Annotated in this window: 55 protein-coding genes and 7 pseudogenes (1 of these 62 only partly in view); 33 read left to right on the top strand and 29 right to left on the bottom strand. The window is 38.9% G+C overall.

From position 1 onward, the window contains the following. Window positions 1-203 precede the first annotated feature (203 nt). A complete protein-coding gene (locus tag P3L37_RS10190; protein WP_410479546.1) occupies window positions 204-1,544 on the bottom strand; it encodes a basic amino acid/polyamine antiporter in 1,341 nt (446 codons plus the stop codon). Window positions 1,545-1,897: 353 nt separating this feature from the next. Further along, complete coding sequence (gene ydgH, locus P3L37_RS10185; protein ID WP_109912180.1) at window positions 1,898-2,848, bottom strand: DUF1471 family protein YdgH; 951 nt, start codon at window positions 2,846-2,848, stop codon at window positions 1,898-1,900. Window positions 2,849-3,233: 385 nt separating this feature from the next. Here ydgH and pntA point away from each other — a divergent pair, with 385 nt between their 5' ends. Both pntA and pntB read left to right on the top strand, forming a co-directional pair. Next, on the top strand, window positions 3,234-4,763 hold the full coding sequence (pntA, locus tag P3L37_RS10180) for a Re/Si-specific NAD(P)(+) transhydrogenase subunit alpha (protein ID WP_272667295.1): 1,530 nt from the start codon (window positions 3,234-3,236) through the stop codon (window positions 4,761-4,763). Between the two features lie 13 nt (window positions 4,764-4,776). Next, a complete protein-coding gene (gene pntB / locus P3L37_RS10175; protein ID WP_004910772.1) occupies window positions 4,777-6,165 on the top strand; it encodes a Re/Si-specific NAD(P)(+) transhydrogenase subunit beta in 1,389 nt (462 codons plus the stop codon). 132 nt (window positions 6,166-6,297) lie between these two features. Here pntB and P3L37_RS10170 read toward each other — a convergent pair whose 3' ends face one another. Continuing rightward, window positions 6,298-7,494 (bottom strand): MFS transporter, encoded by a 1,197-nt coding sequence (locus P3L37_RS10170; protein ID WP_004910773.1) that lies wholly within the window; start codon window positions 7,492-7,494, stop codon window positions 6,298-6,300. A 167-nt stretch (window positions 7,495-7,661) separates the two neighbouring features. On the opposite strand from P3L37_RS10170, the gene P3L37_RS10165 reads away from it, so the two are divergent. Next, the gene (locus tag P3L37_RS10165) at window positions 7,662-8,294 is read left to right on the top strand and encodes a TetR/AcrR family transcriptional regulator (protein ID WP_109912182.1); all 633 of its coding nucleotides are present in this window, start codon (window positions 7,662-7,664) and stop codon (window positions 8,292-8,294) included. 49 nt (window positions 8,295-8,343) lie between these two features. On the opposite strand, the gene uspE is transcribed toward P3L37_RS10165, so the two are convergent. Beyond that, complete coding sequence (gene uspE / locus P3L37_RS10160; RefSeq protein ID WP_004910778.1) at window positions 8,344-9,291, bottom strand: universal stress protein UspE; 948 nt, start codon at window positions 9,289-9,291, stop codon at window positions 8,344-8,346. Between the two features lie 125 nt (window positions 9,292-9,416). Then, window positions 9,417-10,172, bottom strand: a complete 756-nt coding sequence (locus P3L37_RS10155; protein ID WP_004254821.1) for an FNR family transcription factor — start codon at window positions 10,170-10,172, stop codon at window positions 9,417-9,419. Between the two features lie 364 nt (window positions 10,173-10,536). Here P3L37_RS10155 and P3L37_RS10150 point away from each other — a divergent pair, with 364 nt between their 5' ends. The 5 genes from P3L37_RS10150 (at window position 10,537) to P3L37_RS10130 (ending at window position 16,140) form a co-directional block, all read left to right on the top strand. Further along, window positions 10,537-11,547: an NAD(P)H-quinone oxidoreductase gene (locus P3L37_RS10150; RefSeq protein WP_004910780.1), complete on the top strand. Its 1,011-nt coding sequence runs from the start codon at window positions 10,537-10,539 to the stop codon at window positions 11,545-11,547. Between the two features lie 404 nt (window positions 11,548-11,951). Beyond that, on the top strand, window positions 11,952-13,892 hold the full coding sequence (locus P3L37_RS10145) for a pyridoxal phosphate-dependent decarboxylase family protein (protein ID WP_004910781.1): 1,941 nt from the start codon (window positions 11,952-11,954) through the stop codon (window positions 13,890-13,892). A 20-nt stretch (window positions 13,893-13,912) separates the two neighbouring features. Further along, window positions 13,913-15,121, top strand: a complete 1,209-nt coding sequence (tyrP, locus tag P3L37_RS10140) for a tyrosine transporter TyrP (protein ID WP_004910783.1) — start codon at window positions 13,913-13,915, stop codon at window positions 15,119-15,121. Between the two features lie 271 nt (window positions 15,122-15,392). Further along, a complete protein-coding gene (locus tag P3L37_RS10135; RefSeq protein ID WP_004910786.1) occupies window positions 15,393-15,944 on the top strand; it encodes a PadR family transcriptional regulator in 552 nt (183 codons plus the stop codon). Then, window positions 15,937-16,140: a hypothetical protein gene (locus tag P3L37_RS10130; RefSeq protein ID WP_004910787.1), complete on the top strand. Its 204-nt coding sequence runs from the start codon at window positions 15,937-15,939 to the stop codon at window positions 16,138-16,140. Before P3L37_RS10135 ends, P3L37_RS10130 begins: the two co-directional genes overlap by 8 nt. A 226-nt stretch (window positions 16,141-16,366) precedes the next feature. Here the strand turns inward: P3L37_RS10130 and P3L37_RS10125 are convergent, their stop codons facing one another. Further along, window positions 16,367-18,112 (bottom strand): ABC-F family ATP-binding cassette domain-containing protein, encoded by a 1,746-nt coding sequence (locus P3L37_RS10125; protein WP_109912183.1) that lies wholly within the window; start codon window positions 18,110-18,112, stop codon window positions 16,367-16,369. A 418-nt stretch (window positions 18,113-18,530) separates the two neighbouring features. Between P3L37_RS10125 and P3L37_RS10120 the strand changes: the two genes are divergently transcribed. The 6 genes from P3L37_RS10120 to ahpF all read left to right on the top strand — a co-directional run bounded on the left by P3L37_RS10120 (window position 18,531) and on the right by ahpF (window position 26,776). After that, window positions 18,531-19,007, top strand: coding sequence for a GNAT family N-acetyltransferase (locus P3L37_RS10120; protein WP_110731917.1), 477 nt, complete (start codon window positions 18,531-18,533; stop codon window positions 19,005-19,007). 371 nt (window positions 19,008-19,378) lie between these two features. Beyond that, a complete protein-coding gene (locus tag P3L37_RS10115; RefSeq protein ID WP_110731918.1) occupies window positions 19,379-20,449 on the top strand; it encodes an HlyD family secretion protein in 1,071 nt (356 codons plus the stop codon). After that, window positions 20,446-23,202, top strand: coding sequence for a ribosome-associated ATPase/putative transporter RbbA (rbbA, locus tag P3L37_RS10110; RefSeq protein ID WP_109912185.1), 2,757 nt, complete (start codon window positions 20,446-20,448; stop codon window positions 23,200-23,202). The genes P3L37_RS10115 and rbbA overlap by 4 nt, the downstream gene beginning before the upstream one ends. Window positions 23,203-23,207: 5 nt before the next feature. Next, window positions 23,208-24,332, top strand: coding sequence for an ABC transporter permease (locus P3L37_RS10105; protein WP_164529349.1), 1,125 nt, complete (start codon window positions 23,208-23,210; stop codon window positions 24,330-24,332). Window positions 24,333-24,520: 188 nt separating this feature from the next. Further along, entirely contained in the window at window positions 24,521-25,084 is a 564-nt protein-coding gene (gene ahpC / locus P3L37_RS10100) for an alkyl hydroperoxide reductase subunit C (protein ID WP_004910793.1), read from the top strand. 117 nt (window positions 25,085-25,201) lie between these two features. Then, complete coding sequence (gene ahpF, locus P3L37_RS10095) at window positions 25,202-26,776, top strand: alkyl hydroperoxide reductase subunit F (RefSeq protein ID WP_109912186.1); 1,575 nt, start codon at window positions 25,202-25,204, stop codon at window positions 26,774-26,776. A gap of 193 nt (window positions 26,777-26,969) precedes the next feature. Here the strand turns inward: ahpF and P3L37_RS10090 are convergent. Together P3L37_RS10090 and P3L37_RS10085 are read right to left on the bottom strand one after the other, a co-directional pair. Next, a pseudogene (locus tag P3L37_RS10090) lies at window positions 26,970-27,134 on the bottom strand (integrase); the annotation flags it as partial. A 6-nt stretch (window positions 27,135-27,140) separates the two neighbouring features. Next, a pseudogene (locus tag P3L37_RS10085) lies at window positions 27,141-27,344 on the bottom strand (XRE family transcriptional regulator); the annotation flags it as partial. Here P3L37_RS10085 and P3L37_RS10080 point away from each other — a divergent pair. From P3L37_RS10080 to P3L37_RS21390, 4 genes and pseudogenes are all read left to right on the top strand, one after another. Further along, window positions 27,336-27,512: pseudogene (locus tag P3L37_RS10080) on the top strand (baseplate assembly protein); the annotation flags it as partial. The pseudogenes P3L37_RS10085 and P3L37_RS10080 overlap by 9 nt on opposite strands. After that, a pseudogene (locus P3L37_RS10075) lies at window positions 27,497-27,667 on the top strand (phage tail protein); the annotation flags it as partial. The pseudogenes P3L37_RS10080 and P3L37_RS10075, both read left to right, overlap by 16 nt. Window positions 27,668-27,704: 37 nt before the next feature. Beyond that, the gene (locus P3L37_RS10070; protein ID WP_004910797.1) at window positions 27,705-27,896 is read left to right on the top strand and encodes a hypothetical protein; all 192 of its coding nucleotides are present in this window, start codon (window positions 27,705-27,707) and stop codon (window positions 27,894-27,896) included. Between the two features lie 12 nt (window positions 27,897-27,908). Continuing rightward, window positions 27,909-28,049: pseudogene (locus P3L37_RS21390) on the top strand (tail fiber assembly protein); the annotation flags it as partial. A gap of 22 nt (window positions 28,050-28,071) precedes the next feature. Here P3L37_RS21390 and P3L37_RS10065 read toward each other — a convergent pair. The 3 genes and pseudogenes from P3L37_RS10065 to P3L37_RS10055 all read right to left on the bottom strand — a co-directional run. Continuing rightward, the gene (locus P3L37_RS10065) at window positions 28,072-29,583 is read right to left on the bottom strand and encodes a phosphoethanolamine transferase (protein WP_109912187.1); all 1,512 of its coding nucleotides are present in this window, start codon (window positions 29,581-29,583) and stop codon (window positions 28,072-28,074) included. A 142-nt stretch (window positions 29,584-29,725) separates the two neighbouring features. Further along, window positions 29,726-30,124, bottom strand: a pseudogene (locus tag P3L37_RS10060) (phage major tail tube protein); the annotation flags it as partial. Between the two features lie 12 nt (window positions 30,125-30,136). Further along, window positions 30,137-30,394, bottom strand: a pseudogene (locus P3L37_RS10055) (phage tail sheath C-terminal domain-containing protein); the annotation flags it as partial. 364 nt (window positions 30,395-30,758) lie between these two features. Here P3L37_RS10055 and P3L37_RS10050 point away from each other — a divergent pair. From P3L37_RS10050 to yajD, 3 genes are all read left to right on the top strand, one after another. After that, window positions 30,759-31,736, top strand: a complete 978-nt coding sequence (locus tag P3L37_RS10050) for a DUF1852 domain-containing protein (RefSeq protein WP_272667293.1) — start codon at window positions 30,759-30,761, stop codon at window positions 31,734-31,736. A 29-nt stretch (window positions 31,737-31,765) separates the two neighbouring features. Continuing rightward, on the top strand, window positions 31,766-32,797 hold the full coding sequence (locus P3L37_RS10045; RefSeq protein ID WP_109912189.1) for a methionine synthase: 1,032 nt from the start codon (window positions 31,766-31,768) through the stop codon (window positions 32,795-32,797). A gap of 171 nt (window positions 32,798-32,968) precedes the next feature. Continuing rightward, complete coding sequence (yajD, locus tag P3L37_RS10040) at window positions 32,969-33,316, top strand: HNH nuclease YajD (protein WP_004910806.1); 348 nt, start codon at window positions 32,969-32,971, stop codon at window positions 33,314-33,316. Window positions 33,317-33,395: 79 nt separating this feature from the next. Here yajD and P3L37_RS10035 read toward each other — a convergent pair whose 3' ends face one another. Both P3L37_RS10035 and P3L37_RS10030 read right to left on the bottom strand, forming a co-directional pair. Next, window positions 33,396-33,977 (bottom strand): YebB family permuted papain-like enzyme, encoded by a 582-nt coding sequence (locus P3L37_RS10035; RefSeq protein ID WP_117161941.1) that lies wholly within the window; start codon window positions 33,975-33,977, stop codon window positions 33,396-33,398. 94 nt (window positions 33,978-34,071) lie between these two features. Then, on the bottom strand, window positions 34,072-35,559 hold the full coding sequence (locus P3L37_RS10030; RefSeq protein ID WP_110731923.1) for a PLP-dependent aminotransferase family protein: 1,488 nt from the start codon (window positions 35,557-35,559) through the stop codon (window positions 34,072-34,074). Window positions 35,560-35,662: 103 nt separating this feature from the next. Here P3L37_RS10030 and P3L37_RS10025 point away from each other — a divergent pair, with 103 nt between their 5' ends. Continuing rightward, a complete protein-coding gene (locus P3L37_RS10025) occupies window positions 35,663-36,121 on the top strand; it encodes a GNAT family N-acetyltransferase (protein WP_184957443.1) in 459 nt (152 codons plus the stop codon). 97 nt (window positions 36,122-36,218) lie between these two features. On the opposite strand, the gene P3L37_RS10020 is transcribed toward P3L37_RS10025, so the two are convergent. From P3L37_RS10020 to P3L37_RS10005, 4 genes are all read right to left on the bottom strand, one after another. Then, window positions 36,219-36,767, bottom strand: a complete 549-nt coding sequence (locus P3L37_RS10020) for an NADAR family protein (RefSeq protein ID WP_109912193.1) — start codon at window positions 36,765-36,767, stop codon at window positions 36,219-36,221. A gap of 99 nt (window positions 36,768-36,866) precedes the next feature. Continuing rightward, window positions 36,867-37,589 (bottom strand): amino acid ABC transporter ATP-binding protein, encoded by a 723-nt coding sequence (locus P3L37_RS10015; protein WP_109912194.1) that lies wholly within the window; start codon window positions 37,587-37,589, stop codon window positions 36,867-36,869. Continuing rightward, window positions 37,576-38,340 carry an amino acid ABC transporter permease gene (locus tag P3L37_RS10010; RefSeq protein ID WP_004910811.1) on the bottom strand — a complete coding sequence of 255 codons (765 nt, stop codon included), beginning with the start codon at window positions 38,338-38,340 and terminating at the stop codon, window positions 37,576-37,578. The genes P3L37_RS10015 and P3L37_RS10010 overlap by 14 nt, the downstream gene beginning before the upstream one ends. A 65-nt stretch (window positions 38,341-38,405) precedes the next feature. Next, window positions 38,406-39,173: a basic amino acid ABC transporter substrate-binding protein gene (locus tag P3L37_RS10005; protein WP_109912195.1), complete on the bottom strand. Its 768-nt coding sequence runs from the start codon at window positions 39,171-39,173 to the stop codon at window positions 38,406-38,408. Between the two features lie 295 nt (window positions 39,174-39,468). On the opposite strand from P3L37_RS10005, the gene P3L37_RS10000 reads away from it, so the two are divergent. The 6 genes from P3L37_RS10000 to P3L37_RS09975 all read left to right on the top strand — a co-directional run bounded on the left by P3L37_RS10000 (window position 39,469) and on the right by P3L37_RS09975 (window position 44,955). Further along, window positions 39,469-40,377: an AEC family transporter gene (locus P3L37_RS10000; protein WP_109912196.1), complete on the top strand. Its 909-nt coding sequence runs from the start codon at window positions 39,469-39,471 to the stop codon at window positions 40,375-40,377. Window positions 40,378-40,496: 119 nt separating this feature from the next. Next, window positions 40,497-41,957 (top strand): AMP nucleosidase, encoded by a 1,461-nt coding sequence (locus P3L37_RS09995; protein WP_375372754.1) that lies wholly within the window; start codon window positions 40,497-40,499, stop codon window positions 41,955-41,957. Continuing rightward, window positions 41,938-42,501 (top strand): GNAT family N-acetyltransferase, encoded by a 564-nt coding sequence (locus tag P3L37_RS09990; RefSeq protein ID WP_080641505.1) that lies wholly within the window; start codon window positions 41,938-41,940, stop codon window positions 42,499-42,501. Before P3L37_RS09995 ends, P3L37_RS09990 begins: the two co-directional genes overlap by 20 nt. Window positions 42,502-42,531: 30 nt before the next feature. Beyond that, window positions 42,532-42,954, top strand: coding sequence for a helix-turn-helix domain-containing protein (locus P3L37_RS09985; RefSeq protein ID WP_004910820.1), 423 nt, complete (start codon window positions 42,532-42,534; stop codon window positions 42,952-42,954). A 105-nt stretch (window positions 42,955-43,059) separates the two neighbouring features. After that, window positions 43,060-44,019 (top strand): acetyl-CoA carboxylase carboxyl transferase subunit alpha, encoded by a 960-nt coding sequence (gene accA / locus P3L37_RS09980; protein WP_109912198.1) that lies wholly within the window; start codon window positions 43,060-43,062, stop codon window positions 44,017-44,019. Window positions 44,020-44,064: 45 nt separating this feature from the next. Next, on the top strand, window positions 44,065-44,955 hold the full coding sequence (locus P3L37_RS09975) for a LysR family transcriptional regulator (RefSeq protein ID WP_109912199.1): 891 nt from the start codon (window positions 44,065-44,067) through the stop codon (window positions 44,953-44,955). Here the strand turns inward: P3L37_RS09975 and P3L37_RS09970 are convergent, their stop codons facing one another. The 6 genes from P3L37_RS09970 to P3L37_RS09945 form a co-directional block, all read right to left on the bottom strand. Next, window positions 44,956-45,414 (bottom strand): RES family NAD+ phosphorylase, encoded by a 459-nt coding sequence (locus P3L37_RS09970; protein ID WP_109912200.1) that lies wholly within the window; start codon window positions 45,412-45,414, stop codon window positions 44,956-44,958. Beyond that, window positions 45,411-45,872 (bottom strand): antitoxin Xre-like helix-turn-helix domain-containing protein, encoded by a 462-nt coding sequence (locus P3L37_RS09965; protein WP_004910826.1) that lies wholly within the window; start codon window positions 45,870-45,872, stop codon window positions 45,411-45,413. Before P3L37_RS09965 ends, P3L37_RS09970 begins: the two co-directional genes overlap by 4 nt. 88 nt (window positions 45,873-45,960) lie before the next feature. Next, window positions 45,961-46,428, bottom strand: a complete 468-nt coding sequence (locus P3L37_RS09960; RefSeq protein ID WP_109912201.1) for a DUF1456 family protein — start codon at window positions 46,426-46,428, stop codon at window positions 45,961-45,963. Between the two features lie 191 nt (window positions 46,429-46,619). Then, on the bottom strand, window positions 46,620-46,934 hold the full coding sequence (locus tag P3L37_RS09955) for an AzlD domain-containing protein (protein WP_004910828.1): 315 nt from the start codon (window positions 46,932-46,934) through the stop codon (window positions 46,620-46,622). Beyond that, a complete protein-coding gene (locus tag P3L37_RS09950) occupies window positions 46,931-47,632 on the bottom strand; it encodes an AzlC family ABC transporter permease (RefSeq protein ID WP_004910829.1) in 702 nt (233 codons plus the stop codon). Before P3L37_RS09950 ends, P3L37_RS09955 begins: the two co-directional genes overlap by 4 nt. Before the next feature lie 58 nt (window positions 47,633-47,690). Then, the gene (locus tag P3L37_RS09945; protein WP_004910830.1) at window positions 47,691-48,545 is read right to left on the bottom strand and encodes a helix-turn-helix transcriptional regulator; all 855 of its coding nucleotides are present in this window, start codon (window positions 48,543-48,545) and stop codon (window positions 47,691-47,693) included. Window positions 48,546-49,030: 485 nt separating this feature from the next. Here P3L37_RS09945 and leuE point away from each other — a divergent pair, with 485 nt between their 5' ends. Then, window positions 49,031-49,672, top strand: coding sequence for a leucine efflux protein LeuE (gene leuE / locus P3L37_RS09940; protein ID WP_004910832.1), 642 nt, complete (start codon window positions 49,031-49,033; stop codon window positions 49,670-49,672). Between the two features lie 292 nt (window positions 49,673-49,964). Then, window positions 49,965-50,438: an NUDIX hydrolase gene (locus tag P3L37_RS09935; protein WP_109912202.1), complete on the top strand. Its 474-nt coding sequence runs from the start codon at window positions 49,965-49,967 to the stop codon at window positions 50,436-50,438. 41 nt (window positions 50,439-50,479) lie between these two features. Here the strand turns inward: P3L37_RS09935 and P3L37_RS09930 are convergent, their stop codons facing one another. After that, window positions 50,480-51,094: a LysE family translocator gene (locus P3L37_RS09930; RefSeq protein ID WP_109912203.1), complete on the bottom strand. Its 615-nt coding sequence runs from the start codon at window positions 51,092-51,094 to the stop codon at window positions 50,480-50,482. A 151-nt stretch (window positions 51,095-51,245) separates the two neighbouring features. On the opposite strand from P3L37_RS09930, the gene P3L37_RS09925 reads away from it, so the two are divergent. Beyond that, window positions 51,246-52,130 carry a LysR substrate-binding domain-containing protein gene (locus P3L37_RS09925; RefSeq protein ID WP_109912204.1) on the top strand — a complete coding sequence of 295 codons (885 nt, stop codon included), beginning with the start codon at window positions 51,246-51,248 and terminating at the stop codon, window positions 52,128-52,130. Window positions 52,131-52,263: 133 nt separating this feature from the next. Further along, window positions 52,264-53,367 carry a D-alanine--D-alanine ligase gene (ddlA, locus tag P3L37_RS09920; protein ID WP_117161928.1) on the top strand — a complete coding sequence of 368 codons (1,104 nt, stop codon included), beginning with the start codon at window positions 52,264-52,266 and terminating at the stop codon, window positions 53,365-53,367. Between the two features lie 47 nt (window positions 53,368-53,414). Here ddlA and P3L37_RS09915 read toward each other — a convergent pair whose 3' ends face one another. The 5 genes from P3L37_RS09915 to hisN form a co-directional block, all read right to left on the bottom strand. Next, on the bottom strand, window positions 53,415-53,966 hold the full coding sequence (locus P3L37_RS09915) for an adenylate kinase (RefSeq protein ID WP_117161927.1): 552 nt from the start codon (window positions 53,964-53,966) through the stop codon (window positions 53,415-53,417). Window positions 53,967-54,084: 118 nt separating this feature from the next. After that, window positions 54,085-54,858, bottom strand: a complete 774-nt coding sequence (locus P3L37_RS09910) for a GNAT family N-acetyltransferase (protein WP_004910844.1) — start codon at window positions 54,856-54,858, stop codon at window positions 54,085-54,087. A 3-nt stretch (window positions 54,859-54,861) separates the two neighbouring features. Further along, window positions 54,862-55,335 carry a hypothetical protein gene (locus tag P3L37_RS09905; protein ID WP_262416980.1) on the bottom strand — a complete coding sequence of 158 codons (474 nt, stop codon included), beginning with the start codon at window positions 55,333-55,335 and terminating at the stop codon, window positions 54,862-54,864. Window positions 55,336-55,582: 247 nt separating this feature from the next. Continuing rightward, window positions 55,583-56,743: an MFS transporter gene (locus tag P3L37_RS09900; RefSeq protein WP_004910848.1), complete on the bottom strand. Its 1,161-nt coding sequence runs from the start codon at window positions 56,741-56,743 to the stop codon at window positions 55,583-55,585. 27 nt (window positions 56,744-56,770) lie between these two features. Then, window positions 56,771-57,571 (bottom strand): histidinol-phosphatase, encoded by an 801-nt coding sequence (gene hisN / locus P3L37_RS09895; protein WP_117161924.1) that lies wholly within the window; start codon window positions 57,569-57,571, stop codon window positions 56,771-56,773. A gap of 88 nt (window positions 57,572-57,659) precedes the next feature. On the opposite strand from hisN, the gene P3L37_RS09890 reads away from it, so the two are divergent. Further along, window positions 57,660-57,671, top strand: the 5' portion of a protein-coding gene (locus tag P3L37_RS09890) for a DeoR/GlpR family DNA-binding transcription regulator (protein ID WP_109912210.1). Its footprint extends 759 nt past the window's final position; only the first 12 of its 771 coding nucleotides appear in the window; the start codon lies at window positions 57,660-57,662; the stop codon falls past the right edge of the window.

Genomic DNA, 57,671 nt, shown 5'->3' with positions numbered 1-57,671 from the left:
TAGTTACAACATACTAAAGGAAATTAAAAATATAAACTTTCGAGTTCGTACAACAGTCATTTTCACTAAAATAAGAGAGCGAAAAATAGTGAAAGAGGTGGGGGTAATAGAAAATTATTGGGCTATTAAGCGACCAGGGACTAGGATTTTGCAGCAGATTAGGGCTTAAATTTACTCATAAAAATTAAGCCCTTTATATAAGACTAGGCAACCAAATAATAGAGCGCAGGAATAGCGGCTATCGCAATGGCATATGCCATAATTTTTTCAATCGCTTTTAATGGCATTTGGTTGGTTTGCTGCTGACGAGCATAGAAAAAGACCAAAATACCTGGAGCATACAAAACGACAGATAATAGCAAATTAATTAACCCTGATGCATAAAGCAGCCATAAACCATAAAGGCTGGCAATAGCTCCAACGGCAAGTAATGCTTTATTATGACGTTCAAAAGCCACTTTTACTAAAAATGCGCCAACAAGGAAATAAGGGACTAAAATCATTTCAGAGGCGATGGTAAGCAATGTGTTGTAATTACTCCCACTAAGCCAAATAAGAACCAAAGATAGTTGTACTGCACCATTGGTGAGCCATAAAGAAGATGATGGTGCATCATTTTTATTTAATTTGTTGAATATTTTAGGGAATGATTGATATTGGGCTGCGATATAAGGTACTTCCGCAGCCATAATAGTCCAGCTTAGATAAGCCCCACAAACGGAAATAATTAGGCCTGCCGCAATAATAATATCACCACTCGAACCAATTAAATTTACCATGAGCGGAGCCATGGATGGGTTTTTTATTTCTGCGAGTTCAGCTCTAGGCATGATACCTAGGGAAAGTAAGGTAACAAGAATGTAGATAATTAATGCAGAACTTACTGCAAAAATTGTTGCTAAGCCAACATCACGGCGATTTTTAGCTCTAGCAGAAACGACAACAGCACCTTCGATACCAATAAATACCCAGAGTGTAATCAGCATGGTATCTTTAACTTGCTCCCAAACCGGAGCACCAAATTCGATACCACTAAAATCTGCATTGAAAATATCAAGTTTAAACGCAAAAAAAGCCAATACAATAAATAAGCCAAGAGGAACCAATTTTGCCATTGTAGCAAGTTTATTAATCCCAGCGGCTGTCTGTACCCCTCGAAGAACTAAATAATGAACAAACCAGAGAAGTATGGACTCTCCGATTAGAGCTTGCCATGTATTCCCATCACCAAAAACAATGTTATCAGGCGTATCCGTAAAAAAACTGATTGCTGCGAATACGATAACGAGATAAGACACATTGGCAACTACCGCACATAGCCAATACCCCCAGGCTGAACAAAAACCAATTAATTCCCCGAAGCCGATTTTTGCGTAAGTAAATATTCCACCGTCAAGGTCAGGACGTATGCGGGAAAGTAACAATAGGGCAAATGCTAAAAAGAGGATACCCACACCTGTAATTGACCAACCAATTATTAATGCGAGTGGGCTGGCAACTTCCGCCATATTTTGAGGGAGACTAAAAACACCGGCGCCAACCATTGAGCTAAGAACTAGCGCTGTTAGTGCGGTAAGACTCAAAGTATTTTTCAAAGTAAATCCTGAACGTTCAGAAATCAAAAGTTAAAATGACGTTAAAATGCCATTGCAATAATTAGTTTAACTAGTAGCCATTAAAAAAGCAGATAGAATGACTACATGTTTTCATAGGTGTGGATTCTACGAACGAAATGACAGATATGCAATGGCAATGTATGCATTTTTAAAGATGTTTTATGCACTTTTTTAAAAGAATGGAAGTGAATAGAGCCAAAGAAAATAAATAACGTAAAGAGAAAGTATAAAAACAAAAAAACCAGCCGAGTAGGCTGGTTTTAACATCACGTAATACTGGGTTATTTAAACAAGTCAGCACTGATGGTGACACTTCCACCATTAGATTGCCATTCTCTTGTAATATGGAAATACTTAGCCCCTTTAGCTTCAGCACGTTTTGCTATTTGGTAACGTACTTCTGGCGTATTGGTGTAATATCCTGAGAATGTAATAGAGTCAAATGGAACCATTTGAGCTGCTGCTGTTTTGTTCACTTCTTCAATAACATAGCCACTTGGCAGAGTCACACTAGTACGACCTGGCTGGCTGCTAGAGGTTTCAAAGAAACGACCGACTGCGCTTGTTGGCTCTTCAGAAGATGCAACACCTGGGATACGTACTTTTTTAGCTGCTTCACCGCCTTCAGCTAATAGAGCTCGACCAGCTTCTGAATCAGCAGGAACCACTGCGTCTTCATTAAGTACTTGTCGTTTCGGGGCATCTTTCTTATAGATGTAAGCCGTTGCTAATGTGTTTCCACCATCATTCATTGCGATATTACGAACCACATAGAATGAGGCTGCATTTTTTTCAAGGGCTTTTTTAGCAATAGCCTCATAGAGGTCTGGTTGAGAAGGGTAAAAACCGCTTACCGTAACAGTATCAAAAGGCTCATATTCTGTTGCGTCAGTTTTTGACATTTCTTCAACACCACCGAATACACGACGTTTCGGTGTACCAACTTCTGGTGCATCTTTTGCGTAGACATCTGCAACAACACGCATGTTGCCGCTATCACCTACATCATCAAGGCTTTGAATGTAAAAGGCATATGCCCCCATTTTATCAGCCCTACGGGAGACTGCATCGGATGCTTCATAAATAGCATTAAAGCGCCCGGTAACTGTTATACGCTCATAAGGTTTTAATTCAGTAGCCTGTTTTGGCGTCAATTCAACAGCCGCCTGAGTAGCAGTTATACTAGTTAATGATAACACCGCGGCTGCGATGACCGTAGTTTTCAGCTTCATACAAAATCCTTCCGCCTTGCGCAATTTATTATAAACATGCTGAATCTTAGTTGTATCACATGTACGTGATTATTACACGTAACGGAACCCGTTGTCTCATGATTTTCTTTTTATGAGAAATAAATAATTATTGACTAGTTAAATTTACCAGATTTTTTAAAGTATCCAGTATTTTATTGACCTAAAACTAAGATTTTCACTGCGAATTCCATTTACTGTCTAAGAATCGAGATCAATTATGGATCAAGAAGCTTATTTTCAGTAGGTTATTAGAACATTAAAAATCTGTTTATGCACAAAATAAGACTTTTCTCTGTGATGATAGTCATTATTTTAGCAAACACTCTATTAACAACATTACGTTAGGCATTAAAAAGGGAACATTATGCGTATTGGTATACCAAGAGAAAGACTTGCCAATGAAGCGCGTGTTGCAGCTACACCATCAACAGTGACTCAACTTCTTAAGTTAGGTTTTTCTGTCTGTGTAGAACAAAATGCGGGTCATTTAGCCAGTTTTGATGATGTAGCATACGAACAAGCGGGGGCAGAAATCGTTGATCGTGATACTGCATTTGCTGCGGATATCGTTTTTAAAGTCAACGCGCCACTGGATGATGAAATTCCTCTGTTAAAAGAAGGGGCAACACTGGTGAGTTTCATTTGGCCGGCACAAAATGCTGAGCTAATGGAAGTGTTAAAAGCTCGGAAAATTAACGTGATGGCGATGGATGCCGTGCCACGTATTTCACGTGCCCAGTCACTTGATGCGCTGAGTTCAATGGCAAACATTGCAGGCTACCGTGCAATTGTTGAAGCTGCTCATGAATTTGGCCGTTTTTTTACGGGGCAAATTACGGCAGCAGGTAAAGTGCCTCCAGCGAAAGTCATGATCATCGGTGCTGGGGTTGCTGGTCTTGCTGCAATTGGTGCAGCAGGTAGCTTAGGCGCTATTGTTCGCGCTTTTGACACTCGCCCTGAGGTGAAAGAGCAAGTTCAGAGTATGGGAGCTGAATTCCTTGAGCTAGATTTCAAAGAAGAGGCTGGTAGTGGCGATGGCTATGCCAAAGTGATGTCAGAAGCATTTATTAAAGCTGAGATGGAATTGTTCGCTGCCCAGGCGAAAGAAGTCGATATCATTGTGACTACGGCACTGATCCCAGGTAAACCCGCACCTAAATTGATTACCAAGGAAATGGTTGAATCAATGAAACCAGGGAGTGTGGTTGTCGACTTAGCGGCGCAAACTGGGGGAAACTGTGAATTAACTCAAGCAGATAAGTTGGTTGTGACTGACAATGGCGTAAAAATCATTGGCTACACTGATTTACCAAGCCGTTTGCCAACTCAATCATCACAGTTATATGGAACAAACCTTGTTAACTTGATGAAACTGCTATGCAAAGAAAAAAACGGTGAAATCAACATTGATTTTGACGATCTGGTTATTCGCGGTGTCACAGTGATTAAGCAAGGTGAAATCACCTGGCCTGCCCCCCCAATTCAGGTATCTGCTCAACCGCAGGCGAAACCGCAATCGGTTGAAAAAGTTAAAGCGCCTGAGAAAAAGATGTCACCGACGCTGAAATATGGCTTGATGGCATTAGCCATCATCTTGTTTGGTTGGTTCGCTAATTCAGCGCCAAAAGAGTTTTTATCGCACTTTACGGTATTCGCATTAGCTTGTGTGGTCGGTTATTACGTGGTGTGGAATGTCACTCATGCATTGCATACACCGTTAATGTCAGTCACTAATGCTATTTCAGGGATCATCGTCGTGGGCGCCTTGCTCCAGATTGGAAACGGTGGCTGGGTAAGCTTCTTATCCTTTATCGCCATATTGATCGCCAGTATCAATATTTTTGGTGGGTTCACTGTAACCCAACGCATGTTAAAAATGTTTCGTAAAGGGTAAGGGGTAACTTATGTTGTCGAGTGGAATTGTGACAGCAGCTTATATAGTTGCTGCTATCCTATTTATTTTCAGCCTTGCTGGGCTATCCCGTCATGAAAGCTCCCAACGAGGGAATACTTACGGCATCATCGGGATGGCTATTGCATTGGTAGCCACGATTTTAGGTCCTCACAGTGCTAATGTGGGCTGGATGATCGTTGCGATGGTTATTGGTGCAGTGATTGGTATTCGCTTAGCGAAAAAAGTTGAAATGACAGAAATGCCTGAGCTGGTGGCTATTTTACATAGTTTTGTCGGTTTAGCAGCAGTGCTGGTTGGTTTCAACAGCTTTATCGCAAGTGAAGGGCACGCTGATGTTGTGATGGAAAACATTCATTTAACAGAAGTTTTCTTAGGGATCTTCATTGGTGCGGTTACCTTCACTGGCTCAGTGGTCGCTTATGGTAAATTATCAGGAAAAATGTCATCAAAACCGATGATGTTACCTAATCGCCATAAACTGAATTTAGCGGCGTTAGTTGTTTCATTCATTCTGTTAGTGATTTTCGTTAAAACAGAAAGTGTGGGCTTACAAGTCTTCTTGATGCTAATCATGACTGCGATTGCTTTAGCTTTTGGCTGGCATTTAGTGGCATCAATTGGTGGAGCGGATATGCCTGTGGTTGTTTCAATGCTGAATTCTTATTCAGGTTGGGCTGCTGCAGCGGCAGGTTTCATGTTAAGCAATGACTTGTTGATCGTCACAGGGGCATTGGTCGGTTCTTCAGGTGCGATTCTGTCCTATATTATGTGTAAGGCGATGAACCGTTCGTTTATCAGTGTTATTGCAGGAGGCTTCGGTACAGATGGCTCTTCAACAGGCACAGAAGAAGAAATGGGTGAGTACCGTGAAAGCACGGCAGAAGAAGTCGCTGAAATGTTGAAAAATTCAACATCGGTAATTATCACTCCAGGCTATGGTATGGCGGTTGCACAAGCACAATACCCTGTTGCGGATATCACCACTAAACTACGTGAACGTGGTATTAATGTGCGTTTTGGTATTCACCCTGTAGCTGGGCGTTTACCTGGCCATATGAACGTATTATTAGCCGAAGCTAAAGTACCTTATGATATCGTATTGGAAATGGATGAAATTAATGATGATTTCTCTGATACCGATACCGTTCTTGTTATTGGTGCTAACGATACGGTTAACCCAGCGGCTCAAGAAGATCCAAACAGCCCAATTGCAGGTATGCCAGTTCTTGAAGTTTGGAAAGCAAGCAATGTCATTGTATTTAAACGTTCAATGAATACTGGCTATGCTGGGGTACAAAACCCATTATTCTTCAAAGAAAATACGCAGATGTTGTTTGGTGATGCGAAAGATAGCGTTGATGCAATCTTACGTGCATTGTAATTTAATGAGTTACTAATTCATTTCAAAAAAAATTAGCAAAGTAAATAAGAAGGGGGGATTGGTTAATTCCAGTCACCCCTTCTTGATATTTGAGAGTTAAATCAGTTTATGTGATGCAGTCTTATAAACGCATCATTTGAGGCAAAATCGAGCGCAATTGGTTAGCCCTCGAGCAAAGGTAAACACTAATAAAAACGCTAGTGTTGATATTATGAGCATGCTCATCATGAGAACTCCGCCATTGAAATTATCCATGACATATCCTCCCACTAAGCTACCAATAGTAATTAAAATTAAAAACATAAAGGTAATCAAAGCTGAACCTTTTTCGGTTAATTCTGGAACATGAACGTGCATCCACATGTTGATTGTTGCAGGAACCATACCCGCAGCAACTCCCCATGAAAAAACAAATATGATACTGGTTGCCCAATTAAAATCTAAAACAGATAATGCGAGAAAAGCTAAGGCCAATAAAAGTGCACTAATCGCAAAATTATAACGAACATTATGTTTTCCGACATAACCTGCCAGTATATTGCCAACGACGCTAGCCACTCCAAAAAAGAGTAATAATGCTGAAATTTGCCCTTCGATAAAGCCTGCGGTTTGTTTAAAGAATACCGTAAAATAATTATAGGCAGAGAAATGTGCTAAAAAAATCAGTGTGAATATAACTAACCCTTTACGTGCAATAGGGTGCGAGGGCATCAATAATAACTCTTTCCATTGCATAGACGAGGACGGCTTTAATGATGGTAAAGAAAAATACTGCATTAAAAATGCGATAGCGCCCGCAATGACTAATGCAATATAAGGTGTTCTCCAACCATAGTTATCAGATAGCCAAGCGCCTAAAGGTACGCCGAGTACGGTAACTAATGTGACTGCCGAAAAAAATATTGTTACGGATGTGGTAATTGACATGTTTTTAGGTGCTAAACGTACGACTAAGCCAGCAGCAACACCCCAAAAACCCCCTAATGCAATTCCTAATGCGAAACGACCTAATAAAACTAAACTAAAATTAGAAGCGAAAGCCGTAATTGCGTTGGCTAATATCATGAGAGCAACTAAGAAAAGTAATACTTGGCGTCTATCGATATTTTTTGCATAAATGGGAACAAATAGGGAGGATACCATACCTGCGATAGATGTGACTGTCACGGTAAGTCCTGCAGTACCTGTTGATATTTGGAAATCATAAGCGATATTATTCAGGACGCTAATCGCTAAAAATTCACCAGTAACAATAATGAAGCAAGCAAAAGTTGCAGATAATAGTGAAAGCCAGTTACCATTGTGCGAAGAAAAATGAGTTGTTGTCATTTGCTTTCCATGAAAATTGAGTTATTTACAAAAAAATAATTTTATAGTGACCGCTATAAAATTATAGTGCTATTCTTTATGCAAATTTAGGCGCTGTCAATTATTTTTGTAGTGATCACTATAAAATAGTTATGGCATCGTGAGTTGACTGCGAGTAAAGTGAGAAGATGAATCAAATAAAACGCGGGCGGCCTAAAGGCTTTGACCAACAAGATGCATTAGCTAAAGCCATGTTACTTTTTTGGCGAAATGGCTATGTTGCAACCTCAATTAGCGATTTAACTCATGAGCTAGGTATCACCGCACCTAGTCTTTACTGTGCTTTTGGTGATAAAGCATCGTTGTTCAATCAATGTATTGATTATTATTTGATGAATGAAGCTTGCCCTATTTTGTCTATCGTAAAGCAAGCTAAAACGGCGAAAATTGCGATTGAATTACTGATGTACGAAAGCGCCAAAAGGCTAATTCAGCCAAACAAACCCGCAGGTTGTATGTTGATTACTGCGGCAATGAATGGGGCGAAGCAAATCGAAGATGTGCAATTAAACGTTCAAGAAAAACGTAAGAGCTATCAAGAGATTCTACTAGAGCGCATGCGCAAAGGTATTGCTGATGGCGATGTTGCACCAGATGCACCGATTGAAGCTATCGTTGATTTTTATATCACGGTAATTGATGGTTTTACCATCCAAGCGTGTGACGGAATTGAACTTGAGAGGCTGAATCAAGTTATTTTTAATGCTATGCAGGTTTGGCCAGTACTTAATTCCAGCCAACATAAACAGAATCAGGATTGAATTGCTCCCCTAGTTAGTGAATTAGGGGGAGCAATTTTTAAATGATTAATTAATCTTCATCAGCAGGGGTGATAGGGCAGACAAAGCCGTCAGGTTTAATCGCTAATAAATCACATTTTAGCTTATCGATGACATGCTCTGCGGTATTCCCCAAAAAGGCCGCTGAAATCCCTGTACGGCCTAAAATACCCAGCACCACAACCCCCGCATGTAATTCTTCACACATGTCAGGAATAATTTTTTCAGGTAGGCCTTCACGGACATGGGTGTACTTTTCATCAATCCCAAATTTTTGCCGTAGCTCTTTCATCGCAATTAAATGTTGGCCACGTAGTGCGTTGTTATATAAGCTCGGGTCGAAATCGGGCAACTCTATGGCAATATTCATTGGCGCAACAGGATATGCGCTTACTAAATGAATTTCCTGTTCTTTAATAATGCGTGTTGCTAAGTCTTTTGTTTTTTCGACCAATTTAATATTGAGGTCATCGTGATAAGATTCCTCATTTGATAAATTAACGGCAACAACCACGGAACCGTGGTCTGGCCATACTTTATCTTTCACCATCCAGACAGGAGCAGGGCATTTTCGGAGTAAATGCCAGTCTAACGGGGTAAAAATAATTGACTCGAAATTATCGGTTTGATGTGCCATTTTCAGTAATAAGTCATGTTCACCACTGATAACTTCCTGAATAATGGCCTCATATGGCTTGTTGTGCCAAATAACTTTAATTTCAATATCAATGCCTGCTTCAAGATAGAAATGAGCTTGTTGTTTGATCCACGCTGCTTTTTGGCTTATTACACCTTTACGCATGGCATTACGCTCTTCAGGGGACAGTAATGTTGTCATGTCATAGGAAAGGTCGTAGATAGGCAAAAACGCTTTTATCCGTCCACCATTACGCTGCACGATGTAGACAGCACGTCTTAATGCAGGTTGATCATCCTGATTTGGGTCAATTGCAACTAGCAGATTTTTATAGTTTGCCATATTGAAATCCTCTCGATACACGGATATTTCCATATAGATAAACTATGATATTGAGATTAAATAGGCAAGAAATCTAGGGAAAAAAATGAAAACGGATCACTGATAACGTGATCCGTTTAGGGATATTAGCATGTAATTGCGGAAACTTTACCAGCAATATCAGTCAGTTTAGCCATATCTTCGATGGTGATATACTTACCTTTAACACTCAGCATGCCACTTTTTTGAAAGCGGCCTAATAAACGGCTGATGGTTTCAACAGTTAATCCAAGATAGTTACCAATATCTCCACGAGTCATGGTCAATCTAAATTCTCTTGGTGAAAAACCGCGTTCTGCAAAGCGGTGTGAGAGGTTAAGAATAAATGCAGCTAAACGTTCTTCCGCATTTTTCTTAGATAATAAAAGGATCATTTCTTGGTCACCTTTAATTTCACCGCTCATTAAACGCATAATTTGCTGACGTAAATTAGGCATTTTGCCTGATAAATCATCTAATGTTTCAAAAGGTATTTCACAAACCATTGATGTTTCAAGTGCTTGTGCAAAACTTGGGTGCTGTGTATGAATGATGGCGTCAAAACCAACAAGGTCTCCAGCTAAATGAAAACCGGTAATTTGCTCATCGCCTTCTTCGGTTATTGTATAGCTTTTTATTGTACCAGAGCGGATGGCATATAATGAACGCAACTCATCGCCTGCTTTAAACAAAGCTTGGCCTTTTTGAATTGGTTTCTTGCGTTCGATGATATTATCAAGTTGATCCAGTTCATGTTCATTCAGCGTAAAAGGAATGCAAAGTTGGCTAATACTGCAGTCCTGGCAATGAATAGCACAACCACCAGACTGGATGCGACGAACAACTCTTTTTTCTGGGATCATATTTAAGGCTCAATCAAGTTAAAATTATTGATATGAGTCAATTTTAACATAAGATAATGCAACTGGTAAGTAGTAATGTATGACAGAATCGACTTAATAAACAAAAAAGCCAATCAGAGAACATGGAAGAAATTAGTGAATTTAGATATTAATGCTAAATTAAAGAAGATTACTAAATATAAAATTTGATATAGATTAAATTTCACCCTCTAAACGATAAAAAGATGACAGATATCACCATTGTAATTAATACTTAAAATTATAGTGCTTGAGCACGAAATATTAAACTAATTAGCATTAATTTAACACGAAAATAAATTTATGAATATCAATTTTTCAAATTAACCTCAATAAGGAGATTATAATGACACTTACTCAACAGTCTTTACCCACTTCGATGACAGTTGTTGACATTATAGAACCTGGTGGGTCAGAAAAGCTGCGATTAATTGATAAACCGTTACCTAGAATTTCTGCAGGGTATTTACTTGTTAAGGTGGAAGCTGCGGGCGTTAATCGTCCTGATATTTTTCAGCGTAAGGGATCTTATCCTCCACCGGCTGATGCTTCACCGATTATGGGGCTTGAAATTGCAGGAACTATTGTAGGCAAGGCGGATGATGTAGCGGAATGGCAGCTAGGTGATAAAGTTTGTGGGCTGGTTGCTGGGGGCGGTTATGCGGAATATTGTCTAGTGCATAAGCACATCGCCTTACCGTTAGGGAATTTATCTTTTATCGAGGGGGCGGCAATACCTGAAAACTTTTTTACTGTTTGGGCAAACGTTTTTCAAATCGGCAAGTTAAAAAAAGACGAAACAGTACTTATTCACGGGGGAACATCGGGTATTGGTAGTGTGGCGATTATGTTAGCGAAAGCGTTTGGTGCAACAGTGATTACCACTGTTGGTTCTGAGGATAAGGCTGAAGTTGCAAAATCGTTAGGTGCAGATTGTGCTGTTAACTATAGAAAAGATGATTTTGTTGAGGCTACGCTCAATTATACCTCCTCTCGAGGTGTAGATATGGTCGTGGATATTATCGGTGGCGATTATGTTGCAAAAAATTATCAAGTTGCTGCTAAGTTTGGGCGCATTATCCAGATTGGGATGATGAAAGGTAACCCTAAAGAGTTAAATATGATGCCTTTAATGGTAAAAAGATTAACTCATACGGGATCAACAATGCGTTCTCGAACTATTGAAGAAAAAGTTTTGATCGCACAAGAGCTCAAAGAACAAGTTTGGGGGATGTTACAAAAAGGTGAAATTAAACCTGTTATTAACAAATGCTATCCTTTAGACCAAGTAAAAGAAGCTCATGAATATATGGAATCAGGTGATCTTGTTGGTAAAATAGTCCTAATAAACAATTAAATAGAATTTTTTATTCTGGTTTTTATTGTTGTATTACGATATATTTATAATAGTAAAAACCAGTCCATTTATAACAAATAATTTACATGATCAAGTCTTTTTAGCGTAAATATCTCTTTACAGTTAACTAAATTTTGATTTTTTGTGCTCGTCCACAAATTAGAATGAAATTCCAATTGGTTTGTTAATAATTTAATAAAAATAGATTATATCTATAAACAAGTTGGCCATTAACGGTTTGTTTATCAATAAGTAATCCTTAAATGATATTTTTAAATGTATATCATTAATATATTGATATCTTTTATATAAACACAGCCCGTTATGCACTTTCCAATGATATTAAGTTAAGTGACTTAAATGCAACTAGCGGCTGCTAATTGCAGTTTGAAGGTGTAGTAATGATGAATAATTTTAAAAATGCAAAGATGAATGTAGATGCATTGTTTTTAGGCCCTAAATCTGAAAATGCTGTCTTTTTCAAAGAAATGATGGAATATTCAGTGAGTGAACACATGCATTGGCGCTCTAGCTATCATCCAGAAGACCCTGATCTTATCTCTACCGTTGACCGCTATGCCCCTGAATACCGAGATACGTTATATCGTACAGAAGGTATTCTTAATCAACTCTCTTCAAAATTAAAAACAACATCAGTTCCATGGTTCTCTCCACGTTATATGGGCCATATGAATGCAGATACGCTGATGATTTCTAATTTAGCTTATGTTATGGCGATGATGTACAACCCTAATAATTGTGCACAAGAATCTTCTCCGACGACAACCGTTTTAGAAATAGAGGCCGGATTAGATTTATGTGCCATGTTTGGTTATGACGTACAACATGCTTGGGGGCATATTACATCAGGTGGGACAGTAGCTAACTATGAAGGATTATGGGTAGCTAGAAATATTAAAACACTACCGTTGGCGATTATGCAGCATCCAAAATCCCAATACCTACTAAAGGGGAAAACCGAAAAAGAGTTGCTCAATCTTTCAGTGCCTACAGTTCTAGATTTAATTGACGAATTAAAGAAACAGCAAATTTTTGAAGAAATTCGTGATCTGACCTGTCGTGGCGTTGGAATAGAGCAAGGAAAACTCGGTAAGTTATTGGTTCCTCAGTCTAAACACTATTCATGGATGAAAGCGATGGATATTCTTGGTTTAGGCCAACAGAATATTGTGCAACTACCCGTTGATGCAAGTTATCGAACGGATGTGTGTAAAATGCGTGAAACCGTATTTGCATTGATTGAGCAAGGAGAACCTATTTTAGCGGTCGTTGCCGTTATGGGAACCACAGAAACTGGTGCAATTGACAATGTCAAAGAAGTCATTGAGCTACGACGTGAATGTGAGCAACGTTTTGGTGTTTCTTTTTATGTGCATATCGATGCTGCTTATGCGGGATACGCTTGTGCGATGTTTCGTGATGAAGAAAATCAATTTATGGAGTATGAGAATTTAATCCAACGGTATCATAGTGAAGGAATTTTCCCTGAAAATATGGTGTGGCCAAAACGCGATGTGTATGAAAGTTTTAAAGCATTAAGCCAAGCTGATTCTATTACCGTTGACCCTCATAAAGTGGGGTTTATTCCGTATGCGGCGGGGGCAATTTGTATGAAAGATAAGCGGATTGTAGATTTGGTTTCTTACCATGCCGCTTATGTATTTGAAGAAGTGCAAGAAAAACAGCGTAAAGCAGAAAAAACGCAAAATGTATTACTTGGCTCTTCCATCATGGAAGGATCAAAAGCGGGCGCAACCGCCGCAGCGGTATGGGCTGCACACCGCTTAGTCCCATTAAATGTTTTAGGGTATGGAAAAGTGATTGCCGCAGGGATCATCACAGCTAATTGGATGATTGACAAAATTAATCAATGTGAGCCTTTCATTATTGATGAGCGTCAATTTTCAATTATAGCGATGCCTACGCCTGATTTTCATATGATTAACTTTATGTTTCGTGAAATCGGAAACACCTCTTTAGAAAAGCAAAATCAGCTCAATAAGCGGCTATATGAATTATGCTCTTATGCAGCTGGTCGGAGTTATTCTAATGATTTTCTCACCTCATCAACTTCGCTAACTTATGACGAATATGGTGATAATCCATTGAATTTATGTCGAGATGCACAGTTCTCTGATAACGAATGGCATAAAGTGCGGTCAATTTATGTACTACGGGCAGCAATCATGACGCATTGCTTGCGTGATAGGGCACATTTTGAAACCTATTGGGCGGAGTTAAAAAATATCTTTGAAGATAAACTGCAACAACTCATTAATGAAGAAAATAAGTCAAATCATTCCAATTATAAAATTAATATTTAATTGATTGTTAGGATCTCAATATGAAAAATCGCACACTTGGTAGTGTATTTATTGTTGCAGGTACTACGATTGGCGCAGGTATGTTAGCTATGCCTATCGCGGCTGCTGGTAATGGGTTTTTAGTTAGCTTGGCTATGTTATTAGTGTTATGGGCATTGATGTGTTACACAGCATTGCTTTTGGTCGAGGTTTATCAACATGAATCCCACGAAACGGGGATTGGTAGTGTTGCGCAGCGGTATTTAGGGTCTAGCGGCAAATTTATTACGGGTTTCAGTATGATGTTCCTTATGTATGCACTGACAGCGGCTTATGTCAGTGGTGCAGGGGAAATCATTACTTCAAATTTAAAAAGTAGTTTTGCCATTGAAATGGCCGATTGGATGGGAATTGTTGTATTTACCGTCATTGGCGGTGGCGTTGTATGTTTCGGGACTTCATCCGTAGATTTTATCAACCGTATTTTATTTGCTGCAAAAATTGTTTTCCTAGTCATTATATTGGCATTAATGATACCGCATGTTGAGCAACAAAATTTATTGGCTGCGCCAACTGAAAAAGTTCTCATTTTATCTGCGATACCGGTATTTTTTACCTCATTTGGTTTTCATGGTAGCGTCCCAAGTATCGTTAAATACATGGGAGGGGATGTCAAAAAACTGCGGGTTATTTTTATCATCGGAAGTGCTATCCCATTGATTGCTTATATTTTATGGCAAATCGCAACCTTAGGGAGTATTGGTACAACCACGTTCGTTGGTATTTTGGCTGAAAACGCAGGGCTTAATGGACTATTAGATGCAATTAAGGATGTGGCTCAATCAGGAAAAACAGAGTTAATTGCACAAATGTTCATGAGCTTGGCTCTAGCGACATCTTTCCTTGGGGTTGCTTTAGGGTTATTTGACTTTTTAGCAGACTTATTTAAACGTCAAGATAATGCTTCAGGGCGTCTACAAACAGGTTTACTAACCTTTGGACCACCGCTAGTTTTTGCTTTATTTTATCCTAAAGGGTTTGTGATGGCATTAGGATATGCCGCAATTGCACTTTCAATACTAGCTTTATTACTGCCTAGTGCAATGGCATTTAAATCAAGGGCATTGAACCCACAGAAATATCAAGTATTGGGTGGTGGATTAGGTCTATCATTGGTATTCATTTGTGGCATTATAGTTATTGGTGTTCAGTTAGGGATTGTTTTCAACATATTACCTAATATTGGCTAATAAACCGTTTACTTGCCAGCTGTCTTTTGATAGCTGGCTTGTTCCTTTCCTTAAAGCCTTTCTCAAATTTACGGCATAATTTACTCAGTTAGACAATTTACCGCACATTTTTTACTGTTGTATCGACATTTAGTCGGTATAATCCATATAAGAATGATTATCATTAGCACGTTATGCACAAAAACAGATATATCTAAAGCTGGCATTTTCTGTAAAAGTAACTATTATGTTAGATATATCGGTTTTAGAGTAAATAACCCTGAGAATTTTAATGGCCAGTGAACAACAACTAGACCCGTGTTTGTGTAACGGTAAAAGTGTCAGTCGTATGTTTAACCCTAAACAGTTAAGGATTTATATCCTACATTTACTGACGGGGGGAATTAATTATGGTTATGAGTTAATAAAAAAAATTGCAGAAGAAACGGCAGGTTTTTATTGTCCAAGTCCGGGTGTAATTTATCCGACTCTAACGTTATTAGAAGAGTTAGGGTTTATTTCAGCGGGTAAAGATAATGGAAAAGGGCGCAAGTGTTATGTGATTACTCCAGAAGGTCGCTGTTTTTTATTACTCAAAGCTGAAATATTGGCAGAAGTTCAACTAAAATTAAAATATGCACAGGAATTAAAAGCAGGTAATCAATTTGCTAATGAAATTGAATGTGCTGTAGATAAATTTAAGTCATTGTTGAGACACCAAATCGTGATACAACAGTTGACAAAAGAAGAGACAACAAGAGTCGTTGAGATCATTAACCGCGCAGTGGAACGAATTGAGCAAGTTAATGCGGTGTTAGTGGCAGAGGGAAAATCAAATGGCTAAAACGAATGATATTATACAAGCAAAAGAGCATTTATATATGAAAGAAACAAGCAAAATACCACAGAGCAACGACCCGGTTACTTCTGAAAATGAACCGCCTGTGAATACGAATAAAGATGTTAAATTTAAAGAGGTTGTTTGCCCCAATGTCCCAACGTCATATTTTAAGCGAGCTAAAAAACAAAAAATAAAATAATAATTTGGATAGTTTACAAAATCTTTATTCATACGAAAGGCATAAAGAATAAATGCAATTATTTTCATTATTGATGAATAACAGTACTCAATTTTCTATTATTTCGTCAATAAGGTAAATTTTAGGGTACATATAATTATTTTGTAAACTGTAACTATCATCCTATATCAGTATACGACTTATTGAGAAGGCCCCCTGATCACTTAGCGTCATCAGGGGGTATCGGTTATAAGCCCAATTTAGCGTGTATTTGGGCTATTTCATTTATCCACTGTTGTTGTAACTGTGGCTTTTGGTGGCTTAGTTTGCGTTTTTGATCCGCAAGTAACTTTTGCTCTAATATCAGTAATGTTTCTAGTAGCTCATCTTCATGCGCATCTTCCTCACAAGGAATTTTAATCGCCGATTTAACAGAGACATCTCTCCCAAGTGTAGGCGTTAATAATGACTGGGATTGCAGCTCGATTTTATGATAAATATCATCAACATTAAGGTATTCCTCTAGCCGATTATCATCGATAAACCAGAAGCGTTGGCAGCTATTTTCAATGAGCCATCTATCATGGCTTACAACCAATAATGCTCCAGAAAATAAGCTAATTTGTTCACAAAGCGCTTCCTTGCCTTCTAGATCAAGGTGATTGGTAGGTTCGTCCAATAAAATCAACTCGTACTGAGCTAAACTTAAACCAATAAACAATAACCTAGCGCGTTCTCCACCACTCAGTGTTACTACTTTCTGTTGATGGCGTGAATAAGCAAAACCAGCGCCAATCAAGGCCATTTTTCGTTGTTCATCGGTTAAAGGTGCAAAATGACGTAGTGCCTCTAGTAGGCTATCATTATCATTTAGCTGCTCTAATTGTTGGTCATAATAACCAGCACTGATTGCTGGGTGAAACTTCAATTGCGAGCTATTACGCAAATCTTGTTGATAACATTGCCAAAGTAGACGTAATAGTGTCGATTTACCACAGCCATTAGCGCCCATGATGGCGATACGGTCACCACTTTTCACTTGATGAAATGCCGTTTTAAACAACTGATTTCCATTCGGTGTTGAAACAACAGTGTATTCCAACTCCAAAACTCTATCTGCAGGAATCGCTTTGCCATTTAAAGCAAGCTTCCATTGATAGCCTTCAGTTAACTCAGTTTGGGCATCTTTAAGCCGATCAATATGTTTTTCCATCTGCTTGGCTTTGCGTGATAAGGCTTCATTGTCATACACATGCCCCCAAATAGCTAAGCGCTTGGCACTTGATGCAATACGGTCAATTTCTTTTTGCTCGGCTTGATTACGACGTGCATCAGTAATGTCTTTTTCACTCAATGCTTGCCGTGCTGCACTGCAAGGTAACCGATAAAAATGCAGTGATTTATCTCGTAAAATCCAAGTGCAGTTACTCACCTTATCTAATAATGACTGGTCATGAGACACGAGTACGAAACTGCCTTTCCATGACTGTAAGAAATTACCTAACCAAATAAGTGTGGGTAAATCTAAATGATTACTTGGTTCATCAAGTAGTAGTAAATCGGGCTGCTCAATTAAAGCACGACCTAGAAGCAAACGAGTATGTTGCCCTCCACTGATGGCATAAGCTTTTTGTTCCCACTGTTCAGGTGTAAAACCTAATTCTGATAATAAAACTTCAGCCCGCCAGCGTTCAGTGACTTTGTCTTGTTCAGGTAATTTTTGAACCAGTGCATCAAGGAGTGTTAAGGAAGCAATATCATCGGGTAAATGTTGTTCAATATAAGCAGTAACACAGTGGTTCGCATAAGTAATACTGCCATTATTAGGGGACAATTGCTGGGTTATTAGCTTCAATAATGTACTTTTTCCGCTTCCGTTATGGCCAATTAAACCAATACGGTCGCCTTGTTGAACGGTAAAAGAGATATCATTCAATAAAGTCGAGGTTGAAGTATCGTAATTTAGTGATTTTACAGTTAATAAAGTGCTCATAGCTTACTCAAATTTTAGGCATAAAAATGCCAGGGCATAGTCGTCACGACAACCCAGTAAGCTGAGGGAAGATTTTCTTTAGTGGCTTCGCTCAGGCAGGGTTATCGCAGTATAAAACTGTGAAAGCCTGAGCTCTGGCGATTACCAAAGAAGTGTGAGTATTCAATAAGATCACACAACAGCATAGATTAGCCTCCTTAATATTTGTTAAGTTAATCCATGAGATAATCATAGCAAACATAGTCTTTGGCAAACAATGTCCAGAAATGCGTTGTTTGATTATTATTGTTAAATTAAGTATATCCACAGATATAAATGATACTTATATCATGCACGAAGAAATGAATAATACTGCTGTGAATTGGGTTCTTCGTTGGTAGCGTTTAAAATTAGGATTCAAAAGCTAAGAGAGCCCCACATGAACGTAGAAATAAAGTCAGCAACCCACCAAGATGCCGCTTTGATATTAGATATGATCATTGAACTTGCGGATTACGAAAAAGCACGTCATGAAGTGAAAGCTACAGTTGCTGATATCGAAAATTCCTTATTCGATGAAAATTCAAGCACTGAAGCATTGATTTGTTATGTCGATGGGCAGCCAGCAGGGTATGCCGTATTCTTTACAAGTTATTCAACATGGTTAGGTAATAGTGGCATTTATTTAGAGGATTTATATGTATCCCCTAATTATAGAGGGGCAGGAGCCGGAAAAAAACTATTGAAACATATTGCAAAATTGGCCGTAGATCGAAAATGCCAGCGTCTGGAATGGAGCGTTCTTGATTGGAATCAGCCAGCGATTGATTTCTATAAAAGTATAGGTGCGCAACCACAGGATGAGTGGGTTCGTTACCGCATGGACGAAAAAACGATAGCTGAATTTGCTTGCTAATATTTATTCAAATCAAATGTTATTAATAAAGCCAGTAAACTAATTGACTGGCTTTATTTTTTATATATTGAATTAAATGTATACAATTAATGCTTTATTATTGTTTTTATCTGTCTATTCTACCTTTTTGTGACACAAGGCAACTTCACTTAACTTAAATGCTGATAAAATGTTATTAAATTAGATAGATAGCTAATTTAATAACTGTGTTTACACGTACTAACATAGTTAAAAAATAAAAAATTATTACTTTTGTCTTAGTTGTATTTATTTAGCATATAGGACAGTTATATCGTTTTATTAATATTTACCAGGTTAATAATCAAAATAATTGTTGTTCCTTGTTTTCTCATTTAATGGAAAGGGATGGTATGAAAATAAATAAGCAAAAAATATCTTTTTACATCATTTTAATAATAATTATTGTTGCGGGTGGTTTTTATTACTGGAATGTTAATTCAGGTGGGCTACCTGCTGGATTTGCACAAAGTAATGGCCGTATAGAAGCAACGGAAATTGATATTGCGACTAAGACTGCAGGGCGCATTGAAACGATTAATGTAAAAGAAGGCGATTTTGTTAAAGAAGGGCAAGAACTTGCTCGTATGGATACACGAGCGCTCCAAGAGCAGTTTCATGAAGTACAAGCCCAGTTACGCCAAGCGATTAGTGCAGTGACAACAGCCGAATCTGCTTTAGCCCAACGAAAAAGTGAAAAAGTTGCCGCTCAAGCGGTTGTTCGCCAACGTGAAGCGGAATTAGACGCCGCACAGAAACGATTAAATCGCTCTAGAGCTTTGGTAAGAACCAACGCTGTTTCTCAACAACAAGTCGATGACGATACAGCGCAGATGCAAGGTGCTCGCGCAGCACTGGAGGCGTCAAAAGCGCAAGTTGCCGCCGCGACATCAGCGATTGATTCTGCAAGCGCCGGTATTGTCCAAGCGAAAAATCGTGTTGATGCAGCGACAGCAACGGAACGTCGCATTATTGCGGACTTAGATGACAGTATTCTAAAAGCACCAAGAAACGGGCGTATTCAATACCGTGTCGCTGAGCCTGGAGAGGTACTTGGCGCTGGTGGGCGGGTCTTGAATATGGTCGATTTAAGTGATGTGTATATGACCTTTTTCTTACCGACTGAAGATGCAGGTAAAGTTGCCTTAGGCAGTGATGTTCACATTATCCTTGATGCTGCACCAAACATCGTGATCCCAGCAAAAACCACGTTCGTGGCAAGTGTTGCACAATTCACACCCAAAACCGTAGAAACACAAAATGAACGCTTAAAATTGATGTTCAGAGTACGTGCGCGTATTTCCCCTGAGTTATTAGAGCAACACTTAGAATATGTCAAAACAGGGTTACCTGGTAAAGCGTATGTACGTTTGGATCCGAATGAATCTTGGCCTGCTGAACTTGAGGTGAGATTACCACAATGACCAATAGACTGATGGATGATGTGATTATCGATATACAGCATGTCAGCCAGCATTATGGTGATAATTGTGCGTTGGATGACATTGTACTTTCCATCCCAGCAAGAAAAATGGTTGGGTTGATTGGTCCAGATGGTGTAGGAAAATCAAGCTTGATTTCTCTGATCGCGGGGGCAAGAGTGATTCAAGAAGGCCAAATAACGGTACTTGATGGTGATATGAATGACATTGAACACCGCCGAGCTGTTTGCCCTCGCATCGCTTATATGCCACAAGGTTTAGGGAAGAATCTCTACCATACATTATCTGTTTATGAAAACGTCGATTTTTTTGGGCGTTTATTTGGCCAATCAAAAGCTGAGCGTGAATATCGCATTCAAGATTTACTTGAAAGTACAGGGCTTGCACCCTTTAAAGACCGTCCTGCTGGCAAATTATCAGGAGGCATGAAACAAAAGTTGGGATTATGCTGTGCGTTAATTCATGATCCCGATTTATTAATTTTAGATGAACCTACCACTGGGGTTGACCCGTTATCTCGTGCACAATTTTGGGATTTAATCGATCGTATTCGTTTGCGACAAACCAATATGAGTGTTTTGGTCGCAACAGCTTACATGGAAGAAGCCGAACGTTTTGATTGGTTAGTGGCAATGGATGATGGCAAGGTGCTTGCCACTGGCCATGCATCTGAATTAAAAGCACAGACGCAATGTGATGACCTTGAAGCTGCGTTTATTCAATTACTACCAGAAGAAAAGCGTAGCGGGCACAAAAAGGTTGTGATCCCTGCGCGTGATACCACAAAAGACAATGTTATTGCCATTGAAGCGCAAGACTTAACCATGCGTTTTGGTAACTTCGTCGCCGTTGACCACGTTAATTTTAAAATCCCTAAAGGGGAAATCTTTGGCTTCTTAGGCTCCAATGGTTGTGGTAAATCCACTACCATGAAAATGCTGACAGGCCTACTTCAAGCCAGTGAAGGGCAGGCATGGCTATTTGGTCAAGAAATTGATCCTAAAGACATCGAGACTCGTAAACGCGTCGGTTATATGTCGCAAGCCTTCTCGTTATATAGTGAATTAAGTGTTGAGCAAAACTTAGTTCTTCATGCCAAGCTTTTCCATATACCGGAGGATAAAATCCCTCAGCGTGTGGATGAAATGTGCCAGCGTTTTGAACTTGAAGATGTGCGAGAGGTAATGCCTGACGATTTACCTTTGGGAATTCGTCAACGGTTATCTTTAGCTGTTGCTGTTATTCATGAACCTGAAATGTTAATCCTCGATGAGCCAACATCAGGAGTGGACCCTGTTGCCAGAGATATGTTCTGGAACTTAATGGTCGATTTATCAAGGCGTGACGGCGTCACAATTTTTATCTCAACTCACTTTATGAATGAAGCCGAACGCTGTGACCGAATTTCATTAATGCACGCAGGAAAGGTACTTGATTGTGATACGCCTGCAAACTTAACCAAAAAACGCGGATTAGCGACGTTAGAAGAAACCTTTATTGCTTATTTGCAAGATGCGGTGGGTGATGCAGGGCAAGGGCAAGAAACTGCACCTGAGTTCCATGTTGACCCTGAACTAAAAGAGCAAGCAACCGAAGCGTTGAAAAAACGCTTTAGTTTACGTCGGTTATTTAGTTATTCCATCCGGGAAAGCATGGAATTGCGTCGAGATCCTGTCCGTTCTACATTGGCGTTATTGGGAACTGTAATTCTTATGTTTATCATGGGTTACGGTATTAGTATGGATGTAGAAAATTTACGTTTTTCAGTACTCGATCGCGACCAAACAGGGCTAAGTCAGGGATATACTCTGAACTTAGCAGGCTCACGTTACTTTATCGAACAACCACCAATTAAAGATTATGATGACTTAGAGGCAAAAATGCGTAGCGGTGATGTTACTGTTGCGATTGAAATTCCACCTAATTTTGCTAGGGATATCGCTCGTGGTAATAACGTCAAAATTGGCGTGTGGATTGATGGTGCCATGCCAAACCGTGCTGAAACTGTGCGTGGCTATGTACAAGCAATGCACTTAGCATGGCTAAGTACGATGGCTGCTCGTCAACCCGTAGGTGTTGCTGGTATGCCCGCTATCGACATTGAAACTCGATATCGTTATAACCCAGATGTTCGCAGTTTGCCGGCGATTGTTCCCGCGGTTATTCCATTATTATTAATGATGATACCCGCCATGCTGAGTGCGTTAAGTGTTGTTCGAGAAAAAGAACTTGGTTCGATTATCAATCTTTATGTCACCCCGATCACCAAATTAGAATTTTTACTTGGAAAACAGCTCCCTTATATTCTATTAGGCATGTTTAACTTTGTATTACTTTGCATATTATCAGTGTATATATTTGGTGTTGAATTCAAAGGTAGTTTTCTGACATTAACGCTGGCAGCATTTCTGTATATCAGTATTGCAACAGGTATGGGGCTGCTAATTTCATGCTTTATGAAAAGCCAAATCGCAGCAATTTTTGGTACTTCTATCATCACATTGATACCAGCAACTCAGTTTTCAGGAATGATTGACCCTGTCTCATCATTGGAAGGTATTGGCCGCTGGGTTGGGATGGTTTATCCAACATCACATTTTTTGACTATCACGCGAGGAACCTTCTCTAAGGGGTTAAATTTATTTGATTTACAGTCATCATTTATTCCATTACTGATCACCGTACCACTGGTTATTGGGCTAAGTGTTTTATTCCTGAAAAAGCAGGAGGCATAGTGATGATACGTAAAATTCAGAATATTTTTAATTTAGGAATCAAAGAATTGCGCAGTCTGGGCCGCGATAAAGCAATGCTAGCCTTGATTGTCTTTGCTTTTACGGTATCGATTTATTCGTCGGCAACGGTGACACCCGGTTCTTTACATAATGCTCCCATTGCGATTGCTGACCAAGATAAGTCACAGTTATCAAACCGGATAATCAATAGCTTTTACGCACCTTATTTCTTACCCCCCATAGATATCACACCAGACCAAATTGATGGCTTGTTAAACCGTGGCTCATATACATTTGCATTAGATATTCCGCCTAATTTTCAACGTGATGTGCTTGCCGGCCGGCATCCAGAAATTCAGGTGAATATTGATGCAACACGAATGAGCCAAGCCTTCTTAGGGAATAGTTATATTCAAAACATTACCTTAGGTGAAGTGAACGAATTTTTAGCAAAATACCGCAGTAATGCGAGTTTGCCTGTCGATCTGGAAGTGCGCATGCGCTTTAATCCTAACTTGACGCAGTCATGGTTCGGTTCTGTTATGGCAATTATCAATAATATTACGATGCTATCGATCGTTTTGACGGGGGCAGCACTTATCAGGGAGCGAGAGCACGGTACCGTTGAGCACTTGATGGTCATGCCACTAACACCATTTGAAATTATGATGTCAAAAATATGGTCAATGGGGCTGGTGGTATTGATTGCATCCGGTGTTTCCTTAATTTTAGTGGTAAAAACATTGCTACAAGTCCCCATAGAAGGGTCTATCTTATTGTTTATGTGTGGAGTTGCCTTGAGTTTATTTGCGACAACATCAATTGGTATTTTTATGGGGACAATTGCACGATCTATGCCTCAGTTTGGTTTGTTGATGATTTTAGTACTGTTGCCATTAAACATGCTTTCTGGCGGGATGACAGCACGAGAAAGCATGCCCCAGCTCGTTCAAGATATTATGTTAACCATGCCGACCACACACTTTGTTAGTCTAGCTCAGGCGATTTTATATCGCGGAGCAGGTTTCCAAATTGTTTGGCCTCAATTTGCAGTGCTCGTTGTGATTGGCGCTGTATTCTTTTCCCTCGCACTCATTCGTTTTCGCAAAACGATTGCCACCATGGCTTAACTCACTGAACATAAAATAGACCTTATAAATAAAACGCTTGCTGAACAGAACAGGAAGCGTTTTAATGTCTCACCTATTAATTTTTAAAATATGATTAGGCTGTACCTATCAAATCGATAGTAGGTAATGATTGGATTAAGCTGCTGTAAAACAGTAACTTAATAGGCAACCAAACAGGAGAACATCATATGTCATTAATTAATACTCAAATCAAACCATTTACTAACCAAGCATTTAAAAACGGTGAATTCATCGAAGTTTCTGAGAAAGATGTTGCAGGTAAATGGAGTGTTTTCTTCTTTTATCCAGCTGACTTCACCTTTGTTTGCCCAACAGAATTGGGTGACATTGCTGACCATTATGAAGAATTCCAAAAATTAGGTGTTGAAATTTTCTCTGTTTCTACTGACACACATTTTACCCATAAAGCATGGCATGCAAGTTCAGAAACTATCGGTAAAATCAAATATGCAATGATTGGTGATCCAACAGGCGCATTAACACGTAACTTCGAAAACATGCGTGAAGATGAAGGCTTAGCAGACCGCGGTACTTTCGTTGTTGACCCACAAGGTATCATCCAAGCGATTGAAGTTACAGCAGAAGGCATTGGCCGTGACGCTTCAGATTTACTGCGTAAAGTAAAAGCAGCGCAATATGTTGCTAGCCACCCAGGTGAAGTTTGCCCAGCTAAATGGAAAGAAGGTGATGCAACGCTGTCCCCATCTTTGGACTTAGTCGGCAAAATCTAATTAATCTAGCTTAATTGATTAATACTGAATAATTCAGGTTGCAGGTGTCTAGGCCTGCAACTTGGATCATGACGGGTATATGTACCCGATTTTATGATAAAAATTAAAGGGGATTACATGCTCGACAATAATTTACAGGCACAATTGAAAGCCTACTTAGAACGTTTAACTAAGCCCGTTGAATTAGTTGCTAATATAGATGACAGCCAAAAATCAAATGAAATCAAACAGCTGTTAGAACAAATTGCGTCGTTGTCTGATAAAGTCACTGTACGTGAAGAACGAAATAGTGCAGTAAGAACACCTTCTTTTTTAATTACTAACCCAGGTACAGATAGTGGTTTGCGTTTTGCCGGCTCGCCTCTGGGACATGAATTTACGTCTCTTGTGCTGGCTTTATTGCAAATCGGTGGTCATCCATCGAAAGAAGCACAAGAGTTATTAGAGCAGGTTAAAGGTCTTGAAGGCGAGTTTCATTTTGAGACTTATTATTCTTTATCTTGCCATAACTGCCCAGATGTTGTTCAGGCACTGAACTTGATGGCAGTTTTAAATCCAAATATTAGTCATACCGCTATTGATGGTGCACTTTTCCAAAATGAAATTGATGAACGTAATGTAATGGGCGTTCCTGCGGTTTTCCTGAATGGAAAAGAGTTTGGTCAAGGGCGTATGACATTAAGCGAGATTGTTAGCAAAGTCGATACCAATGCGGATGCGCGTGCAGCAAAATCACTAACAGAGCGCGAACCTTTTGAAGTGCTTGTTATTGGTAGTGGTCCAGCAGGGGCTTCAGCGGCAATTTATACGGCTCGTAAAGGGATCCGCACTGGTGTGATTGGTGAGCGTTTTGGTGGCCAAGTCATGGATACGGTTGATATTGAAAACTATATTTCAGTTATCAAAACGGAAGGTGCCATTTTTGCAGGTGCATTAAAGAACCACGTGGACAACTATGATGTTGATGTTATTGATGGTCAATCAGTTGCAAAACTGATCCCAGCTGCAGAAGAAGGTGGATTACACCAAATCGAAACAGCATCAGGTGGTATCTTAAAATCACGCAGTATCATTATTTCAACGGGTGCGCGCTGGAGAAATATGGGTGTTCCGGGGGAACAAGAATATCGCACTAAAGGCGTAACATTCTGTCCGCATTGTGATGGCCCATTATTTAAAGGTAAACGTGTTGCTGTTATTGGTGGCGGTAACTCGGGTATTGAAGCGGCTATCGACTTAGCGGGTGTGGTTGAACATGTGACCGTACTGGAGTTTGCACCAGAATTGAAAGCAGACTCAGTATTACAGCAAAAAGTACGTAGTCTGAAAAATGTCGATATTATCGTCAATGCACAAACCTTAGAAGTAAAAGGCGATGGCAGTAAAATGACCGGACTTGAGTATAAAGACCGTACCGATGATAGCGTACATTTATTGGAAGTGGCTGGCGCATTCGTACAAATTGGTTTATTGCCAAATACCAATTGGTTAGGTGATACGGTCGCCAGAAACCGTATGGGCGAAATTGAAATTGACGCTCGTAATGAGACCAGTATTAAAGGTATTTTCGCTGCAGGCGATTGTACTACAGTCCCTTATAAGCAAATTATTATTTCAGCCGGAGAAGGAGCAAAAGCCGCACTTAGCGCATTTGATTACCTGATCCGCACAAGTACCAGAACCGCTGAATAGGTGTAATTTACTTTATATTCAGTGAGTTGTAGTCAAAAGGCACTCGGGGGCGAGTGCCTTTTTTTGTGCATAATCTGTACAAAAAAGGCTCAAAAGTGCCTAAAAGTGTTCAAGTGTGGACAATTTGTGGATATGCAAAAGTTAAATTTGTATTGCTTTTCGTCCTCAAAATCATCCTAAAACGAACAACCTATTAAGCTAACTCTGTTCCTCCTTTTAATGGGTTGTATGTAATCGCATCTTGAAGAAAGTCCGGTGCAAAGTGTGCGTAGGTCAGGGGTTGCTGTAATGTTGAGTGCCCTAAGATCCTCTGCAAAGTAATAATACTACCGCCATTCATCATAAAATGGGTTGCGAAAAATTGTTAACTAGTTTTCTTGTCTGAGTGGGGTGAGCCTGAATTTTCGTGCCTAGTGTGCGCTAAATCCGGTGCGATTTGGCCAGCTTCGGGATTCACCTCATCGAACATGAACCAATCTCGGTATTTTCTAAATCGGGGGTGCTTAAAGAATTTCATCGCAGACTCCAATGATATTTTAGCTTTTCCACTTTCATATCCATGATAGGTAACGATTTGAGTTTGTTACCCGCATCGGATGTGGTCGAGTTATTAGATTATGAGGTGCTATTCGCCGAGCGAAAAGCCGCGTTAATAGCTGCTATGCTAGTAGAGCAGCGGGAAACGATTGCACGTACATTGGACTTAGAATCTGAGCCGTTAACCAAGTTATTGCGGAACAAGTGATCCCCGAAAATGAGGGCGGTTGGTGGATGAGGGAAATTGGTTTGTTTGATAAATCGGGGTTATTGGTGGTCGTGGCGAATTGCCCTGAAACTTATAAACCATTATTGGCCGAGGGCTCAGGTCGCACGCAAACTATCCGTATGATTTAGTGCTGAGATTGAAAGTGACTTAAAAGGCGTTTGGGTGTTCCAGTCTACTTATGATGAGTTTACAAAAACCGAGAAATTAGGTTTCAAAGTTATACAAAACTTTAACCGATTCCCAGAATGGAAAGAACTTGGAGCGACTGAATTGAAAGAAAAAGAAGTTTACATAGCTAATAAATGTAAAGTTAAATTGATCAATCATGCAGATAAGATCATAACTCCATTATAAGATACATTAGATTTAGGGATTGCTTTAGAAAGTGAGAAATTACAATTAAGCGCCTGGAAAAGATATCGAGTAATATTAAATCGAGTAGAGATTTCAACTGCGTCGGATATTATTTGGCTAGTTTATCCGTCATATTTTAAGGATGCCTTATGAGTGAAGGCATCCCATTTTATTCTTATTTGGAATAATCATCGGGTAAATCATCAAACATGCGATGATTTCTATTAAAATCAATTATGATATTTTGGTTAGGGCAATCATTTTTAGACAACATATCACAATTACTTTCAATATTACTTTCTTCTATTCCGGTCCACTGAGAAAATAAAGACATAAAACTTAGCCCACTACGACGGCTGTTTATTATTTCTTTATGCTTAGAATTATAAGATGTGATGAAAAAAGGCACTTCATAGTTCTGCTTGTACTTATCACTATGTGCCAATTCATTTTTGTCATATGTTAAAGATAACGCATGATCAGAAAAATACATCATTGACCATTTTGATTTAGTTTTACTTAAGTCAGAATATATTTCTGATAACAATTTATCTGTATTTTTTATACTCTGGACATAACAAGAGAATTTTTTATTCTGATAAAAATGATCAAACTGCTCCTCTGTTCTGGTACAAAATGGCGTATGACTTCCCATAAGATGAACAACAATAAGTTTTTTAGGTACTTGGGACTTCAAAGCCAATTTAAATTCTGGTAACAATGCATCGTCTGGAGAGACTGATTTATCATCTGAACTTCTTCTTTTAATAAAAAAACTATTGTTTGCTCTTCGTCCAATAGCGGCAACTGAGCCGTCATATTCACCCACAAATCCTTGATTAGATAACCAGTAAGTATCAAAACCTGCTTTGTTAGCTAATGTCATGATGTTATTACCGATTTCAGGATATAAGGATAAGCTATGCGTTAAAGAAGGTTGTGTCGAACTCGCTGCAGAAGTGTAGTTAGTAAAAAAAGTCCCATTGATGGAGCTCATAAATGGTGTGTTCTGTATTTTAAAACCGTATTCTTGCATAAAATCTTTTCGGACACTTTCACCAATAACAATAACGTAAGTATCATATTGGTTATTAACGTCAGTGATTTTAAAAGTGTCATCACTTGTATATAATTCAACCTCATTGATTAAGGAATAAATAGAATAAATGAGCTCTGTAAAAAAACGAGTTTCTGGTGTTCCTGAATTAGCCGCTCTCTCATATTTACCACTTAAAGCATATTTTGAGGGAGTGAAGAAAAAAACCACCATTACGATACTTAGTATTGTCTTTTTATGATAATTCATCGAATTGGCTTTAATAAAGCTAACTAAAGTTCCAAAAGCGAGTATTAAGATAGAATAAATAAAATATTTATTATCTATATTTGATATAAATTCTCGTGATTCTTGTATGTCGGTATAATAAAAGGAAGCAACTGTATTATATGTAGGGGAGCCATAGATCAACCCGACAGGTAAATAAATAGCAGCTAAAATAGTGAAAAATAAAACAATAAAACGGTAGATACTATTTTTCACATAAAGCAAACCAATGCTTATGAAAAATATATACAGCGGCTTGAATGGATAGCCCATTACCTTGTGTAATATAGAAAAGAGAAAAAATAATGCGATAAACTTCAGCATTATTTTGCTTAAAATTACATTTTGTATTTTCTGGATCATAACTAGCTTTTTAACAATTCACTCTTAATTTTTGCCGCGTAGATTAGCACAAATAGAGTAAACGAAACATAACAATAGGATTGAATTTTTGATATTATCAGAAAAATTTATCATTGATTGAGCTATGTCACTCATTATAAAGTTCTATATCATGGCTATGCTCATGGTTGTTTGTGTTATCGCCGGCTTTCGCACTGCCGAAATCCAATTCAGTGAAACGCCCGCGAGTTTGAATTTCACACGGAACGGATTCACCGGTTGGATCATCGTAGTAAGAGCCAGCAAAGCGGAATTGCTTACCGTCAATCGTCGCGCCCCAACTTTCTAATAATTCCGACATTAGGCCACCCATAGAGGCATCCATATCTAATGCGCCAGAATCAAAGCCCATCATGACAGCAACGGAGCCCACCATACCGGCACCCTGATAATCCTCCGTTTTTAATGACAGCTTTGGCGGAGTGACTTCTTCTACTTGTCCAAGGTAGGTTTGGCCATCAATGTATAGGTCAAACAAAAAGAGTTTTTTAGGCATACCCATAATTCAAATTCCTTAGCCCAGTTGGTCAAAAACAGCGAAATACTCGTCAGTGAATTCTTGCGTTAATGTCAGGTTTTCCAGTGGCGGTACGGGGGTGTACTTGTAGCGAATGTGCGCCTTACCATCGCGTAAATTTTCTTTAGGGTTATCCGATGGGTCATACCAGCACTGGAAGCCCAATAAACGGCCTTGCGTGACGAGTTGTGCGCCTTTGCGGTTGATACCATCCACAATATCTTTTACCAATGAGGGCGTGAGTGTTTTGTCGATTTTTCTATATGTACTAAATAAATTTATTTCACTGACCAATGTTTAAGTCTTCGTGTCGAGTATTCATCCCCTCTAGGAAATTGTCCATATAATACACTTAATGCTATGAATTATAACGAAAAATAATATTTCTTAGTTCTCTGTCACATAATTAAAATAAGTGAAATAAATGATCATGAAAATCGTTCATGTTTGAAATGAAATTAAGTCGCTTTCACTCAATCAACAGCTCTGGCATAAATTAGACAACGCAAACAAATTAACGTATTTACAACATAAAGATTGATGAATGGACAACTAAAACTTCTAGAAAATCAAGAAGTCAATTGAGTTTCCATCTTGGAATTTAGGGTGTGACGAGACGATGAACAAAAATTTTACATTTACGATTAAAAGTAGTCTTTTTGACGAAAATTATAATCCTTCTGAAAATACACGTATTACAACTAACTTTGCTAATTTAGCCAGAGGGAAAAATCGCCAAGAAAATTTGCGTAACACGCTTGTCATGATGAACAACCGTTTCAATACATTAGCTTACTGGGATAACCCTAAAAGTGACCGTTACTCTATCGAACTTGAAATTATTTCTGTTGAGATGAGTGTTGAAAGGAATAGTAATACCTTTCCTGTGATTGAAATATTGAAAACCAATATTGTTGATCACAAAACAGGCAAACGTACTGAGGGCATAGTTGGAAATAACTTTTCATCTTATGTGCGTGATTATGATTTTAGTGTTTTATTGTTAGACCACAATAAAGACCAAGCAAACTTTAGTATTCCAGAAAATTTTGGTGACTTACATGGGAATATCTTTAAATATTTTGTTAATTCTAGCGAATACAAAACCCATTTTAGTAAGGCGCCAGTCATTTGTTTAAGTGTCTCAAATAAAGATATTTATCATCGTACGGGTAATCAACACCCTGTACTAGGTATTGAATATCAGCAAAATGGGGCTTCATTAACGGATCAATATTTTAAAAAGATGGGATTACAGGTTCGTTATTTTATGCCTCAAAACAGTGTTGCACCGCTGGCATTTTATTTTACGGGAGATTTGCTGAGCGATTACAGCAATATTGAATTAATTAGCACGATTAGCACGATGGAAACATTCCAGAAAATTTATCGCCCGGAGATTTACAATGCGAACTCCGTTGCGGGACCATGCTATCAACCGAGTTTGACGAACCAAGATTATTCATTAACAAAAATTGTTTATGACCGCGAAGAACGTAGCCGATTGGCTATTGAGCAAGGGAAATATACGGAAGAACACTTTATTGAACCCTATAGGCATATTCTAGAGCAATGGTCTGCTAACTACGCGCTTTGATTAATTATAAATATTTAAGGTCAATTATTATGAAAACATTATTACCAACATCTACCGCGGGTAGCTTACCAAAACCTTCTTGGCTTGCTGAACCTGAGACGCTTTGGTCTCCTTGGAAGTTGCAAAATGAAGAGCTCATTGAGGGAAAACAAGACGCACTGCGCTTATCCCTTGAAGATCAACTGCGTGCTGGAATTGATATTGTTAGTGACGGTGAGCAAACACGTCAGCACTTTGTGACGACATTTATTGAGCATCTCAGCGGTGTTGATTTTGCAAAGCGTGAAGTGGTTAAAATTCGCGATCGTTATGATGCAAGTGTGCCAACGGTGGTTGGCGCGGTTGAACGTCAAAAGCCTGTTTTTGTCGAAGATGCTAAATTTTTACGTAAGCTAACGAACCAGCCGATAAAATGGGCGCTTCCTGGACCAATGACGATGATTGATACCCTGTATGATAATCATTACAAAAGTCGTGAAAAATTGGCGTGGGAATTTGCTAAGATTTTGAACCAAGAGGCAAAAGAGCTTGAAGCGGCGGGCGTTGATATCATTCAGTTTGACGAGCCAGCTTTTAATGTATTCTTTGATGAAGTGAATGATTGGGGCGTAGCCGCGTTAGAAAGAGCCATTGAAGGGCTGAAATGCGAAACTGCGGTTCATATCTGTTATGGATACGGCATCAAAGCTAATACTGATTGGAAGAAGACGTTGGGCTCCGAGTGGCGACAATATGAAGAGGCTTTCCCAAAACTACAAACCTCGAATATCGATATTATCTCTTTGGAATGCCATAACTCCCATGTTCCAATGGATTTGATTGAGCTTATTCGCGGTAAAAAAGTGATGGTGGGGGCGATTGATGTAGCCAGTAATATTATCGAAACACCAGAAGAAGTCGCCAATACGCTACGTAAAGCACTGCAATTTGTGGATGCAGATAAACTTTATCCATCAACAAACTGTGGGATGGCGCCGTTATCTCGTCGTGTCGCAACCGGTAAACTCAATGCATTAAGTGCGGGTGCTGAGATTATCCGCAGAGAATTGTTGAATAAGTAATCTAAGTATAAATTAACGGATAAAAGGACCCAGAATTGATGAGGTGCCCTATAAAATTGGGACTTCATGATATCTGGGTTTTTTGTTGCATTGAGTTTCTTTTTTTGTTCTGACTTGAGGTATATTAGGCGTATTATTTCAAAATTACGATCTTCAATAGGAATATTGGCAATGGCTTTGATCCCTAAAAACTATGCGCGATTGGAAAGTGGCTATCGTGAAAAAGCACTTAAGATTTATCCATGGGTTTGTGGGCGCTGTACCCGCGAGTTTGTGTATTCAAATTTGCGTGAATTAACCGTTCACCATATCGACCATGATCATACTAATAACCCCGAAGATGGCAGCAATTGGGAACTATTATGCCTATTTTGCCATGATCATGAGCATTCGAAGTACACAGAGGCTGAGATGTATGGCACTAATGTTGTTGCAGGGGAAGATGCGCAAAATGATGTTGAAGCAGCAACCTATAACCCATTTGCTGATTTAAAATCAATGATGAATAAGAAAAAATAAGTATCATTGCAGACTCAGGCTGTTGTATTTAAAGGCACTCTATCGAGTGCTTTTTACGTATTTAAATCCATATTGGTTATTAATGAATATCCTCATGACTACGATATACGAGTGATAGTTCAGGGTGATTCCATAGGCTTGCGGGCGTCACTGTAGTGCGTTTCCATGGGATATGACCAATAAACCAAAGTTTCCAGAAATTTAATTTTGCACTCGGATTTTTAGTTAATAATTCTTCAAAGGTTTCAATTTCGCCAATTTGGATTGATAACGTAGATTGGTAAATATCAAAAACAAACTTAGAGCAAAACTGCCTAGGTGAATTGTAATTAAACCCGGTGTGGTAAAATTTGTTTAAGCGAGCAGGAACTTCAGCGACTAATGCTGATTTTTGTTCATGGGTTAGTGTATGAGCAAATCGACGTACACTGTAACGATTACCAGATGAACGGGAAATAAAGCGAGATAAGGTTGTGGTTGTTGAAAGCGGAACACGACTTTCTGCAATCAAATAGTCTTCGCCATTATGGCCGACAATCATGCCAACATGGTTACTCCAACATAAAGATGCTGAGGCTATTTGGCGAAATAATTCGGTCCCAATACTGGTAAAGACAACATCGCCAACTTCGTACTCATGTGGATAATTTATTTTTGTCATAAAAGTACCTCAATATAAACAATGCTATTAAGGTACAGTTATAAAGATTAGAAAAATTTCTAGCTATCGGATAAAAGCTGAAAATCATTTTTGTTTAACTAGGGTATATTTTACTCAATTGTTCGCTAAGTAGTTTTACGTTGCTAATTATCTCGTTTTCACCATGAGCAGCGTAGCCAAATAGAATCGCATTTTGGTGAGCACTCTGAATGCAGTAACGCGATAGCGGTTGTGCACCAAAGCCTAACAGACGGCATTGGTTAAGGATCAGGTTAATATCATAACCATCTTTAACCCAACAAACGGTATGAATGCCTGAGTCTGTCATTTGTACATCAAATATATGCGGGAGATAATGGTTGATGGCATTGATAAACGTATTTTGTCGGTCGTAACATATCTTTCGTATTTTTCTGACGTGGCGTGCATAGTGGCCTTCTTGGATAAATTGCGCTAAAGCTGCCTGCTCTAAATAACTACAGTGGCTATCACTATAATATTTCATCATGGTGAATGCCTCACTCAGAATTTCTGGCACAATTAAAAAACCTAAACGAAAACCGGGATACATCATTTTAGAGAATGTCCCTGCATAAATAACACGTTGATGATTATCTAAGCCTTGTAAGGCTTGAATAGGTTTTGATAGAAAACGAAATTCACTGTTATAGTCATCTTCAAAAACCCATGCATTATTTTGTTGTGCCCAATCCAATAATGCTAAACGTCTCGGTAAGCTGAGAGTGGTGCCGAGAGGAAACTGGTGAGAAGGCGTGGTGTAAATTAATTTTGCTGTTTCATGATGTTTTGCACCGTATACAATATCCATTCCTTCTCTGTCAGATGGAATAGCGGCAATCTCAGCACCTGCTGCGGTTAAAATAGCTCTCGCACTATCATAGCCAGGGTCATCTAACCATACTTTATCCCCTTGTTGTAATAAGACTTTTGCAGCTAAGTTAATAGCTTGCTGTGTTCCATTGACAATAATAATTTGTTGCTGTTTACAATGAACTCCGCGAGTAGAACGAACGTAATCGACTAATAAATTTTTAAGCGGGGTATACCCATCAGGGTGATTAAAATGCGTAATTGTATGTTTAGATTTACGCCAAACTCGGCCTAATAATCTACCCCATAATTCATGTGGAAATTGGTCAACACAGCCAATACCAATATTAAACATTGAGTTCTTATCGGTATTCGGCCGTGAGTTTTTCCATAAATTTGTTAAAGTAGAAACTCTAGGGTTCAGATTTAATGCAGGGTATCCAGATTGGTCGCGCTGTTTAGTACTACTTATGGTGCCAACTAATTCATCAGGAATATGGGGCGAAACATAAGTTCCTGAGCCTTTTTTCGAGTAAAGATACCCTTCATCAATTAATCGTTCAAACCCAGCAATAACTGAATTTCGCGAGATTGACATCATTTCTGCTAATGCTCTCGATGAGGGTAGTTTAACACCGGCAGCAATACGTCCATCTAAGATAGCGTTACGTATTGTGTGATAAACATTTTCCTTAATGTGTCCATCTTCAAGTAAAAGTAATGGGAACTGCGCATGTTGTTGGCGTCGCATAAAGTGGTTCCTAAATAAATAACAAAAGTGTCTCTTATACAGGGCCAGATTGCTATGTACTATAACTCCATTATGTAATATGTCTACAAATGGAAGGGTTATTATGAGTAAAACAACATTATCAGTTACCGTAGAATTTGTTGCTCCAGAACATTATCCTGCATGGTTAGTGTACTGGCTGGAATATCAAAAATTTTATCGAGTAGATTTAAGCGAAGAAATTACCCTAAAAGCATGGGAGCGCTTTTTTGATGAAAATGAACCGATGTATTGTGCGGTTGCGCTTGAAGGTGGAAAAGTTGTTGGTTTTGTGAATTATTTATTTCACCGTTCAACATGGGCAGAAAATGATTTTTGTTACCTAGAAGATTTATATGTGACACCAGAAATGCGCGGGCGGCATGTAGGAAAACAATTAATTGAATTTGTACATGCACAAGCACAAGAAAAACAATGTGGCCGCTTATATTGGCATACACAGGAAACCAATTTACGAGGTCAAAAATTGTATAATTGGGTAGCAGAAAAACCAGGAGTAATTGAATATAGAATGCCTTTGTAATAAAACGCAGTAGCATATCCTATATTCAGTAACCTATCGATAGGCCCGTTGTTTAGTCACAACGGGTTTTTTGTTTTTATCAGAAAATAAGCAAAAATTAGGCAGTTAGATTGGCTAACTGACTTCTAACATCCATTAATGCAAAACCGAGCAGATTTAACCCTTTCCATGTTAATGGGTTTTCAATATTTTCAGCATCTTCGGCAAGGCCTATTCCCCAAATTTTATCAACGGGGCTAGCTTCAACCAGAACACGTTCGTTTGTGGCAAGTAAAAACTGCTTAATTTCTTTATTTTGAGAAAATTTGGCCATATTCGCCGCAACAACAATGGTAAAACGGTTTTCATCCCATATATCTTGTTTAAACCCACGAACCTCACGGCCAAATGCTTTAGCTGCACCAGGATTTGGTGCATGAATAATTTTATCCAATGTTTCTAAATCACCAAATAAGCGTGCTTTTTCTGCCATCATAAAATGCTCTGCGCTAGCAAAACGGTGATTATTGATAACAAATGGGGAAGGGTACCACTGGCTGAAACAGCTTTTTGTAATTTGACTTTGCTTGGTTTGGTGGCCCCAGAAGAAAATATATTTAAATTTTTTCCCTGAGCGGTATTGTTTACAGAGGCTTTTGATATCCATAACTTAAGTTTTATTAAGGAATAATATTCTTAGCTTATCGATAATAAAAAGATTTGGATATCAGAAAAACCTGCTTAGCCTACTAAGCAGGTAATAAAATTAAAGTACTTTACTTAAAAACTCCGCAGTTCGTGGGTTTTTAGGTGCAGTAAAGAGTTGTTCTGGTGTGCCTTCTTCTTGAATTATGCCTTGGTCAATAAACATAACGCGGTCAGCAACTTCACGTGCAAATCCCATTTCATGGGTGACGATAACCATCGTCATACCTTCATTCGCTAGGGTTTTCATCACAGAAAGTACCTCCCCAACTAATTCAGGGTCAAGCGCAGACGTCGGTTCATCAAATAACAAAATGGACGGTTGCATTGCTAAGGCCCGGGCAATAGCAACACGTTGCTGCTGCCCACCGGATAAACTGGCAGGCCATGCATCAATTTTATCTAACAGCCCTACTTTGGTTAGGAGCTGTTCAGCTTGTTTAAGTGCCAGTTCCTTTTTTATTCCTTTTACTAAGGTTGGTGCCATCATTAAATTTTCTAACACGGTCATATGGGGGAATAAGTTAAAACGCTGAAACACCATCCCCACATTTTCTCTCATTTTATTTAAATCGGTTTTAGGGTCATGAACGTTAAAACCGTTAACTTGTATTTCACCGCCATCTGGGCGTTCTAGTGCGTTTAAACACCGTAAGAAGGTACTTTTGCCTGAGCCAGAAGGGCCTATGACACAAATCACTTCTTGAGGTTTAACTTCGCAAGAAATACCTCTAAGTACATGAGCATCGCCAAATTTCTTTTGTAAATTATTAACGTAAATCACTTCTGCCCAACCTTCTTTCCATATATTGCACCAGCTGAGCAAGTATAAATGTCAGCATCCAATAAATCACAGATATCGTTAAGTAGGGTTCCCAATAAGTTGCATAAGCACCGGATACCGTTCTCGCTGCATAGGCGAGATCAGCTAAGCCAATTGCGGAAGCAAGGGAGGAATCCTTAACAATCGCGATGGCATTATTTCCAAGCGGGGGAAGGATACGACGAAAAGCTTGTGGAAGGATCACTTTACGCATTGTTTTTGCCCAACTCATACCAAGCGCACGCGAGGCTTCCATCTGCCCTTTGTCAATAGATTGAATGCCCGCACGAAAAATTTCAGAAACATAAGCCCCTGAGTTTAAAGTGATTGCAATGACACAAGATAAAAATGCACCGTAATCGGAGCGGAGCATTTTAGCCGTATCAATAGACATTATCCCTGAGGTAACAAATAGGCCATCACGCGGGTTAATAAATAGTGGAACTAAGGCAAAGTGAACAACCATTATTTGAACAAATAGCGGAGTACCACGAAAAGCACTGACATAGAAGCGAACAGGCCACTGCACAAAATAATGTAAAATCGGTTTCCAAATTCCTTGCTCAGCTTTGGCAGTTCTTCCTAAGCCGAGAGTTAACCCCCATAATGAGCCTAAAATAACGCAAATGATGGTTGCTTTTATCGTCATCATTGCGCCTTCAGCAAATAATGGAGCATATTCTTCAATTATTTCCCAACGAAACGCAGACATCTTAATTTTCACCCTGATTTATAACATGAAAAAGCCATCTAAGGATGGCCTTAAGTTAGATTTAATTATTGTTTTGGTAATTGAGGAACGTTTTCATCAAACCATTTTTGATAAATTTTATTGTAAGTACCGTCTGCAATAATTTTTTCTAAGCCATTATTTATTTTTTGCTGTAATTCGCTATTTCCTTTTGCTACAGCAATACCAAAATATTGTTTTTCGAAGTGGTTATCGTAGATCAGTTTAAATTTTTTCTCTGGGTGCGTTTTTATGTAATATTTAATCACACCAACATCACCAACAGCTGCATCAATACCATCTTCAAATAGCTCTTGTAATAAAAGCGGTGTATTGTCGAAACGTTTAATTGATGTACTGTTTTTTCCGATTACATCAGAAACAACAATGTCACCTGTGCTGGAGTTGACGACACCTACATTCAGCTCTTTTAAGCTATTTAAATCTTTTACATCAGATGTTTCGCTGATAACGATCGCTTGCTCAGCAGGGAAATAGGGATTAGAAAAATCAACCATATTTTTGCGTTTATCGGTAATTGTAATCCCCGAAATTAAAATATCCCTATCACCTGACGATAAAGTCGCAAAAATCCCTTCCCAAGGAGTATTGACAAGTTTAACGTCAAAACCTTCTGCTTCCGCGATGGCTTTAATGATATCAATATCAAAGCCTTCGAGTTGTTTTTGGCTATTTTCATATTCGAATGGACGGTAAGTCCCACCAGCACCAACCGTATAGCTTTCTTTTGCGTAAACATTCCCGGCGAAGGCTGCCAATGACATACAGCCAGCAAAAACTAATTTTTTAAACATACCAACCTCTTTAATTATGCATTTATAGTGAATAAAAATACATAATATTGTTGTGGTAAGCAAATGATTTTTATATGCCTAAGTGAGATAATTTTAGGGTTCAGTTTTTGTGTGGAAAAATATTTATTTAAATATAAACGAGAAATAATCGATTAAATCTTGGTTGATGGAACAATAAATTAGAGAAAAGGCCAAATATTGAAATAGAGCTTTTTTTACCTATCCATCACAAAAACTTAACGATAGACTAATTAATATACTTAGCTAATACTCAAATAAAACAGATTACGTTCTCATGGATAAGATTTTATTAGTTTTATGGCCATTATTTTCTCTAATTGCAATGGGATTTGTATTACGCCGTTCGACAATAGTTGGCACTGATTTTTGGCCGAGTGCTGAAAAGTTAAACTATTACATTTTATTCCCTGCATTATTAATCAACAGTTTAGCAATAGCACCATTGGATAACACTAAATTACCCTATTTAGCGAGCGCCATTCTATGTGTTTTAGCGATTAGTTCTGCGTTAGTTCTTGGTTGCAAATATTTATTCAAAATTCCTATCCCACGATTTGGGGCTCATATCCAAGGAATTACGCGTTTTAATACTTATTTAGGGCTGGCCATTGTTGCAGATTTATTTGGTAAAGAAGGCATTGCTATTGCTGCAGTCATTATGGCTGTTTTAGTGCCAAGCTGTAATGTCATAGCTGTACTTTCATTATCTTCTGGGCAAAAAGTCTCCGTTAAGCAAATTTTATTGCCGATCATAAAAAATCCATTAATTATTTCTTGTGTTGTGGGAGTGTTATTAAATATATCGCCTGTGGGGTTACCGTTTGGATCTGATCAATTTTTAAAATTACTCGCAGCCGCTAGTTTACCACTAGGCCTAATCTGTATTGGGGCCGCATTACAAACCTCAACGTTGAGAAGTGAATTTAAACCCATCATGACATCGACACTGTTACGCTTACTTCTTATGCCTATTTTAGCGGTAACAGTAGCGAGTTTATTTTCATTGCCAAATCTTGAAACAACCCTATTAGTGCTATTTTTTGCTATTCCCACTGCACCAACCGCTTATATTTTAACGCGCCAGTTAAATGGAGATAGCCAGTTAATGGCAGGCATAATAACCTTACAAACCGTGGTTGCTGTGTTCACATTACCCATTGTTTTATCCTTTGTAGTACATTAATTATGAATATATTAATTGTGGGATAAGCACATTAGTCTCGATATATTTTGCAACTATCACACTGATACTCTATGTTATCGGAGATGATTTTATCTGATGATAAGGAGTTGTGTGTGTCTTTGGAAAAATGCCAGAAATATGAAAACTTATCTATTGAAGATGTTTTGGATAAACTTTCGTTGTTATATAGCAATGCGATAGATTCATTAAGGGACGCTATCGCTATTTATGTAAAAGAAGGCCGCATACCAGATATTACAGAAAGGGAAAATGGGTTATTCGCTTACCCCGAGCTATGTGTAACATGGGAAGGAAAAATCGATCATTGTGAAAAAACACGTGCTTATGCTCGCTTTGTTAAACGAGGCGATTACACCATTACGGTGACGCAGCCAGATTTATTCCGTGCCTATTTAGTTGAACAGCTGTCTATTTTGCAACAGGATTATGATGTTACTTTTGCTGTTCGCCCTTCAAAAATTGAAATTCCTTATCCTTTTGTCATTGATGGGTCAGACTTAGTGTTGGATAGGAGTATGAGCAGTAATTTAGCTGCATATTTTCCTATAACCGATTTATCTCACATTAGTGATGATATTACCGATGGCTTGTATTCTGCTACGGATGAAATGCCACTGTCCCATTTTGATGCATTACGTGTGGATTTTTCATTAGCACGTTTGAAACATTATACCGGAACCCCACCTGAGCATGTTCAACCGTATATTTTGTTCACCAATTATAACCGTTATGTTGATGAGTTCGTGAATTGGGCATGTGAACAGGTACGAGATCCTGAAAGTCGTTATATTGCATTATCTTGTGTAGGGCATAATTATTTAACCGCTGAAAATGCAGACCCGCAAATTGCCACTTCTGATTTAACATGGAAAAAATTTCAAATGCCTGCATATCATCTAATCGCTAGGGATGGTGCAGGGATTACTATAGTGAATATCGGTGTTGGGCCTTCAAATGCAAAGAATATTTGCGACCATTTAGCGGTTTTACGACCACATGCTTGGTTGATGATAGGCCATTGTGGTGGATTAAGAGAAAGCCAAAAAATTGGTGATTATGTTTTGGCACATGCTTATTTGCGTGATGACCATATTCTTGATGATGTATTACCGCCAGATATTCCTATTCCAAGTATTGCAGAAGTCCAACGCGCGCTGTATGACGCAACGAAACAAGTTAGTAATATGCCTGGGGAGTTGGTAAAGCAACGGCTACGAACAGGAACCGTTGTTACAACAGATGATAGAAACTGGGAATTACGCTTTTTTGCAACGGCTCGCCGCTTTAGTTTAAGTCGCGCTGTTGCAGTGGATATGGAAAGTGCCACAATCGCAGCACAAGGTTATCGTTTCAGGGTTCCCTACGGTACGCTTTTATGTGTTTCGGATAAACCTTTGCATGGTGAGATTAAATTACCGGGCCAAGCAAACAGTTTCTATGAAGGTGCAATTTCTGAACACTTACAAATAGGTATTCGTGCTATTGATTTATTGAGGCAAGAAGGGGATAAATTACATTCAAGGAAATTAAGAACGTTTGATGAACCCCCATTTAGATAGCAAGGAGATGCAATCAATGGCTGTAATACCTGAGCTTGAGACAGACAGATTAATATTAAATAAACACCAAGTGAGTGATTTTCCTGCACTTGCGAAGTTATGGGCGACCGAGTCGATGGTTCGCTACATTGGCGGTATGCCATCTAGCGAGCGCGAGTCATGGATGAGAATGTTAGCTTATGGTGGCTTATGGCCATTATTAGGTTTTGGTTATTGGGCTGTCCGCGAAAAGGTGAGTGGCCAATATATTGGTGATTTGGGGTTTGCAGATTTTCATCGTATGGTCGAGCCGCAAGTTAAAGGCATTCCGGAAGCGGGCTGGGTCATTGCACCTGAATATCAAGGAAAAGGTTATGCAACAGAAGCGATGCAGGCTGCATTGTCTTGGCTAATAAAAGAAAATAAGTTTCGGCAATCTATTTGTTTTATTGAGCCGAGGAATTTAGCATCTTTACGCGTGGCTGAAAAATTGGGTTACGTAGTTGACCGTGAGATATTTATGAATGGCACGATCACGGTACTATTACGGCAACAATTAGCTTGAGTTGTGAATGTTAGAGCGGGTTATTATCTCATGCATGATGAACTAGATATTTCTCAAGTTAGCCAATTATCAGGTTTAGCGGCATCAACCTTACGTTATTATGAAGAAAGAGGTTTGATTAAACCGATAGGCCGCAAGGGGTTAAAACGGGTTTATCATGGGAAAGATGTTATGACCCGCTTATCTTTAATTGCATTAGGGCAGGAAGCTAAATTTTCACTCGACGAAATTGCTACCATGCTCAATCATAAGGATGGCCCTAATATTGAACGTGCGAGCTTACTCGAAAAAGCCGAGGAGATTGAGCAAACCATACAGGGGTTATCTGCATTAAAAAAAGGTATTTTACACATTGCGAATTGCCCTGAAAAAAATCACTTTTTATGCCCTAATTTTCAAAAAATCATGGAAAATAGTTTAAAATTAAATCAATTGAAGAAAAATCAACGCTAAATAACTATCCCACTTTTGGTAATAATCAATCCTATTTTCAGGCATGGAATGGGATTGATTCTCTGGTTACACTCCTAAGATTGCAGTTACCATTTTAGGAACGATATGACTAACCATTTTCTTGCATTTGAGAAACCCATTGTTGAACTTAATGATAAAATTGAGGCGCTTATTGCCTTCAAACAGAAAGGGCACCCTTCAGAAATTAAATTAGATGAAGAAATCCAGCTCTTGAAAAAAAAGAGTCATTCGCTGACGAAAACGATATTTGCATCTCTTGGGGCATGGGAAATTGTTCAATTAGCTAGGCATCCATTAAGGCCTTATCCTCTTGATTATATTTCATTAATATTTACTGAATTTCAAGAATTAGCCGGTGACCGTGCTTTTGCTGATGATAAGGCGCTGGTGGGGGGGCTTGCTCGTTTGGATGGTAGGCCGGTTATGGTGCTGGGGCAACAAAAAGGGCGTACAACAAAAGAGAAAGTTATGCGTAATTTTGGTATGCCGTCGCCAGAAGGCTACCGCAAAGCACTCCGTTTGATGAAAATGGCGGAACGTTTCCACTTACCTGTATTGGTATTTATTGATTCTGCGGGAGCTTATCCTGGCGTTGGCGCTGAAGAGCGCGGACAAGCAGAAGCCATTGCTCGTAATATTATGGAAATGTCGCGCTTAAAAACGCCCATTATTTGTGTCATTACAGGTGAAGGTTGTTCTGGTGGTGCGTTAGGCATTGGTGTGGGGGATCGTATTAATATGTTGGAATACAGTACTTATGCAGCGATATCTCCGGAAGGTTGTGCTTCTATTTTATGGAAAGACTCTCAAAAGGCACAAATTGCAGCAGAAGTGATGGGAATGACTGCTCCACGGTTAAAAGAACTAGGCATTATCGATACCATTATTTCAGAGCCTTTGGGTGGAGCTCACCGTGACTATCAGTTAGCTGCAGAACAATTAAAACAACAATTACTCACTGATTTAAATGAGTTAATTCAATTAGACATGGAAGTATTGCTGGCAGAGCGGTATCAAAAAATAATGGATTTTGGATACTGCTAATGCTATTAGTTCAGATTAATAGAGAGTGAACTGTAGGGATTAGAAATGGCTGTTGACCTGAATTTATTGAAAGTATTTATTGCCGTTGCGACACAAGGAAATTTTGTCAATGCGGCAAAATTACTTTCAATGCCAACATCGAATGTGAGCCGTTATATTAAACAGTTGGAACAACAACTTAACAGCCAGTTAATTGAACGTACAACCCGGCAAATGCGGCTAACTGAAACAGGAAATATTTTATTTGAGCAAAGCCAAAGGTTAGTTAGTGAATTAGAGCAGGTTGTGGTGCAAATTTGTCATCCACAACAACTTACTGGAACGTTACGGCTAACTATCCCCAGTGAATTTGGTAGTCTATTATTCGCGGATTTATTAGCGAAGTTTGCATTATTACACCCACAATTAAATATTCACTGTGATACACAATTAATGCCTCAAGATGTTATTAGTGATGATATTGATTTATTACTCACATTTCATCGCGGTCACCTTGAGGACAGTAGCTATCACTCACGTTTAATCAAATCATGGCAAAGTGTTGTAGTTGCCGCTCCCCAATTAATTGAACAAGTAGGAAAACCATGTTTATTTAAGGACTTAGCTAATATGCCGTGTATTTCAAGCTTGAGTGCATTGCAGGGGCAACCATGGATATTTATTGATTCAGAGGGTTTACAGCAAAAAGTGATAATTAACAGTAATTATCGAGTAAATAGTGGCATTCTAGCTCACGCTGCCGCAATGAACGGCGTTGGTTATGCCATTCTGGCATTAGAAGCGTGTGCCGAACAGATTACACAGAATAAATTAGTGCAAATAGAATTCGATGGAGTATCACCAGCCCCAATAGAGCTGCGCGCGGTTTATGCGAGCCGTAGTGCATTATCACCGAAGATAGACACTTTTTTACAGTATTTGTTAGCAAATATTTAACTATGCTAAGCGTGAGTCAACACTAAAATCCAGCGGTTTAACAGTATGTATGGCTTTTTGAAATTGCGGGTGCAACGGGTTAATAATTGCATTGTATTCGTAGGGAATAATACAAGAGGGAATTAATAATACTAAGCTATCTTGGTTATTTAGCCATGTAGTACCAATATCCATGGTAGAAGTTGGCGCTGGGTCTTGCTGCCAATCTGTTGGAAGGTGGTCTAACGACAGTTTCATCACGTACCTGTCATTGATATCGATGGATAGCAAACTGAACTGGTTTAATAGTAAGTCTTGATTGATGTGAACGAGTATTTCAAGGGTGGCTAATGAAATACTGGTTGAAGTATAAACAGCGGGAGTTCCTTTATGATTCCAACGCCCACCGTAGAGCATGGCTCCTTGACCAGACCATGCATCGTGAATAAAACTGGATTTAACCAATCGATACAAAATCATGAAAACACACCATGCTCAATGCGGCCAATCAAATCAATTACCTCAATGGCTCCACTTTCTGTCGCAATAAGCTCAATAGGGCGTAAATGGCCTAACCCTTTAACGGGGTGATTAAGCCAATCACCTGCTGCATGTTTATCTCCATTAAATAAACGCACTGCCGCATCGAATACGCGTACTAGACGAGCAATTCGTTCGCTTTCATCAGCATTGAGGGGTTGGCCTGCATTTTTGCGACGAGCAATATTGCGTTCATTAATGCCGGATATCCGTAATAATTCAGTTTTACTCATCCCTGACCATTCTTGGATATTGTCTAAAACAGAGACAGACAGCCCTTGGCGTAAGAAGTGGGTCAATTCAATACCACGTTCGGCAGGTAACCCTACATGGCGCCATAGTGGTTTAAAAGATGAAGCAGTCGGTTGAAGTGGGGTTGTGGGGATATAGTTTCTCATTTGAACCTCCTGACATTTGTCATTTTCATTATAGACAAATGTCAGAAAAATGCAAAATTAATGAACAAAAAACAAACAGAGGAAATAGTTATTTATCACCACGTAGACGAATTGTCAGGCCTTTTAGGAAGTAACGCAATAATTGGTCCCCACATTCGCGATAGTTTTTATGTCCTGGTTTACGAAAAACAGCGTTAAGCTCAGGTTTGGATACACGAAAATCAACAAGCTGATAGATTTCAATCATATCTGTATCTTTTAATTCAAAAGCTACGCGTAATTTTTTGAGCATAATATTGTTATTAAGGCGGCTATCAACGTCAGGTGCGGGATGATTTTCATCTTTACCGCGGCGGTGATAGATTAAACCATTCAGAAAATGCCCCATTACATTGTCATTGCACTCAACATATTCAGGCTCATTATCTTTTTTTAACCAAGTCACCATTTCTTCTTTTGTAACAGCCAAATCTGCGAGTTTTACGATTTTAACCATTTGGGCATCGCTTAGATCCAACATATAGCGAACACTACGTAAAACATAATTATTAAGCATGGTATTGTATTATCCATTATCTATAAAAGTTAATTGGCTATTTATTGAGTAAGTAAGGCCAATAAAGTATTCACTATGACAATCAATGACAGGGTGAAATTGAAAAGGAATGTATTTTGAGAGGGGCATATTATGAGGGATTAACCAAGATAAAGCAAAGCGTTGAACGATGCTTTATCTTGAATATTAAGTTAACCGATAAAATAAATAAGGGAATAGAAAAATACTAAAGTAAGACCGACAGTTAACAGCATATTTTTCAATACTGAGGCAACAATGACACAGAATAACGCCCCCCATAAATAAGGATTATCTGGGAAGGAGCGTAGATCATGGTTTTCTAATAGGATAACAGGGGCACAAATTGCGGTTAGCAAGCAAGGCGCTGAGTACCCTAGTGCTTGACGAACCACGAGGGGCAGACGTATTGGTAACTGTGGTATTAGGAAAATATAACGTAGAGTAAAAACAACTGCTGTTAAGGTAATAATTAAAAGCCAAATCATTTTTCCTCCTTCAATAAACGTGAAACGGCCACCGATACAAACATCCCACCCACACCAGCGATAACAATAGCACTACTAAAGGAGTACATTGAAAGTACGATGGCGACAACGAGTGAAAAAATAACACCACAAAGCGTACTTATTTTTCTTGTTAGTGGAACGACGATTGCAAGCAAAGTTGCAACCACAGAAAAATCGAGATGTAAGCGGCTCAAATCGCCCACAATATTGGCCATCGCAATCCCACAAAGGCTGGTGATTAACCAAACGATATAAAAACTAAACCCAGCACCAAAGAGATAGGGAAAACTTAAACTTTGGCGTTTAGCTGCGCTAATCGCAAATAATTCATCTGTTAATAAAAAGCCGATACTAAGGCGCTGGGGCGTTGTAAAGTCTTTAACTTGAGGGCGTAATGTCAGCCCATAAAGTAAGTGCTGAGAAGTGATAAAAAAAACAGAGATAACAATCGTGATATAGCCCGCACCTGAATTTAGCAATCCAAGGGTGACTAACTGTGCTGCGCCTGCAAATACCATTGCAGACATCGCCACACTTTGCCAGAAATCGAGACCTGTTTCGACCGCCATTGAACCTGCTAATACCCCCCATGGAATAACAGCAAGATTAAGAGGAGCGGTATGAACAGCTCCTGTCATCATCGCTTTTTGCCATTGGTTACTTTGTTGTGATGCCATTTAAACTAACCTTGTTGTAATTATGAACACTTTTATAATTTGATTGATTTTAAAGATATTAAATATTAGTAGATAGAATAAAATTGCTCTTTTCACCGATCCGATGCCGAATAAAATTCCCAGGGGTAACTCCAAGGGCCTGTTTAAAATGTCGAGTGAAATGACTTTGGTCGGAAAAACCGCATTGGTTTGAGACTTCTGCAGGCGTATTTCCTGCTAATAACAGTTTTTTTGCCTTGTGTAAGCGGGCTTGTACTAAGAATGCGTGTGGTGTAATCCCTGTATGCAATTTAAACTGTCGTAGAAAGTGCCATTGGCTAAAACCTGATATTTCGGCTAATTGGCTTAATGAATGTTCTTGTTCGCAGGTGTTGATGAGCAAGTCACAAATTTGTTCTATGCGTTGCTTTGCGGGTGTTATTTCTGTTAATTCAATTTTAGTGCGGTTGTAACGTAAGGTTAGCCAACTTAAAGAGGATAACAACAAGGTTTCCTTGAAAAGGGTATTACCTGATTGAGGTAATAGATTAAACAATAAGCGGAGTTGGGCGCTAAGCCCTGCATCCTGTATCACTGCAATAGGAAACCAGGGTACCAGCCCTTGGTGCTCTGTTGTTAAACCGAGTGTGAGTTGGGTAAAAAGTTCTGGAGTAGGGTAAATAGCCTGATAAGACCAGCCATTTTCCATTGCTGATGAGCCAGTGTGAATTTCATCGGCATTAACTAAAATTATATCCCCTTTAGGCGCGTAGTGGTTTTCGCCAGTACGGAAAAATTGTTGTGCGCCTTCTTCGATAACACCAATGCAAAACCCTTCATGACTATGGCGAGAAAATTTTTGTTGATGATAACGGGCTTTGATCATTTCAAGGCCGTTGAGTTCCTCTAGATGAAAATAGTTAGCGCTTTCCATGGAATTCCTAAAATAATAATGATTAATAACTCAATATTTTTTAATAAAATGTTAAAAGAAAATAATCTTAGCTTGCTATTAAATGAGGTGTTTTAATTTTATACAGTTTTTATCCAACGTTACTTTTAAATAGCACCGACATTTATGTTATAACGTGAAACCTCACTCAAATCACTATTACTATTCCATTTGTTTTTGTGGTGTTAAATTCTTTGTTATTAACAAATACCGGTATTAATCACTGTATTGCTAGGTGTTTGTAGTCCGCTTCTGATTAAGTTGGTTTGCGTAGTTTATTGTTCTTGTTAGGTGTGTTATTTCATTGCTATAAAACCAGATTATTTTAATTTATTGAAATTATATTTTATATTTGCATTATTCATTAGTGATATCTTTTATAGGGCGAATAAAGTCTGTATCATAATAAGTATAAAGAAATGATGTGAATTTTTTGTTATAACTTTTATTGAGTTAGCGGGTTTCCTATGCTTGAAAATCTCGGTATTACAAACTTATGGACTTATCTTATCGGTGTTATTTTTATTACATTGGTACCAGGCCCTAATTCTTTATTTGTTTTAACTAGCAGTGCGAAATATGGTGTGAAAAATGGTTATAAAGCAGCATTAGGTGTCTTTACAGGAGATGCTATGCTCATTTTTCTATCATTTTTAGGGGTTGCGTCTTTAGTAAAAACATCGCCTATCTTTTTTAGTGTTATAAAATACGCAGGGGCAGCATATTTATTTTATTTAGGGATTAAAACCTTATATAGCGTGTTACATAAGAAAGAAAATACAGGTGATGTTGATTCAATTATTTTAGAAACCAAGGGTACCTATAAAAAAGCCGTTTTTTTAAGTTTACTAAACCCTAAAATGATCATTTTTTATGTTTCATTTTTTATCCAATTCATTGATCCAGCTTACCCAAGCGCGGGTGTGCCATTTTTTATTCTTGGCGCCATTTTAGAAGCCTGTAGCATGATTTATTTATCACTATTGATTTTTGGCGCGGTTGCCGTAACGAATATGGTTAAACATAATAAAAAGCTATCTAAATTATCTAATAGTTGTATTGGCGCTGTATTCTTGATGTTTGGAGCAAAACTTGCACTAACCGCATAATAGTTTTATCAGAAATAGCCGGCCCAAGCGCTGGCTATTTTTTTATCACTGTTACCCACTCACTAGCTTCCGTTTAGTGTCTTCCTTGCCCGTTTGACGGTATAGTGTTTGCATGCCTGGCGTGTATATCTAGTTAGCATCTCAGTCATTAAAGCTATTGTTGCAGTCAATGAAAATACGCAAGTGACATTAGCAGAGTTAATGCCTTATGACTGGAAGGCCGCGAGGTGTTAAGCTCGAAAATAAAAATACAACGTAGAAATAGTAAAATGGAAAAAAGGGCAATGATAGGATGAACGAGGAAGTTAAACATTTTACGGCAACAGCAATGATCCGTAATGAGCATGGTGAATTTTTATTACACGAACATCAAAAGCTTGGTTTTTGGTTACCTCCGGGGGGCCACATCGAAGTGAATGAAGAGCCACAGCATGCTGTTTTTCGAGAAGTTCTTGAGGAAACTGGGTTAGAGTGCCAAGTAGTCAGTTGTGGTTTCCCGTTTGCATCACAAATCCATGATTCATCCCATACACAAGTACTGCCGTTGCCTATCGCTATCTTGAAAGAGTTTATTGTCGATAAAAAGAAAGGTAACCATTGGCATATTGATATGATTTATTTATGTGAGTTATTGCCTTCATCACAACCGCCTTTTGCACCATTTGAATGGGTGCCATTTGAGGCGCTCGCCAAACTCAATATTCCAGCCGACGTGATTGAGTTGGCGAAAGTGGTCAATGAATATTATCGGTTGCAGGGTAAATAGTTATCATGAATGTGGACATGGGTAGGAATGTAAGTACAAGATTAATTTATATTAAAGAATAATAAAGATAGTCCCAATAGAATGAGTAGTGCACCAATTGTTCTATCCATAATAAATTGGTAGTTAAGAATTTTGTTTCGTACTACGGGTGTCGCAAAGAAAATAGCAATTAGACTAAACCAAAGCCAATGAGCGAAAGAAATAAATAGGCCATAACTTAAATTTAACCAAATTGAGTTCTGTGTACTGATAACTTGGCTGTACACAGAAACTACAAAAAACATGGTTTTTGGGTTTAAAGCATTCGTCAAAAAACCATTTTTAAAAGCGTTTAAGGCAGATAATGGCCTTGATACTGCGTTATTTGAGGATATTTTTACTTTATTTGTTAATGATTTAAATCCGATATACACCAAGTAAATTACACCAATAAGTTTAACTATTAAGAATAATGTTGGTGAATTCATGATGACCAGCGTGATACCAAAAACGGTATAGAACACATGAACCTGTACCCCAATAGCGATACCTAGCGCACACAATAAGCCTGTTTTAATGCCATAGGTATAACTATTGCGAGTTACCATAGCGAAGTCAGGCCCTGGACTAATTACGGCTAAAATGGTGATGGTCGCAACTGCAATAACTTCATTCATATTAATTTCCTGAAAGGTAATAGAAACAGACTAAAAATGTATTTACTTTGAAATAATTTGTTTATTTATTGTTTTTATTATCAATGGATTGAATAAAACTAAAAAGCGATTTATCCTGACGCAAATCTGTCAGTTTTTGTTACCTATATATATGAAACTACCACCGTTAACATCATTACGTTTTTTTGATACTGCTGCGAAAGCAGGCAGTTTTGTGAAGGCAGCAAAAGAGCTAAATGTGACTCATAGTGCGATTAGCCGACAAATTCGTTTATTAGAAGAATATCTTGGTGTTGAGTTATTCGAACGAAGGAACCGAGCTGTTTTTTTAACGGCTAACGGGCAAATATTGTTACAAACAACTAGTTCGATATTTGAACAGCTTAAAGACGGTGTTGAAAAGATAAAAAGTAGCACGTTTCCTAATGTTGTTAGCTTGTCTTGTGAACCAACAATTGCAATGAAGTGGTTAATTCCTCGACTTACGCATTTTTATCAACAATATCCTCATATTACGGTACATCTAGTTGCCGCAGGTGGTGTTATTGATTTTACAAAAGCGAACGTTGATTTAGCATTGAGGCGTAATGATTTTAAATGGAATGACAATCTTTTTGCAGTAAAAGTTTGTTCAGAACGCATGGGGGTTGTGGTTCGGCCTGGACTTGATCTTAAGAAAAACTTTGCTCATATACCACAACTGTCGACGACATCTAGACCCAATGCATGGACAACTTGGCAGAATATAAAAAAAGTTACTCTTCCAAATAGTAAAACTATTACATATGAGCACTTTTACTTGTGCATTCAAGCTGCATTGGCGGGGCAAGGAGCAGCGCTTGCATCATTTTTGATGGTTGCGGATGAAGTACAATCAAAGCAATTAGCCGCACCATATGGTTTCATTGAAGATAGTTCTGCGTATTATTTATTGTCATCGAAACCTATTGAAAAGGGCAGTGCAGCAGCTATTTTTACCCAGTGGCTAATAGAGCAGGTGAATATCAGTATTGAAACCCTGATTGACGGAAGATAATTACCTATCAAAAAAAGAAGGTTTGATTATAAAGCCAGCGAACCCTAATGAAAAATAAATAATTTATGTCATAACCATTTCTTTGCGTGCTATATTTCTCTGCTAGGTTTGGTGTTTTATGTCGGAGCAAATAATGAGCAAGATACGAGTAGGTGTTATTTTTGGTGGTCGATCAACAGAACATGAAGTTTCGCTACAGTCCGCTAAAAATATTATCAATGGATTAGATCGCAATAAATTTGATGTATGCCTTTTGGGAATCAATAAAGAAGGGCAATGGCATGAATATAACGAATCTGATTATTTATTGCATGGTGATGACCCGTCTCGTATTGCCTTGAATACACCAAAACGTAGCATTGCACTTGTTCCGGGAAAAACGCGAGAACAATTTATTTCGCTTGAAGATACGAAGCCATTGCCGCAAATTGATGTTATTTTCCCTATTGTTCACGGTAACTTAGGTGAAGACGGTTCACTGCAAGGCTTATTGCGTATGGCGAATTTACCGTTTGTCGGGCCGGGGGTTTTAGGTTCGTCGGCCTGTATGGATAAAGACGTTACCAAAAGATTACTTAGAGACGCAGGCTTAAATATCGCCCCGTTTATTACGGTGTTTAAAAATGAACGCGCAACAACGAAATATGAAGCCACTGTGGCACAATTAGGTTTACCGTTATTTATTAAGCCGGCAAATCAAGGTTCATCTGTTGGGATCAGCAAAGTCAGCACTGAATCAGAATTTGACTCGGCACTGGATTTTGCCTTTTTATTTGATACGAAAGTCCTTATTGAAAGCGCAGTAAAAGGGCGTGAAATTGAGTGCGCAGTATTAGGTAATGAAGCGCCTCTTGCCAGTCCTTGTGGTGAAATCGTGTTGCACGATAGTTTTTATGCATACCATACCAAATATATTGATGAGAATGGCGCATCGGTCGTTGCTCCTGCACAATTAGATGAAGCGGTGAGTGATAAAATTCGTGAGATTGCTTTATCAGCATATCGTGCATTAAATTGCTATGGAATGTCCCGTGTGGATGTTTTCTTAACAGAAAATAATGACGTTGTTATCAATGAAATCAACACATTGCCTGGTTTTACGAATATCAGTATGTACCCTAAACTATGGCAGCAAGGCGGTATGACCTATCAGCAATTAATTAGCCGCTTAATTGAGTTAGGAATTGAAAAATTTCAACAAACGGCGATGTTGAAAACGGCATGTAATGAGCTTTAATCGCTGAGATAATACTATCTCGGTAGTTTTTATGACTACCGAGATGTTTATTTACTCTGAACTTGAGCCTTCATCTGTTGTAAAAATAAGTTTGTTTCTTTTGGTGAGGTGAGCCGAACAAACTGAATATGGCGTAAATTGAAATTTACCATATGACTTAGGTTTCTTTTCTTATTTGGATAGTAAGTCTTTAGCAGCCACAAAATTATCGAATCGCGACTGAAAAAGGCATTTTTCCAACATTCTTTATTGCCCGTATTTTCCCACAGCTCTTGTCCAGAACGAATGCGCGCTAATGTGCGTGTAATCGACTGATAAAGGGTTCGAGGCAAGGAGTAATCCAACCAAACCACCATGTCGACTTCTTTCCATTTAATGGGTTGAGTCCGTGTATAGTTGCCATCAAGAATCCATCCAGATACCGCTTTATCTAATGTAGCGGCGAGTTTCTGGTTAAGCTCATCATCTGAAGAACCTTGCCAATTTGCTAGCCAATATAAGCTATCTAACTCAATAGAAGGGACATTTAATAACAAAGAAAGTTGCTGGCAAAGGGTACTTTTACCGCTGCCACTAGTGCCAATAATATTAATTTTCATATGTAAACATCAGACAATTTTGTCACTAGGGTTGATCTGGAAATGACTGAATTTGGAACCATTGTATGAACAATGATCCCAGATTAGATGCCTCTACAAATAACACTATTGCTTTAAATTATTTGCACCAGACATAATTGATGTAACGAAATAATGGCACAAAACCAAATTTTTTATACAGGTCAAATCCTGCTTCTGAAGCATCAAGGAAACAGTGCTCTACACCTTGCTGGCGACAAAATGCTAAAGCATAATCAATGAGTTGTGATGCATAGCCATTACCTTGATGGCTTGGCTCAGTACCAATATCATCAAAACGGGCTAACGTTCCTTCAATTGTTACGGTCATTGAGGTCGCTGGCTCTCCGTTGACGAGCAACACAAGGTGAAATTGTGGTGCGCCTTGTTGCAAAGCATCCTCATGATAACGCACATATTCTTTAATAACCTGGTCGTGCTCTTCAGATAGATAAAATGCGGAAACAAGTGGCTTAGCCCACAAAGACAAATCGTGATTCGCTAAGACGATATCGACTTGGTTATCAGGCAGTTCAACCTCATTTTGTTTTGCTAAGGTCAACGCCATTGCGGTAGTGACGCTGTCACGTTTGTAACCTAGTGACTCAGCCTCAGTTACCACCTGTTGGAGCATCTCTTCGGGGATCACTAAAGTATGGTTTTTCTTCTGTGAAACAAACAGGTTGTGAGCCTGCATAAAGGCGTGACTGGTCGAGTCAGGCTGCAAATAAATGAAGTTAAACGCCGGCGAATTAAGGGGCGTTAAATAGCAAATTGTGTGTTGTGCAATCTGGATACTATGTTCACAAATAGATGTCCAAAATGTTTTTTCAATCGATTGATAATGTCTTAAATAGTACAACGGAATATTCATTTGTCAGTTACCTGATACAAAACGAGTTAATCGATATGGGCCTAATGCGGCTTGTTCTATTCCATGCAAGATTTCATCTTGAGCCAATTGGCATATCAAAGGCGCTAGCGTAATCGCAGCGTGCATACTGATAATATATAAACCTTCAAAATCAGCAACTTTTCCGACAATTGGCATCTCATCTTTAGGCATAGGTCGCATTCCTATGAAAGCGTTTTCAAGATTTAACGTGTTACTACCTATAAATGAATTTTTAATCGTTGTAAGGGCGTTTTGTGCGATAGCCACTGCACTGTGCTCGGGCTTTTCGCTAATATAATCTTCAGCACAGAGTATTTTACCTGAACCTGCTGGTTGTAGCTCCATTTGTGGTGTTGAAATGATATGTTGAACCAATGTTTGTTCGATAGAATCATTGATGTGCGCAATGATAGAGGGAGAGGAGCTAACAGGTAATTCAACATTAAGCGATTGCATAAGCGCAGCCGCGCCAGCACCAATAATGATAATCTTTTTTTTTTATGAGTAGGGTTCATTTAGCCTCAGTATATATGGAAGTCACTAGCAGAAAAATCAGATGGAATTTTAATAGTTTAATGAATAATTATATACATGAAATCTATAAATAGAGCACGATTGTTTCCATTTTTATCAGATACGAACAATCGATGAGGAAAAACGGAGCATAAGGCTACAATGCAGTAGCCTTAAGAGATTCAAAAAATTACACACGGATAAAACGAGTTACAAAAGCAATAATAACTAATAATGCAGAAATTAATAATAATGCAGTTGCCAAGGACAATTGAAAAGCAACAAAACCAATAGCTGCAGGTCCAGCCAAAATACCTAAATAGCCTAAAGTTGAAATTGCAGGTACGGCAAGAGCCTCTGGCATCGTTTTTTGCTTCCCTACAGCAGAAAACATCACCGGTACTATATTAGATGAACCCGCACCGACTAATGCAAAACCTATGATGGCAAATATGAGATGAGGAGATAAAACAGCAATAACAAAACCAAGGCAAGCGAGCAAAGCACCTAAAAATACGACACGAGCAGAACCGACTCGTATAACAATTTTGTCGCCCAGTAATCGGCCAATAGTCATGGTTGTGGCGAAAGCCGCAAAACCTAAACCGCCTAAAGTTTCTTTTAATCCATGGTGTTCAATTAGAAATACAGCTCCCCAGTCAAGAACTGCGCCTTCAGCAAGAAAAACGGCAAAACAGACAATCCCAATAACTAAAACAATGCCTTTCGGGATAGCGATAAGGGGGCCAGTTGGGGCGTTAGCGTAGGGGATTAAACCGTTATAGCAAGCCGCTAATAGAACCACCGCAACAATTGAAATAATCATTGATGCCATTGTCGCGGAAACGCCAAGTAGCAAGATCAAACTCATGGTACCTGCACCTGCTATACCCCCGACACTATAAAAACCGTGAAAACCAGACATAATTGGCTTGTCGGATGACTTTTCAACAATAACAGCTTGAATGTTCATCGCGCAATCTGTTAAGCCAATGAAAATTCCAAAAAATAATAAGGCAACGATGATAAAGTTAACTTGCGATAAAGAAGATAAAATGGGGAACAACAAACAAAAGGCGATAGTGGAAAAAACCATTAAGCGGCGGCAGCCATACTTGGCCGCTAATGCTCCGGTCACCGGCATAGCAATAAGTGCCCCTCCACCGAAACATAATAATAGCATGCCAAGGGTGGCATCATTTGCTCCTGTGTTAAGTTTGACATAAGGAACAATGGCTGCCCAGGCCGCGGTAACAAAACCAGCAATAAAAAAAATAATTCGAGTAGAAATTTGCTCCCTTTTAGCGGGTATTAAGGAAACATGGCTATTAACTTGTTGAGTAGATTGCATTTTATAGGGCTTCTTAAAAAGATAAAATTAACTACCTGTATTTAAGATAGTCAGAATTTGTTCATGAAGATATGGGCAACCCGTTGCTACAACGGCACCACCTGCTTCAGCTCGGCTGCCATCCAATGTAGTAACTATGCCACCAGCACGTTCTATAATAGGGATTAATGGAACAATATCATAAGGTTCCAGTGCGAATTCGACACAAATATCGATTCTACCCGCTGCTAGCATTGCCATTGCATAGCATTCTCCCCCATAGCGAGTCATTAATACTTGTTTCTCTAGCGCCATAAAATGAATGTCTGATCGTGCGGCAATAGGTTCAGGTGATGTGGTATGCAAGATGGCTTGTTCGAGTTTGACGTGTTTGCGAGTAGATAAGCGATATTGTCCGTGAGAGCTACTGGTCCAGCTTCCGTGTTGGTCTGCCCAAAAGCGTTCACCAATATAGGGTTGGCTCATCATTCCCATGACCGCTTTGCCATGCTCAGTTAGGCCTATCAGGTTTGCCCATAAAGGGAGTCCACAAAGGAAAGGGCGGGTTCCATCGATGGGGTCAAGTACCCATTGAATGGGACCTGTACCCGTTATTCCATATTCTTCACCCATGATAGAATGCGTTGGATAATGTTTAGATATCAGTTCTCGCATGGCTTTTTCTGCGAGCTTATCCGCTTGAGTGACTGGATCGAAGCGATAGTTGGCTTTGGGTTTGTTTTCAATAACACTAAGTTCATTTGCTCGATAGTATTCAAGAGAAATTTTACCGGCAGTATTGGCAAGTTCATGTAAGAAAAAGCTATCTGGTAACTGAGAGTGTGTCATTTAGTTGTCCTCGAGTGCTTGAACAAGATAGTGTTTGACATCTTTTCTTGCTCGATTATGATTGCTAAAAAAGTTAATGAGGAAGTGTATGCTCGATTAT

It is taken from the genome of Providencia sp. PROV114, assembly GCF_032704305.1.
Lineage (GTDB): Bacteria > Pseudomonadota > Gammaproteobacteria > Enterobacterales > Enterobacteriaceae > Providencia > Providencia rettgeri.
This window is presented reverse-complemented; position numbering and strand designations above follow the sequence as displayed.

Excerpts from the sequence above, each read along its gene's own strand:
- P3L37_RS10020 (WP_109912193.1), bottom strand. The coding sequence starts at position 36,767 with ATGGATATCAAAAGCCTCTGTAAACAATACCGCTCAGGGAAAAAATTT.
- P3L37_RS10030 (WP_110731923.1), bottom strand. The coding sequence starts at position 35,559 with ATGCGACGCCAACAACATGCGCAGTTCCCATTACTTTTACTTGAAGAT.
- P3L37_RS10130 (WP_004910787.1), top strand. The coding sequence starts at position 15,937 with ATGGCTAAAACGAATGATATTATACAAGCAAAAGAGCATTTATATATG.
- ahpC (WP_004910793.1), top strand. The coding sequence starts at position 24,521 with ATGTCATTAATTAATACTCAAATCAAACCATTTACTAACCAAGCATTT.
- P3L37_RS10000 (WP_109912196.1), top strand. The coding sequence starts at position 39,469 with ATGGATAAGATTTTATTAGTTTTATGGCCATTATTTTCTCTAATTGCA.
- P3L37_RS09905 (WP_262416980.1), bottom strand. The coding sequence starts at position 55,335 with ATGCAATCGCTTAATGTTGAATTACCTGTTAGCTCCTCTCCCTCTATC.
- P3L37_RS09930 (WP_109912203.1), bottom strand. The coding sequence starts at position 51,094 with ATGAATGAAGTTATTGCAGTTGCGACCATCACCATTTTAGCCGTAATT.
- P3L37_RS09910 (WP_004910844.1), bottom strand. The coding sequence starts at position 54,858 with ATGAATATTCCGTTGTACTATTTAAGACATTATCAATCGATTGAAAAA.
- P3L37_RS09985 (WP_004910820.1), top strand. The coding sequence starts at position 42,532 with ATGCATGATGAACTAGATATTTCTCAAGTTAGCCAATTATCAGGTTTA.
- tyrP (WP_004910783.1), top strand. The coding sequence starts at position 13,913 with ATGAAAAATCGCACACTTGGTAGTGTATTTATTGTTGCAGGTACTACG.
- P3L37_RS10010 (WP_004910811.1), bottom strand. The coding sequence starts at position 38,340 with ATGTCTGCGTTTCGTTGGGAAATAATTGAAGAATATGCTCCATTATTT.
- P3L37_RS10170 (WP_004910773.1), bottom strand. The coding sequence starts at position 7,494 with ATGACAACAACTCATTTTTCTTCGCACAATGGTAACTGGCTTTCACTA.
- P3L37_RS10025 (WP_184957443.1), top strand. The coding sequence starts at position 35,663 with ATGAGTAAAACAACATTATCAGTTACCGTAGAATTTGTTGCTCCAGAA.
- P3L37_RS10155 (WP_004254821.1), bottom strand. The coding sequence starts at position 10,172 with ATGATCCCAGAAAAAAGAGTTGTTCGTCGCATCCAGTCTGGTGGTTGT.
- P3L37_RS10190 (WP_410479546.1), bottom strand. The coding sequence starts at position 1,544 with ATGGTTGGCGCCGGTGTTTTTAGTCTCCCTCAAAATATGGCGGAAGTT.
- P3L37_RS10145 (WP_004910781.1), top strand. The coding sequence starts at position 11,952 with ATGAATAATTTTAAAAATGCAAAGATGAATGTAGATGCATTGTTTTTA.
- ydgH (WP_109912180.1), bottom strand. The coding sequence starts at position 2,848 with ATGAAGCTGAAAACTACGGTCATCGCAGCCGCGGTGTTATCATTAACT.
- P3L37_RS10115 (WP_110731918.1), top strand. The coding sequence starts at position 19,379 with ATGAAAATAAATAAGCAAAAAATATCTTTTTACATCATTTTAATAATA.
- yajD (WP_004910806.1), top strand. The coding sequence starts at position 32,969 with ATGGCTTTGATCCCTAAAAACTATGCGCGATTGGAAAGTGGCTATCGT.
- P3L37_RS10150 (WP_004910780.1), top strand. The coding sequence starts at position 10,537 with ATGACACTTACTCAACAGTCTTTACCCACTTCGATGACAGTTGTTGAC.
- P3L37_RS10065 (WP_109912187.1), bottom strand. The coding sequence starts at position 29,583 with ATGATCCAGAAAATACAAAATGTAATTTTAAGCAAAATAATGCTGAAG.
- P3L37_RS09960 (WP_109912201.1), bottom strand. The coding sequence starts at position 46,428 with ATGCTTAATAATTATGTTTTACGTAGTGTTCGCTATATGTTGGATCTA.
- ddlA (WP_117161928.1), top strand. The coding sequence starts at position 52,264 with ATGAGCAAGATACGAGTAGGTGTTATTTTTGGTGGTCGATCAACAGAA.
- P3L37_RS09975 (WP_109912199.1), top strand. The coding sequence starts at position 44,065 with ATGGCTGTTGACCTGAATTTATTGAAAGTATTTATTGCCGTTGCGACA.
- hisN (WP_117161924.1), bottom strand. The coding sequence starts at position 57,571 with ATGACACACTCTCAGTTACCAGATAGCTTTTTCTTACATGAACTTGCC.
- accA (WP_109912198.1), top strand. The coding sequence starts at position 43,060 with ATGACTAACCATTTTCTTGCATTTGAGAAACCCATTGTTGAACTTAAT.
- P3L37_RS10005 (WP_109912195.1), bottom strand. The coding sequence starts at position 39,173 with ATGTTTAAAAAATTAGTTTTTGCTGGCTGTATGTCATTGGCAGCCTTC.
- pntA (WP_272667295.1), top strand. The coding sequence starts at position 3,234 with ATGCGTATTGGTATACCAAGAGAAAGACTTGCCAATGAAGCGCGTGTT.
- P3L37_RS09945 (WP_004910830.1), bottom strand. The coding sequence starts at position 48,545 with ATGGAAAGCGCTAACTATTTTCATCTAGAGGAACTCAACGGCCTTGAA.
- rbbA (WP_109912185.1), top strand. The coding sequence starts at position 20,446 with ATGACCAATAGACTGATGGATGATGTGATTATCGATATACAGCATGTC.
- P3L37_RS09965 (WP_004910826.1), bottom strand. The coding sequence starts at position 45,872 with ATGAGAAACTATATCCCCACAACCCCACTTCAACCGACTGCTTCATCT.
- P3L37_RS09955 (WP_004910828.1), bottom strand. The coding sequence starts at position 46,934 with ATGATTTGGCTTTTAATTATTACCTTAACAGCAGTTGTTTTTACTCTA.
- P3L37_RS09950 (WP_004910829.1), bottom strand. The coding sequence starts at position 47,632 with ATGGCATCACAACAAAGTAACCAATGGCAAAAAGCGATGATGACAGGA.
- P3L37_RS10050 (WP_272667293.1), top strand. The coding sequence starts at position 30,759 with ATGAACAAAAATTTTACATTTACGATTAAAAGTAGTCTTTTTGACGAA.
- P3L37_RS10035 (WP_117161941.1), bottom strand. The coding sequence starts at position 33,977 with ATGACAAAAATAAATTATCCACATGAGTACGAAGTTGGCGATGTTGTC.
- P3L37_RS09900 (WP_004910848.1), bottom strand. The coding sequence starts at position 56,743 with ATGCAATCTACTCAACAAGTTAATAGCCATGTTTCCTTAATACCCGCT.
- P3L37_RS09990 (WP_080641505.1), top strand. The coding sequence starts at position 41,938 with ATGAACCCCCATTTAGATAGCAAGGAGATGCAATCAATGGCTGTAATA.
- uspE (WP_004910778.1), bottom strand. The coding sequence starts at position 9,291 with ATGGCAAACTATAAAAATCTGCTAGTTGCAATTGACCCAAATCAGGAT.
- P3L37_RS09935 (WP_109912202.1), top strand. The coding sequence starts at position 49,965 with ATGAACGAGGAAGTTAAACATTTTACGGCAACAGCAATGATCCGTAAT.
- leuE (WP_004910832.1), top strand. The coding sequence starts at position 49,031 with ATGCTTGAAAATCTCGGTATTACAAACTTATGGACTTATCTTATCGGT.
- P3L37_RS09970 (WP_109912200.1), bottom strand. The coding sequence starts at position 45,414 with ATGATTTTGTATCGATTGGTTAAATCCAGTTTTATTCACGATGCATGG.
- P3L37_RS10120 (WP_110731917.1), top strand. The coding sequence starts at position 18,531 with ATGAACGTAGAAATAAAGTCAGCAACCCACCAAGATGCCGCTTTGATA.
- P3L37_RS10135 (WP_004910786.1), top strand. The coding sequence starts at position 15,393 with ATGGCCAGTGAACAACAACTAGACCCGTGTTTGTGTAACGGTAAAAGT.
- P3L37_RS10045 (WP_109912189.1), top strand. The coding sequence starts at position 31,766 with ATGAAAACATTATTACCAACATCTACCGCGGGTAGCTTACCAAAACCT.
- P3L37_RS10165 (WP_109912182.1), top strand. The coding sequence starts at position 7,662 with ATGAATCAAATAAAACGCGGGCGGCCTAAAGGCTTTGACCAACAAGAT.
- P3L37_RS09925 (WP_109912204.1), top strand. The coding sequence starts at position 51,246 with ATGAAACTACCACCGTTAACATCATTACGTTTTTTTGATACTGCTGCG.
- P3L37_RS10125 (WP_109912183.1), bottom strand. The coding sequence starts at position 18,112 with ATGAGCACTTTATTAACTGTAAAATCACTAAATTACGATACTTCAACC.
- P3L37_RS09915 (WP_117161927.1), bottom strand. The coding sequence starts at position 53,966 with ATGAAAATTAATATTATTGGCACTAGTGGCAGCGGTAAAAGTACCCTT.
- ahpF (WP_109912186.1), top strand. The coding sequence starts at position 25,202 with ATGCTCGACAATAATTTACAGGCACAATTGAAAGCCTACTTAGAACGT.